We start from the raw sequence: 56607 nt of genomic DNA on the forward strand, positions 1-56607 counted from the left end.
CGATGCTGCTCGGCGTGGCGGTGGCGTGGTTGCTCGGTGGCGGCGGCACGCTGGCGTTGCTGCTCGGCGGGCTGGTCAGCAACGCGCTGTTCTCGGCGCTGCTGGCGATGGTCAAGTACGTAGCCGATCCGCTCGATCAACTGCCCGCGATCGTCTACTGGCTGCTCGGCAGTCTGGCCCAGGTCGGCTGGCCCGATCTCGGCCGCCTCGGGCCGCCGCTGGCCGTCGGCGTACTGCTGCTGTGCGCGGCCGCGCCGCTGCTCGACGCGCTCTCGCAAAGCGACGACGAAGCGCTGAGCCTGGGCGTGCCGGTCCATCGCATCCGGCTCGCGGTGATCGGCGTGGCCACGCTCGCGGCGGCGCTGACCGTCTCGCTCGGCGGCATGATCGGCTGGGTCGGGCTGCTGGTGCCGCATCTGGCGCGCGCCGTGGCGGGCGCCTCGAATCGCGTCGTGGTGCCGGCCTGCGCGCTGCTCGGCGCGACGGTGCTGGTGGTGGCCGATACGCTCGCGCGCAGCCTCGTCGCCTCCGAAATCCCGCTCGGCGTGATCACCGAGATCGCCGGCGCGCTCGCGTTCGGCTTCGTGCTGGTGCGCCAGCGCGGCAGGCTGCTGCGATGAGCGCGCCCAACGCACACCCTCGGGCCGCCGCCTCACTCGCCTGCGAAGGCCTGCGGTTCCGGCGCGGCGCGGCGAGCGTGCTCGACGGTATCGATCTGCACTTGCGCGGCGGCGAACTGGTCGCGCTGCTCGGCGTGAACGGCGCAGGCAAGAGCACGCTGCTGCGCCTGCTGTTCGGTGCGGCGCGGCCGGCGGCGGGCCGCGTGCTGCTCGACGGCACGCCGCTCGCCCACCAGCGCCGCCGCGACATCGCGCGCCGCATCGCCTACGTACCGCAACATCACGTGCCGGCGCTGCCGCACACGGTCGAGCAGATCGTCGCGCTGGGCCGGCTGCCGCACACCGGCCTGCGGCAGCGCCTGCGCGGCGCGGACCGCGACGCCATCGACACCGCGCTCGAACGGATGCAGGTGGCCGCGCTCGCGGATCGCGACTACGCGGCGCTGTCGGGCGGCGAACGCCAGCGCGTGCTGCTGGCACGCGCGCTGGCGCAGGACGCGCCGATCCTGCTGATGGACGAGCCGCTGACCGGCCTCGACTACGGTCACCAGTTGCGCCTGCATGCCTTGCTGGCGGACCTCGCGCGCGAAGGCTACGCGATCCTGCACACCACCCACCGCCCCGACGATGCCTGCCACGCCGCCACGCGCGTGGTGGTGCTCGATCGCGGACGCCTGGCCGCCGACGGCGCGCCGCACGACGTGCTCGACGCCGCCGCGATCGGCGCGTTGTACGGCACGCCCGTCGAACAGTTCGACATCGCCGGCTCGCGGTTCTTCCGCGCGCCACCGTTTCCTCCCGACTGAACCCCATGCCGACCGCTTCTCGCCCTCACTTTTGCCCCCGCCTTCCCCTGCGCCGTATCGCTTCCGCCTCGTCCCTGCTGTTCGCGATCGCCGCACCCGCGTTTGCGCAGGGCGCCGAATCTGCCGCCGCCACATCGACGTCGACGGCCGCGTCCGCCAGCACCGACAAACCCACCCACACGCAAGCCATACCCGCCGTCACCGTCACCGCCCACACGCCACCCGGCCAGTCGATGCGCGTCGAGCGCGCCAACCTCGGCCCGCTCGGCGATCTGAAGCGCGTCGACACGCCGTATTCGATCAACGTCGTGCCGCAGCATGTGATCCGCGCGCAGCAGCTCAAGAGCATCGCCGATGCGCTGCGCTTCATCCCGTCGGTGCAGGGCGACGGCGCGCGCCCGCAGTCGCGCGGCATCCAGGGCAGCGTGGTGCAGAACAGCCGCATCGACGGCCTCAACGCCGTGTCGACCACCGACTATCCGCTGGAGCAGTTCGATCGCATCGAAGTGCTGAACGGCCTGGCCGGCGCACTGTACGGCCCGGCCAACCCGGCCGGCACGTTCAACTACGTGCAGAAGCGGCCCACCGACAGCCGCCTGTTCCGCGTCACGCTCGGCTATGCCGGCGGCACGCGCTTCCAGCGCGAGATCGAGGCGTCGGACCGCGTCGGCCCGTCGAAGGCGATCGGCTACCGCTTCACGCTGCTCGACGAAACCGGCAGCGGTTACACCGAGCACAGCACCGTGCGCCGCCAGCTCGCGAGCCTCGCACTCGATTTCCACCTGTCGCCGAACACCGTCATCGAAACCAACGTCAGCCGCTATCACTACGTGGCGAAGGGCTTCCCGGCCACCTTCGCGCTGGCGGGCGGCGTGCATCTCCCGGGCGCGCTCGACCCGACCAATGCGGCCTACGGCTCGGTCAACGGCGGCAGCGACAACACCACGACCACCGGCTCGATCCAGATCAAGCACGATTTCTCGCCCGACTGGCGCCTGAGCGCGGCGGTGCTGCGGCAGATCGCCGACCGCGAATCGACCGGCATCACCGACACGCTGATCGACAACGCCGGCAACTACCGCACCACGCTGTCGACCGCCACCGCCAGCCGCTTCACGATCACCAGCAATCTCGTCTACCTGAACGGCAAGGTAAAGACGGGCAGCATCGAGCACCGCATCGGCATCGGCACCAGCGGCTTCGTGTGGGACAACTTCAACCCGGTGGCCGGCGGCACCAGCACGCTCGGCATGGGCAACCTGGCGAATCCGCAATCGGTGTTCGTGACCGGCGCGCCCGATTTCGAGCATCGCTACCAGTCCGCACAGGCCACCCAGCAATCGCTGCTGCTCAACGACGACATCGCGTTCTCGCCGCGCTGGTCGGTGCTGCTGGCCGGCAGCCAGAGCTGGCTGTCGACGCACAACTACAACGTGCGCGGCACGCAGACCAGCGAATCGGCCAACCAGGGGCTGTCGGGCAGCGCGAGCCTGGTGTTCAAGCCGGCCGTGAACCAGAGCCTGTACCTGACCTACGCCGACAGCCTGCAGCAAGGCGACACCGCGCCCACCGGCTCGGCCAACGCGGGCAACATCCTCGATCCGTACCGCAGCAAGCAGTGGGAGGTCGGCTACAAGGTGGCGTTCTCGCGCTGGAACACGTCGCTGGCCGCATTCCGCATCACGCGGCCGTATGCGTACACGATGGCCGACGGCATCTACCGCACCGGCGGCGAGCAGCGCAACCTCGGCGTGGAATGGATGCTCGACGGCCACCTGACGCGCAACCTGTCGCTGTTCGGCGGCGTCGCGTGGCTCGACCCGCGCCTGTTCGACACCGGCGACGCGAGCACCGACGGCAAGCAGATCGTCGGGCTGCCGAAATACACCGTGAACCTGCTGGCCGAATACGACGTGCGGCAGGTGCCGGGGCTGGCCGCCGACGTCAACCTGCACTACGTGGGCGCGCGCGCCACCGACAACGCCAACAGCGGCTCGGCGGCCGCGTACGCCACCGTCGATCTCGGCGTGCGCTACCTGACCAGCGTGTTCGAGCGCGCCGTCACGCTGCGGCTGGCGGTCGACAACCTGACGAACCGCCAGTACTGGACCAACATCGTGCCGGGCGGCCTGAACGGCTATACGGGTGCGGGCAACGCCACAGCGCAGCTCGGCGCGCCGCGCACCGTGATGGCGTCGGTGGAGTTCGAACTGTGATGCGTCTCCTTTCTTTTCATGCACGGTGCACGGTCCGGATGGCCGCACAGGCCGTCGTGCTGGCCGGTGCCCTCGCCGCGCCGCTCGCGCACGCGGAACCGAAGCAGCGCATCGCCGATCTCTGGTATGCGCACAACGCTGTGGTGCTGATGCTCGGCGCGGCCGACCGCGTGGTGGCCACCGTTGCGCGGCCGCAGGCGTTTCCGTGGATGATGCAGGTCGCGCCGGCAATGCGGCGCGCGCAGCCGGTGGCGAACGGCAACCCCAATGCCGAGGATTTGCTGCGCGCGCGGGCCGACGTGGTGTTCGTGTCGCGCGGTGCGCCGTCGATCGCGGCCATGCAGCGGCTGGGCCTCGACGTGGTGCCGGTGGGCTTCGACGATTTCGATTCGATGCTGGCCTGCGTCGACCAGACCGCCGCCGCGCTCGACACGCCGCTGGCCGCGCAACGCGCGCGCGACTACCGCGCGTATCTTGGCGACACGCTCGCCGCCACGCGTCGCGCGCTCGACGCACTGCCGGATCGCACCGAGCCGCGCGTGTTGCACGTCGCCTCGCTCGCGCCGCTCAAGGTGGACGGCAGCGATACCATCGTCGATCAATGGCTGCGCGCGGCCGGCGCGCGCAACGCCGCCGACGGGATCAGCGGCAACCTGCGGCCGGTCTCGATCGAGCAGGTGCTGGCGTGGCATCCGGACGTGGTGATCCTCGGCGCGAACGCCGGCTCGATCGCGCAATCGCCGCAGCGCTCGCTGTGGCAGACGCTCGATGCGGTGCGTGACGGCCGTGTGTATCGCAATCCGGCGGGCGTGTTTCCGTGGGACCGATACGGGCCGGAGGTAGCGTTGCAGGTGCGTTGGGTGGCAGGCGTGCTGCATCCGGGGGTGTTTCCGGAGCAGCGGTTAATCGCGCAGACGCAGGATTTCTATCGGCGGTTTTTCGGGTATGAACTGTCGGCGGGGGACGCGCGGCGGATGCTGGCCGGTCAACCGCCTGGTGCCGCAGCACAATGAGACAGATGACATTGACAACGATGACTCACGGCAAACAATTGCAGATTCATCGTCAGGGCTGTGTCAACTTAATTAGAAAGCGCCGAACAGACGATCGAGCGCGGCCAGAACCCGCGTCTGCTCGGATTTTAGCGTTCCGGTCGAAGGGCCAAGCTCACTGGTTCTTATCGCGCCTAGAAATGGCGTTTCCAGTATGAATTTTTCGCCGTCGATCTCGATGATCGGAGCCAGATCCTGCGCAACCTTGGCGGGTGTGTAACTGCCCGCCAGGTGTGTCAGCGGAATGACGACCCGTGACATCAGATCTCCCAGATGATCGCTTTGCACATCGAGCAGATAGGGCGACTTCGCCTTCGACCTGGATGACGGGTTGTTATACAAATCAAAACGTGCCATCAGAACATCCGGTGCTCGTCGAGAGGTAGGCCGTCGCGTTCAATGCGCGCATTCATCTCGGTAATGAAACCAGCGTGCTTTGCTGCCCAGACACGAGCCTCGGCTTCCTGAACTTCCTCACGCAGACCCCGTTCGCTTGCACGTGAGATGTTGACATCCAACTCTCTCGCGCGTTCGAGCAGATCAGAGGGCAACGACACGTTGGTGGGCTTGCGACTGGCTTTTCTCGTCGGGTTAGAAGCGGCCGGTTCATCGGAGTGCCGCATTTGTGCAGAAATCATGTGCAGATCCTATGCGCATAAAATATGCGCATATTATTGCACATCCTTGATGAAGCCTGTCGACCGATGCCGACCATGCAGATCTTCTCGCGTCCGACAGGACAGGTCCCGAGCAGCGTCTCTGAATCGATCCGGAACCAAGCCCATCGCCCCGCCACGCTCTCACCCCTTCCCGCCCACCCCCTTGATCGTCACCTCCGCCATCACCGACCCATCCCGCTCCCCAACCCGGCTGCCACCGTCTCGCCCATCCGCGCGAGCACGGCGGCCAGATGCGGTGCGCGACGGCCGTGTATACCGCATCCGGCGGGCGTGTTTCCGTGGGATCGCTACGGGCCGGAGGTGGCGTTGCAGGTACGCTGGGCCGCGGGCGTGCTGCATCCGGAGGTGTTTCCGGCGCAGCAGTTGATCGCGCAGACGCAGGATTTCTATCGGCGGTTTTTCGGGTATGCGCTGTCGGCGGGGGACGCACGGCGGATGCTGGCCGGTCAGCCGCCTGGTGCCGCAGCACAATGAGACAGATGACATTGCAGCGATGACTCACGGCAAACAATCGCAGACTCCCCGTTAGCGCCGAAAAGCCTGTCGCTTTTTGATCTGCGTCTTGGCTCGGATTGGCATTTTTCTTCATTGTCGTGCGATCTGGCAATCGCCAGATCGCTATTCAACTCAATGAAGGAAAATCAGAATGGCTGTTACTGGAAAATTCATCGTTAACAACACATGGCTGTCACCGCTCACGATTCATGGTGTTGGCACATACCAGGCATATTCAGGTGATGAAATCTACCGGAATCGAGGGGGATGCACGGCAAAGGTCGATAAAGGACCCATTCCAGCCGGAAGGTACTGGATCGTCGCACGTCCTGCTGGCGGCTTGAGTTCGAGGTTTCAAACCTGGCTCAAAGACCAGTGGAATGCCTACAAGGGAAATCCGTCCGATCACAGCGAATGGTTCGCACTGTATCGGGATGACGGGATCATCGACGATGTGACATGGATCAATGGTGTCAAGCGTGGGCAGTTCCGGTTGCATCCTGCTGGCGGTTCAGGCTTGTCATTTGGATGTATTACGCTTCCAAGCCGTGTCGATTTCATGAGAATCCGCACCGCGCTACTGCACACCAGAACCATCGTTGCCGGCCATTCCGGCCTTGACGCATACGGGACGATTGAGGTCATCACACATGGCAACACTTGTCCGTAGGCTATCGAAGATGGCGCTGTTCATCGGTTTGCTGCTTCTTTCTGTTCGCTTCATACCGATGTCCAATCACTGGTCGCTAGCCGAGACACGTGCATGGATTCGTGCGTCGGACTGGCTCGGTGTCGACGATCCCGACAACTTGTATTTCGTTGTATGGCTGACGATTGAACTGATCGCCGCCGTGCTTGCCTATGTGGCGATCGTAAAACTATGGCGGCACGGTCGGCGTTGAAAGAGGTGAAACAGGCGGAGCGATCCGGAACCCAACCCATCACCCCGCCACGCCCTCACCCCTTCCCGCCCACCCCCTTGATCGTCACCTCCGCCATCACCGACCAATCCCGCTCCCCCAACCCGGCCGCCACCGTCTCGCCCATCCGCCCGTACACGGCGGCCAGCATCGGCAACTCGTGCCCGGCCTCGGCGGCCGCCTCCGACGCAAGCCGCAAGTCCTTCAACCCCAGCGTCGCCTTGAACCCCGGCTCGTAGTTGCCCTGCGCGAGATTGGCCGAATAGACCTGATACGAACGGCTGCCGAACAGCGTGCCGAGGATCAGCTCGAAGAAGCGCTCGCGCCCGAGCCCGTTCGCCTCGGTCAGCACGACGGCCTCGGCCATCGCCTCGATCGCCATCGTGATCATCATGTTGCAGGCGATCTTCGCGGCGTTGGCGGCCGGTGCTTCCTCGCCCATGTCCCAGATCCGCCCGCCGATCACCTCCAGCAGCGGCCGGATCGCGTTCACGGCGTCGGGCTTGCCACCCGTCAGCACGTTCAGTTCGCCGCGCGCGGCCACGTCGGGCCGGCCGAGCACCGGCGCGGACACATAGCCCACGCCGGCCGCCGCATGCAGCGCGACCAGCTCGTGCGCGAACGCCACCGAAATGGTGGACGCCACCACATGCACGAGGCCCGGCCGCGCCCGGGCCAGCAGGCCCGGGGCGATCAGCGTCTCGCGGATCGCCGCGTCGTCGGAAAGCATGGTCAGCAGCGCGTCGCCGTCGAGCAGATCGGCCGGCGACGCGGCCCGCGTCACGCCCTCCACGCTCGCGCCGGAACGGCTCCACGCCCGCACGTCGTGGCCGGCCGCCGCGAGATTGCGCGCCATCGCGCGCCCCATGGCGCCCAGGCCGATGATGCCGATTTTCATAGTGGATTCCTCAGGATCGAAAACGGCCTCAAGCGCCGAAACCGCCGTCGATGGTATGCATCGCGCCGGTGATGCCGCGCGCGGCGGGCGATGCCAGATAAGCGACCAGGCTCGCGACATCCGCCGCGGTGCCATGGCGGCGAATCGCCATGTAGCTGCGCATCTGCTCGGCGAGCGGGCCGTTGGCGGGGTTCATGTCGGTGTCGGTCGGGCCGGGCTGCACGACGTTGACGGTGATGCCGCGCGCGCCGAAATCGCGCGCGAGGCCGCGTGTCATGCCTTGCAGCGCCGATTTGCTCATGCCGTACGCGGCGGCGCCCTCGAACGGCACCGTATCGCCGTTCACCGAGCCGATCGAGATGATCCGGCCGCCGTCGGGCATCAGGCGCGCGGCCTCGACGCTGGCGTGATACGCGCCGCGCACGTTGACGTCGATCAGGCGATCGATGGCGTCGGCGTCGAGCGTGAGCGGATCGCCGCCGACGAACAGCCCGGCGTTGTAGACGAACACGTCGAGCGGGCCGGCCTCGCGCACGACGGCCAGCAACGCATCGCGGTCGGCCGCGTCCGCCCGCACGGCCTGCGCGCCGGTATCCTTCGCCACCGCCTCGGCCGCCGCCTGCGAGCCCGCCCAGGTGAATCGCACCGTCGCGCCCGCCGAAGCGAACCACGCCACGATGGCCGCGCCGATGCCGCGGCTGCCGCCCACCACCATCACCGATTTGCCTTGCCAGCCTGCTGCTTCCGTATTCATCGCATGAACTCCTTGAAATAAATTAGCGATCACTATAAATTTCGAGTCACGACAACGCAAGGTATTTTTGTAGTGGATGCTAATTTAATCAACGGCGGTAAACCCGGGCGCGGCCGCCCGCGTGCATTCGACCCCGATACCGCGCTCGAGGTGGGCCAGCGCATGTTCCATGCGGCCGGCTACGACGCGGTCGGCCTCAGCGCGCTGACCGACGCGCTCGGCATCAAGGCCCCGAGCTTCTATTCGGCGTTCGGCAGCAAGGCGGCGTTCTTCCGTCAGGTGCTGGAGCGCTATGCGGGCACGGCGCTCGCGCTGGACGGCATCCTGGTGCCGGGCCGGCCGCCCGCCGAGGCGCTGGCCGAGCTGATCGGCAGCGCGGCACGCACCTATGCGCGCGATCCCGAACGGCCGGGCTGCCTCGTGCTGGAAGCCGCGCGCGGCGGCGAGGCGAGCGAGAGCGCGCAACTGGCCTGCGAGGTGGCCGAATGGAGGCGCGTGCAAGTCCGCGAATTCGTGGCGGCCACGCATCCCGAGCAGGCCGCCACCGCCACCGATTACGTGTCGGCCGTGATGTCGGGCCTGTCGGCCGGCGCACGCCAAGGCTGGGACGAGGCGCGGCTTTGCGCGGTAGCCGATGTGTCGGCGGCGGGCCTCGCGCAGTTGCTGCCCTGAGCGGGTTGCCCTTGGCCAACTGCAGGGCCGGCCGTCATCGCCACGCGAGCACGGCCAGCACGCCGAGCGCCAGCGCAATCAGCACCAGCCCCGAGACCCGCTCCAGCCACGGCAGGATGCGCGTGAAGCGCCGCAGCACGATGCGGTTGCCGATCGTCAGCGCCACCAGCGCGTCCCACAGCAGCACCACGCCGCCCATCCATGCGCCGTAGAACAGCTTCCAGCCCGCGCTCGCATACGGGCCGCTCAACATCGCGGCGAGGCTGGCATAGAACAACGCGTTCTTCGGATTGAGGATGCCGGACAGGAAGCCCATCCCCGTGGCGCGCCCCCACGCCGCAAGCGGCCGAGCGCGCGCCGCGCCGGCCGCGCGTGTTGCGGATACCTGAAGATCGCTGCCGCCCGCGTGACGCACGAACAGCACACCGAGCCACAGCAGATAGACGCAACCGGCCAGTTGCAGGCCCGTGAACCACGCGCTGCCGGGCCGCAACGCCGAGGTGCCCGCAAACGCGGCGACGATGAACACGCCGTTGGCCAGCGCGATGCCGAGGCACGCGCCGCTGGCCACGCGCCAGCCGGCCGACAGCGAGGTGCGGGCGATCAGGAAGAAATCCGGCCCGGGGGACAGCAGCGCCAGGAAATGCGCCGCGGCGATCATCAGGAAGACTTGCATATCCGGCATCAGCGAAGAACGGGCTCGCAGTGTGCCGGCCGCGCGGTGCGCGGTATTGAAGGAAATTGCGGCTCAGGCGCGGAACGTGCCGGGCGTCACGCCCGCGTAGGCCTTGAACACGCGCTGGAAATGCGCCTGATCGGCGAAACCGAGATGCTGGGCCACGGCGGCCAGGCTGTCGCCGTCGCGAATCCGCGCCCGCGCGAGATTGATGCGCTGGTTCAGTTGCCAGACATGCGGCGTCATGCCGGTCACCGCGCGAAACGCACGGATCAACTGATAGCGGCTCATGCCGGCCAGGCGCGCGAGGCCGTCGAGCGCGATGTCGCTGTCGGGTTCGGCGCGCAGACAGTCGAGCGCGGGGCGAATCCGGTCGGCCAGATGCGCGGGAGCGACCGGCGGTGCGACCGGGAGGCCCTGCGCCGCATCGCACGCACCGACGAATTCGATCAGCGCCGCTTCCTTGTCGCGGGCATCGGCGTCGGAACACAGCAGCGCGTTCAGTTCGCAGCACTGCGCGTAGAGCGCGGGGTTCGTCACGATGCGGATCGGTTCGTCATCCTTGGCATCTTGCGGCACGGCCGGCGCGTATTCCTGGCGGACGGCATCGCGCCAGTTCGCATCGATATGCAGCATCTGGTAGCTCCAGGCCTCGCCGGGCGCGGGGTTGCAGGCATGCACGCGATGCGCGGGCACCAGCACGAGCATGCCGGGTTGCAAACCGATCGGGCCGCCGGGCGCGCCGGTGAACACGCTCGCGCCGCCGTCCACTGCGCCGACCGAGAACGTCGGATGGTGATGCGGCTTGTAGCAGGCGCGGCTGCGGCAGGCACGCCGGCTTTCGACGAACGGGAGGGCTGGGTCGCGCCAGAACGATTGGCGGGCGTCTCGGCGAGCGGTGGCGGTGGACGACACGAGGGCTGTGGCGCTGTGCGTGGCGGGGGCGGAAGACGCGGGAGCGGTAACGCTGTGCGTGGCGGGGGCGGAAGACACGGTGGCAATGACGCTGTGCGTGGCGGGGAGCATCAGTATGCGGGAAGGCGGACCGAACCGGTGGCAGACGCGGTGGCAGACGCGGCGCCACATGTGGCGGCAGATACGCCGGCACATGCCGTGATCGATACGACCGGCCGATGCACTGCCCGCCGCCTCACCCCGCCGTCTTGCGCGCCCGCCCCCGCTTCGCCTTCGGCCTGGCCTGCGCAGCCTCCTCCTCCGCCTCGGCCTCGCACAGCAGCCAATCGCGCAGCGCCGTCACCCCGGCCGCCGCCTGCCCGCGCCGCGTGCAGAACGCAAACGCGCCGCCGCCCGCCACGAACCCGAGCGGCGCGACCAGACGCCCGGCCGCGATCTCGCGCTCCACCAGCAAGGCCGGCGCGATCGCCACGCCCAGCCGCGCCGCGGCCGCCTCCAGCATCAACGACAGGTGATCGAAGCGCCGCCCGCCGCCGAAGCCCGCCGCATCCAGCCCCTGCGCGGCGGCCCAATCGGCCCAGGCCTGCGGATTCGAACGGGTATGGAGCAGCGCCTGCCCCGGCAACGCGCCGGCGGACGCGATCCGATGCGGCCAGTCCGGCGCGCACACCGGCCCGATCCGCTCCTCGAACAGCGCCACGGCCTCGATCTGGCGCGGCCACGCCCGCCCGCTGACGATCAGCGCATCGACCACCTGCGCCTCCAGGTCGGCCAGCGCGGCGCTCGTCTGCAAACGCACGCGAATCTCGGGGTGTGCGGCCTCGAAGCGCTCCAGGCGCGGAATCACCCAGTTGGCAAGCAGGCTGCCCGGCGCACCCACCACGATCTCGGCCGCCTCGCCCGGCCCGGCGATCTCGGCGCAGCGGCTTTCCAGCAGCGCCAGCGCGCGATCGGCGGCGTCGTGCAGCGCCAGCCCGGCCGCCGTCAGGCGCACGCCCGACGCATGCCGCACGAACAGCGGCTTGCCGAACCAATCTTCGAGTTGACGAACCTGGTGGCTGACGGCGCCGTGCGTGACGCACAGCTCCTCGGCCGCGCCGGAAAAGCTGGCGCGCCGGGCGGCGGCGTCGAACACGCGCAGGGCATTAAGCGGGGGCAGGCGGCGCATCGGGTTTGGCTGTGAATTTTCCTCACGGCATTCTGCGAGAAATCCTCGCTATTGCAAAGTTTTCTTCGTCCCTAGACTGCAATCCATCTCATAGCTCTCGTTCGACGGACCTCCGCCATGCCGCCCAGCCTCGCCCCGCTCCTGCCGTTCGTCGTCGTGGCCTTTTCGATGTGGGCCACGCCGGGGCCGAACAACATGATGCTGATGGTATCGGGCGCGCGCTTCGGCCTGCGCCGCACGCTGCCGCAACTGTTCGGAATCCTGACCGGCACGCTGCTGTTGAGCACGCTCGGCATCGTGCTGCTCGAACCGGTGATCGCCACGTGGCCGCGCAGCGTGCTGCTGCTGAAGATCGTCGGCACGGTGTGGCTGGTGCGGATCGGCTGGCGCATGGCGCACGCGCGCCTCGGCGACAGCCCCGGCGACGCGCAACCGATGCGCTACCTGCCCGCCACGCTGTTCCAGTTCACCAACCCGAAGGCGATCACCGGCACGGTGGCGCTGGCCTCGCTGGCGCTGTCCGCCACGCATGCGAACCCGTGGCTGCCGGCCGCCGCGCTGCTGACGGCGCCGCCGCTGTGCCTGATCGCGAACGGTTCGTGGGCGCTGGCCGGCCGCAGCCTGCGGCGGCTCCTGTCAACGCCGCTGCGCTGGCGCGTGTTCACGCTGGGCACGGGCTTCGTGACGGCGGGCTGTGCGGTGTTTCTGTGGACCTGAGCGTGGGTGGCGAAGCGCGGCGCTATCGCCGCGTCGCCGAACTGGCGTAGCATCGACGCGATTTCCTGCGTTGCCCGCCCCCTCGCCATCCCGGAACGACCGATGACCGATTCGCTTTACGCCAGCGCCGACCGCTATTTCACCGAGCACTTCCGGCTCGATCTCGGCACGCTGCTCGCACCGATTTCCGCCGATGCCCCCAGCGGGCGCTCGATGCGCGCCACCCCCTACTACACGGCATTGCGCCAGGCGCGCGCGCAGGACGACCCGTCGCTGCCCGTCGGGGTGTGGGAGCGGCCGCGCCACCGGCAAGGCACCGACTGGATGAAGGTCGGCATGCTGGCCGCCGGCATGTTGGCGCATCAGAGCAAGGATTTGCAGTTGCTGACCTGGCTGTTCGAGGCGCAGATCCAGCAGCACGGCTTCGACGGCATCGCACCGCCGCTCGTGCTGTTGCGCGAAACCTGCGCGCGCTTCTGGGACACAATGCTGCCCGACGACGCCAACGACCATTTCGAGCAACGCGAGGCGCTGCTGCGCCTGATGGACGAAAAAAATCTCGCCACGCTGCGCCTCGCCACGCTGGTGGAAAGCGAGGGGCGGCCCGCATTCAGTTGGGCCGATTGGGAACGGGCGGTGCGCGACGACCAGGAACACCGGGCCGGCCATCAGGCCGCCGATACCAGCGCGGCGAGCCTGCCGGAATTGCAGTTCACGCTGGGCGCGGCCTCCAGCGAATCGCTGGCCGCGCGGTACGCGGCGCTGGGCGACGGGCTGGCCGCACTCGACGCGCTACGCAACGCCCTCGCGCCGCGCTTCGGCAACGCCACGCCGCCGATCGGCCGGCTGCACGCACTGCTGGAACAGATCCGCGCATGGCTGGGCCACGAGCTGCAACGGCGCGGGCTGGCGGCGCAGGAAGCAGCGCCGGCCGCCACCGAAGCGCCCGTTGCAAATGCAACGATCTCCGAACCCATCGGTGGCACGGCCGACGCCGCGCCCCCAACCGAAGCCCTCACTGCCGACCTGCTGCGCGAACGCGCCCAGGCTTACGCGCGGCTGGCCGAGATCGCCGCATGGTTGATGCGCATCGAGCCGCACAGCCCCGCGCCGTATCTCGTTCGCACCGCCGTCGAGTGGAGCGCGCTGCCGACGCCCGAGCTGTACGACAAGGTTTTCGTACAGATGGGCGGGCAACTCGATGTTTTCACGATGCTCGGCATCGCGAGGCCGCAGGACAAGGCGTAAGTGCAGCCGTCACGCCGTCGCATCGTTCAAGCGGCGTCGCCACAGCATGCGATCGCCCACCTTCCGCACCTCCGTCACGCCGCGCTGCGCGAGCAATTCAAGCGCCGCGCGCGTCACGTCGAGCGTCAGTTCGGTCTCCTTCGCATCGAGCCAGAAGCGCTGCACGCCCTCCACCGTATCGACCGCCGCAGGGCGTTCGGCGAGGTATCGCGCAATGTATGCGGCGGTGTTTTCGATCAAATCGTCGTTCATGACCAAGCGGCTCGCGGCCGGATATTCGCAAGACCGCGAGCTTACCGCAGCGGCGCAGCCGCTCAGAAATTGAATTGGTCGATATTGCCCGCATCGAACGTGGTCGGCGGCCCGAGCACGACCTCGCCGTTCTTGCCGATGGTGCGCGCGCCGAGCTTGCCCGCGTCGAAGCGCTCGCCTTCCTTGCCGGTGATCGTGCCCGAGGCGAGGTTCGCGGCGGCGTAAGCGGCCAGATAACCGAGCTGACCCGGGTCCCACAGCTGGAACGCCTTGACGGTGCCGTTCTTCACGAACGCGCGCATCTGGTTCGGCGTGCCCAGCCCCGTCACGGCCACCTTGCCCTTGCTCGACGACGTCGAGATATAGCGCGCGGCCGCCACGATCCCCACCGAGGTGGGCGCGACGATCGCCTTCAGGTTCGGATAGGCCTGCAACAGGCCTTGCGTCTCGACGAAGGATTTCTGATCGTCGTCGTTGCCGTAGGCGATCTTGACGAGCTTGAGCTTCGCGTATTCGGGCTTCTTCAATTCCTCCTGCATCCAGTGAATCCAGGTGTTCTGGTTGGTCGCGTTCGGCGTGGCCGACAAAATCGCGAACTCGCCCTCGCCGCCCGTCAGCTTCGCGACGAGCTGAATCTGGCCGCGCCCGATGCTCTCGGCGTTGGCCTGGTTGACGAAGATCTCCCGGCCATCCGGTGCGGTGTCCGAATCGAACGTCACCACCTTCACGCCCTGCGACATGGCGCGTTTCAGATAAGGCACCAGCGCGTTGGCATCGTTGGCGGCGATCACGATCGCGTTCTGCCGCTGGGTGGTCAGCGTGTTGATGTATTGCACCTGCGAGGATGCGCCCGCATCCGACGGCCCCACCACCTTGCCCTGCCCCTTCAGTTCCTTGACGGCGGCCATGCCGCCGTCGTCGGCGATCACCTCGTACGGGTTGTTGATCTGTTTAGGCACGAAGGCGATCTTCAGGCCTTCCTTGACGCCGGCCGCCTGCGCGGGCGCGGCGCCCAGCGCGGTGAACGCTGTGAGCGTGGCCAACGCCGCCAGGCTCAGGCAGGCGGCCGCGCGCGCGGCCGGGTGAGGAAATCGATGCATGCTGGTGTCTCCGATGTAAGGCCGAGATGCGAGCCCGGCCGTGTTGATATGCATGACGAAACAACGAACGCGACGATCGACGATTCACGCTCAGCGCGACAGCGTGCGCCGGTGCAGCCGCCGCGCATGCCAGCTCGCGGCGAGGTTCGGGATCAGCACCGACGACAGCAGCAGCACGCCGGTCACGATCGTCAGCGCTTCGCTCGATACGTCGACGAGCGTCAGCGCGTTCTTCAGGATGCCGACGATCAGCAGCGACAGCAGCACGCCATACAGCGAACCGCGCCCGCCGAAGATGCTGACGCCGCCGAACAGCACGGCCGCGATCACGGCCAGCTCGAAGCCCTCGCCGTTGTCGCCGCGCGCGCTGGTGAAGCGCAGCGTGTAGACCACCCCGGCCAGCGCGCTCATGAAGCCGGACAGCACGAACAGGCGCAGCTTGGTGCGCGCCACGGCGATGCCGGAGAACGTGGCGGCGGCCGGGTTCGCACCGATCGCGTAGAGGCTGCGGCCGAATGCGCTGGCCTGCAGCAGCACCGTGAACAGCACGGCCGCGACGATCACGATCACGAACGGCTCGGGCAGGAAGCTGCCGCCCACCGTGTTCATGCCGAACGCCGTGTAGCCGGGCGGGAAATCGGCGATGGCCTGATCGCCGAGCAGCACATAGGCCAGCCCGCGAAACAGCGCGAGCGTGCCGATCGTCACGGCCAGCGACGGCAGCCGGAAGCGCACGATCACCCAGCCGTTGAACAGGCCCGCCAGCGTGCCGGCCGCCAGCGCCGCCGCGATCACCGCCGGCATCGGCCAGCCCAGATGCCAGAGCACCCCCATCAACGCGCTCGACGCGCCGAGGATCGACGCCACCGACAAGTCGATCTCGCCCGTCACGATGATCAGCGTCATGGTCAGCGCCATCAGCGCGATCTCGCCGATGTCGAGCAGGATGTTGGCGAGGTTCGACGCGTCGAGGAACACCGGCGACAGCACGCGCCCGAGCACCAGCGACAGCACCAGGATCACGGCCAGCAGGCTTTCCCAGCCCAATGCGGTGGCGCTGCGCGCGCCCTTGCGAGATATATCAGCCATGATCGCGTTTCCTCATCATGCGTTTGGCGACCGAGCGGGCCAGCAGCGTGTCGGCCGTCACGGCGGCCACGATCAGCGCGCCCTCGATCGCCTGTTCCCAGAACGGCGAGACATGCAGCACGGCCAGCGCGATGCTGATCACGCCGAGCACCAGCGCCCCGAGCGCGGCGCCGAGTATCGTGCCCACCCCGCCGTTGATCGCCACGCTGCCCACCACCGCGGCGGCCACCACCTGCAACTCGATGCCCTTGCCGGTGCTGGCGTCGGCCGTGCCGAAGCGCGCCAGCCACAGCGCGCCGGCCAGCCCGGCCAGCGCGCCGGAAATCAGGAAGCCGGCCAGCACGCGGCGGTCCACGCGAATCCCGGCGAGGCGCGCGGCCTCGGGGTTCGAGCCGATCGCGTAGTGCTCGCGCCCGGCCCGGTAGCGCTTCAGGTAAACCGACAGGCCGGCGAGCAGCACCACCGTGATCAGCACCAGCACCGGCACGCCGAGCACCGCGCCGGTGGCCAGCCGCGAATACGCGTCGGGCAAGTTGCCGGCGTTGATCTGGCCGCCGTGCACCCACGCGTAATCGGCGCCGCGCAGGATATAGAGCATCGACAGCGTCGCGACCAGCGAAGGCACGCGCCCGTACGCCACCAGCAGCCCGTTCACGCCGCCCGCGGCCAGGCCGATCGCCACGCCCGCCGCGAGCGCCAGCGGTACCGGCATCTGCGGGAACGCCACATAGAGGCTGCCGACCCCGTAGGCGCCCAGCCCCACCACCGAGCCGACCGACAGATCGATGTGCCGCATCAGCATCACGATCGTCATGCCGGCCGTCAGCAGGCCGATGATCGAGACGTTGAGCAGCACGTCGCGCAGGTTCTGCAGGTTCAGGAATTGCGGCCGCGCGAGCGCCGTGCCGCCCACCAGCAACAGCAGGACAACGAACAAGGTGGTTTCGCGGCTGCGCGCGATCGCGGCGGCCAGCGCCGCCGCCGGGTGGCGCACGGCGGATTCGGCTGGGTTCATGGTCGGGGTTCCGGTGGTCATGCGGCACGCTCCAGCGACGGATCGCGCCCACCGAGCGCGGCGCGCATGATGCGCTCCTCGCTGGCCTCGGCGCGGGGAATATCGGCGCGGATGCGCCCCTCGTGCATCACCAGCACGCGGTCGGCCATGCCGAGCACCTCGGGCAGTTCGCTCGAAATCATCAGCACCGCCATGCCGTCGCGCACCAGGTCGGCCAGCGCAGCGTACACCTCGGCCTTGGCGCCCACGTCGATACCCCGCGTGGGTTCATCGACGATCAGCACGGCCGGCCCGGTCGCGAGCCACTTGCCGAGCACCACCTTCTGCTGGTTGCCGCCCGACAGCGTGCCCACCGGCAGCCGCAGGTCACCGGCCTTCAGCCGCAGCTTCGCGCCCCACTCGCCGGCCAGCGCCAGCTCGCGCGCGGCCGACACCAGCCCGAAGCGCGCGAGCCGCCCGAGCACCGTCATCGACGCATTGCGCGCGATGCTCAACTCCAGCGCGAGGCCCTGCTCGCGGCGATCCTCGGGCACCATCGCCAGGCCGGCGCGCACTGCCCGCCCCGGGTCGCCCGGCGCGAGCCGCTTGCCGGCCACCGCGATCTCGCCCGCGTCGAGCGGATCGATGCCGAACACGGCGCGCGCCACCTCGCTGCGCCCCGCCCCCACCAGCCCGGCTAGCGCGACGATCTCGCCCGCGTGCACGTCGAACGACACGTCCTTGAACACGCCGATGCGCGTCAGCCCGCGCACCGACAGCCGCACCGCGCCGCGTTCGACCTCGGCCTTCGGATAGAACGTGGCCAGATCGCGGCCCACCATCGTCGCGACAATCTTCGTGGTACTGAGCGTCTCGGTGGGCGCGTCGAACACCTTGGCGCCGTCGCGCATGATCGTGACGTGACGCGCCAGCGCGAACACTTCCTCCAGCCGGTGCGTGATGAACAGCACCGCCGCGCCGCGCTCGCACAGCGTGCGCACGATCGCGAACAGCCGCTCCACCTCGGGCCGCGACAACGCGGCGGTGGGTTCGTCCATCACCAGCACGTTGGCGTCGAGCGACAGCGCCTTGGCGATCTCGATCACCTGCTGATCGGCGATCGACAGGCCGCGCACGCGTTGCTGCGCTTGCAGGTTCACGCCGAGCGAGGCCAGCAGCACGGCCACCTGCTTTTCCATCGCCGCGTAATCGATGCGGCCGAGCCGGTCGAGCGGCTGGCGGCCCATGTAGATGTTTTCGGCGATCGACAGATCGAAGAACAGCGTCGGCTCCTGGTAGATCACGGCGATGCCGGCCGCGCGCGCGTCCGATGGCGAGGCGAAGCGCCGCTCCACGCCATCCACGCGCAACACGCCGGTGTCCGGCGCATGCACGCCCGCGAGGATCTTCACCAGCGTGGATTTGCCCGCGCCGTTCTCGCCGAGCAGCGCATGCACTTCGCCCGCTTGCAGCACCAGCTCGCCGCCGATCAGCGCGCGCACCGCGCCGAACGACTTGCTCGCGCCGCGCAGTTCGAGGCGCGGCGGGACCGCCTTGTCAGGTGTCGCCAAGTTCGTCTCCGTTGTAGGTAGTTTGGTCTTGCCGGGGTACGCATCGAGCGCCGCTAGATCCGGTACACGCGCTCGGCATTGGCCGAGAACAGCAGCCGGCGCTCGTCGTCCGACACGCCGCCGACGATCCGCGCATAGGCGCGCCACAGCGCCTCGTAGCCGCCGAACAGGCGATCCACCGGGAAATTCGAGGCGAACATCGCGCGCGTCACGCCGAACGCGTCGATCGCATCGAGCACGTAGGGCCGCAGGCTCTCGACCGTCCACGCGTGATCGAACATGGCCAGCCCACTCAGCTTGACCGACACGTTCGGGCAGGCCGCCAGCGCGCGCAGGCCGTCGCGCCAGGCGCGAAACCCGGCCGGCGTGTCGCGATCGACGAACATGCCCGCGTGATCGAGCACGATGGGGATGTCCGGATGCGCGCGCGCGAGCTTCGCCGCCTCGGGCATCTGCGCGGGATAGAGCTGCATGTCGAACGACAGGCCGTAACGCGCCAGCAGCCCGAACTGCCGCCGCCATGCCGGGTCGGCGAGGTAGTCGCGCGCCACGTAGTTGTAGTGCGGATCGGCATGCACGTTGAGGATCTGGCGAATGCCGCGCACATTGGCGAACGCGGCATGCGCGGCCAGCACGACCTCGGCATCGGGCGCGGACAGGTCCGCCGCCGCGACGATGCCGTGCGGCAGCCCCGCGTGGCCGGCCGACCGATCGTCCGCCAGCGTGTGCAGCCAGCGCGTTTCTTCCACGGGCCGCGCCGGGTCGAAGTTCGCCTCCACATGCACGACCTTCGCGATCTCGATCTCGCCCGCCTCGCGCAGCAAATCGGCCGGCAGATAATCGTGCGCGAGATCGCGCGCATCGCCCACGAACGACGTGCCAGGCTTCGACAGCCATGGATAATCGCCGCCGGCGGGCCGCCAGAAATGCACATGCGGGTCCACTACTCGCATCGTCGGGCTCCTTGCGCTCGAGGCGCGCACATCGATTCAGGGCAGATGAAACAGCGGCGCGAGCGGCACCTGCACGGGCGAGCCGTCGGGCTCGGTCTGCATGATGTCGGCCATGGCGTCCCACCATTTGCGCATCACCGGCTCGGCGGCCAGCGCATCCATGCGATGGCCCGGCTCGCGCTTGAGCACGGCGAACAGGTGATGGGTGGCCTCGTCGAGAAAGATCCAGTAATCGCGGATGCCGGCCGCGCGCAGCGCGTCGGTCAGTTCGGGCCAGATTTCGCGGTGCCGGCGCTCGTATTCGTCGCGCCGGCCCGGATCGAGCTGCATCCGGAATGCGATCGTCTCCATGATCGTGTCTCCCTCGTTGTCGCATCGGTGCGACCGCTGCATGGCGGCACGCCCGACGCGTTGCAGCGACTATAAACGCCTCGCGATAGCCAACCAATCCGTTATCATCATTGGGCGATCCAGAAAACGAATCACCCGCCCATGACCCTGCACACCACCGCGCTGTCGCTCGTCAACCGGTTGAAATTCAAGCATCTCGCGCTGCTCGTCGCGCTCGACGATTGCCGCAACGTGCATCAGGCGGCCGGCGAGATCAACGTGGCCCAGCCCAGCGCGAGCCGCATGCTCGGCGATATCGAGGATGCGTTCGGCTTCCGCCTGTTCGACAGGAATGCGAAAGGTCTTGCGCCCACCTCGCTGGGCCTGCCGGTGCTGGCCTATGCCCGGCGCGCGCTGTCGGACCTGACCCGCTTCGCCGAGGATCTCGACGTGAAGCGCCGCGGCGGCCACGGCCAATTGACGGTGGGCGCGATCATGGGCGCCGCGCCCGACGTGCTGGCGCTGGCCGTGGCCTCGCTCAAAACCGTGCGCCCGCTGCTGAACGTGCGCATCCTCGGCGAAACCAGCGATCAGATCGTGCAATTGCTGTACCGCCGCGAGGTGGACCTCGCGCTCGGCCGCCTCACCAACGCGCTGCAACACAACGATTTCCACTTCGAGCCGATCGCGGCCGAAACGCTGGTGCTGGTCACGCGCGCGCAGCATCCGCTGGCCGCGCGCGGCGAACTCACGCTGGCCGAACTCGCGCAATGGCCGTGGGTCGCGCAGCCGGTCACCAGCCCCGCGCGCGTATTGCTCGAAAACGAATTCGCGCGCGCCCGGCTCGCCACGCCGGCCAACCTCACCGAATGCGGCTCGATCTTCGCGACGCTGCAACTGGTCGAGACCTTCGACGCGATCGCCATGCTGCCCGAACCGGTGGTGCGCGATCACGTCAAGGCGCGGCTGCTGGTGGCGCTGCCGCTCGAAATCGGCAAGCGCCTGCCCGGCTACGGCATCCTCACGCGCCGCGACGAGCCGCTTTCGGAAGCGGCCGAATACTTCGTCGGCCTGCTGCGCCGCTTCTCCGACCCGGCGGTCGATGCGCTGCGCGACGCGCCCGGCGCGCCGGATTCGCCCGTGATCGTCACTGAAGGTTGACGAACAGCCCGCCATCCACCAGCAACGCCGCGCCCGTTACATAACGCGCGCGCGACGAGGCCAGGAACACCACGCAATCGGCCACTTCGTCGGGCGCCCCGAGCCGGCCCAGCGGAATGCGCTTTTCCATATAGGCGCGCTTCTCGGCATCGGCCAGGTCCTCGGCGTTCAGGTCCGTGGCGATGGTGCCCGGCAGCACCGAATTGCATCGGATTCCGTACGGTCCGAGCGCGATCGCGCACGACTGCATCAGCGAATGCACGCCGGCCTTGGTGGGCGTGTAATGCGTCTGCATGCCGCCGCCCACCAGCGCGCTGATCGAGCTGGTGGCGACGATCGCGCCGCCCGTGCCCTGCTCGCGCATCTGCCGCGCCACCGCCTGCGTTACATAGAATGCGCCGTTCAGGTTCACGCCCACCGTGCGTTCCAGCACCGCGGGCGGCATGTCGAGGAACGCATGGAACGGGCAGATGCCGGCGTTGCTGGCCAGCACGTCCACCTTGCCGAACGCGCGCACCGCCTGGCGCACCAGCTCCGTGCCGGTGCCGGGCTGGGCCACGTTGCCCTCCACCGCGATCGCGCGGCGGCCGGCCCGGCCGACTTCGGCCAGCACCTCGTCGACGGCCGTGCCCCGGCCGTACGAGGCATCGTTGTCGCCCCAGTAATTGATCACCACGTCGGCGCCCTCGCGCGCGCTCGCCACCGCGATCGCGCGGCCGATCCCGCGCGAGCCGCCCGTCACGATCACCACCTTGTCCTGTAGCAGCACTTCGTCCTCCTGAATTGCGGTTGTGCGGCGGCCAGGCCGCCCGGGCCGTGCGGCTCAATATAGGGTCGCCGCCCCGGCCGCGACAATCCGGAATCCGCATCGTCCGATCCGCGTTCCGGATCGCCGTGTCACAGGTCGCTCGTTGCCGGGCCGCCGTCGCTATCGACTCTCGATCCGGAAATTGCATCGCCATCGCCGATATTGGTATTGGTCACGCATCGCCGGGCTGATTACAGTGCTGCATGCCTCGCGCCCACCGAGGGCGGTGCACGGCGGCGGCAACGACGAAGGCGCGATCGACGACGGAACCGGCCAAGGCCGACCACGCGATCGACGGCGACGAACAACAACGGAGACATGAATGGACGACCCGGCAATCCTGCTCGGCGATGCGATTCGGCGCGTCACGCGACGGCTGCTGCCGTTCCTGCTGCTGATGTACGTGATGGCCTTTCTCGATCGCGCCAACGTCGGCTTCGCCAAGGCGCAGTTTCAGCTCGACACCGGGGTGTCCGACGCAGCCTACGCGTTCGGCGCGGGCATCTTCTTCGTCGGCTATGCGCTGGTGGAAGTGCCGAGCAACCTGATGCTCGAACGCGTGGGCGCGCGGCTCTGGATGTGCCGGATCATGATCAGCTGGGGGCTGGTATCGGCGGCCACCGCGCTGGTGCACGGCGAGACGGCGTTCTACGTGCTGCGCTTCCTGCTCGGGATCGCCGAGGCGGGCTTCTTCCCCGGCGTGATCCTGTATCTCACCTACTGGTTTCCGCGCCAGGCGCGCGGCAAGGCGCTCGGCCTGTTCTATTTCGGCGCGCCGATCGCGTTCGTGGTGGGCTCGCCGCTGTCGGGCCTGTTGCTCGATCTGCACGGCGTGGCCGGGTTGCGCGGCTGGCAGTGGCTGTTCCTGGTGGAGGGGCTGCTGGCCAGCGTGGTGGGCGTGGCCGCGTGGTTCCGGCTCGACAACGGGCCGCGCGACGCGCGCTGGCTGCCGGCCGCCGAGCGCGAGGTGCTGGTGGCCACGCTCGACGCCGAGGATCGCGCCAAGCGCGACCACGGCCCGGCCTCGATCCGCCAGGCGCTGGCCGACCGGCGCGTGCTGCACCTGAGCGCCGTGTATCTGCTGATCCAGATGAGCGTGTACGGCGTGGTGTTCTATCTGCCGTCGCAAGTGGCCGGGCTGATGGGCCGCAAGCTCGGCTTCGAGGTCGGGCTGGTGGCGGCGCTGCCGTGGCTGTGCGCGCTGGTGGCCGCCTACTGGGCGCCGGTGCTGGCCGATCGCAGCGGCCGCCATCGCCAGATCGCCGCCGTCACGCTCGCGATCAGCGCGGCCGGCATTGCCGCGTCGGTGGCCAGCGCGCAACCGGCGCTGTCGCTGCTGGCGCTCTGTTTCGCCGCGGCCGGCTTCATCGCCGTGCAGCCGGTGTTCTGGGTGCTGCCGGCCTCGACGCTGCGCGGCAGCGCGGCCGCCGCCGGCTTCGGCCTGATCAATTCGCTCGGCGCGCTCGGCGGCTTCGTCGCGCCGAATCTCAAGCAGGCCGCCGAGACCGCGTTCCATTCATCGTCGGCCGGCCTCTACACGCTCGCCGCCACCACGCTGGCCGCCGCGCTGCTGGTGCTGGCCGTGCGCCGGCAACCCGCGCCGAGCGGCCGGCCGCACGACGAGCCGCAGGCGCGGCCGCGCTATTCGCCGTGAGGCGGCCCCCACTTCGAGGCGCGCGGCGGCCTCGCCATGCACGCCGCTCGCTGTCATTCATTCGCTAGTTCGCACTCCGGAGGAACATCATGTCGGTCCCCACCATCAAGCAGATCCGTGCCTACACGCTCCGCGGCGGCGGCGCGGATTACCACGACCAGGAAGACGGCCACTGGATCGACGACCACATCGCCACGCCGATGGGCCGCTACCCCGAATACCGCGCGAGCCGCCGCAGCTTCGGCATCAACGTGCTCGGCACGCTGGTGGTGGAGGTGGAAGCCAGCGACGGCACGGTGGGCTTCGCCGTCACCACCGGCGGCGAGCCGGCCGCCTATATCGTCGAGAAGCATCTGGCGCGCTTCGTGGAGGGCGCCAAGGTGACCGACATCGAGAAGATCTGGGATCAGATGTATTTCGGCACGCTCTATTACGGCCGCAAGGGGCTGGTGCTCAACACCATCTCGGGCGTGGATCTCGCGCTGTGGGACCTGCTCGGCAAGGTGCGCGACGAGCCGGTGCATCAGTTGCTCGGCGGCGCCGTGCGCGACGAGTTGCAGTTCTACGCCACCGGCGCGCGGCCCGACCTGGCCCAGCAGATGGGCTTCATCGGCGGGAAGATGCCGCTCCATCACGGCCCGGCCGAGGGCGACGAAGGGATGCGCAAGAACCTGGAGGCGCTGGCGGCGATGCGCGAGCGCGTCGGCCCCGATTTCTGGCTGATGTGGGACTGCTGGATGAGCCTCGACCTGAACTACGCGACGCGGCTCGCCCACGCGGCGCAAGCGTACGGCCTCAAGTGGATCGAGGAAGCGCTGCCGCCCGACGACTACTGGGGCTATGCCGCGCTGCGCAAGGCGGCGCCGCCCGGCATGCTGATCAATACCGGCGAGCACGAGGCCACCCGCTGGGGCTTCCGGCTGCTGCTGGAGATGGGCTGCTGCGACGTGCTGCAACCCGACGTGGGCTGGTGCGGCGGCGTGACCGAGCTGATCAAGATCTCGGCGCTGGCCGACGCGCACGGCGCGCTGGTGGTGCCGCACGGCTCGTCGGTCTACAGCTATCACTTCGTGATCACGCGCCACAACAGCCCGTTCGCCGAGTTCCTGATGATGGCGCCGAAGGCCGACCAGGTGGTGCCGATGTTCCATCCGCAGTTGCTCGACGAGCCGGTGCCCGAGCGCGGCCGGATGCGCGCCTCGGCGCTCGACAAGCCAGGCTTCGGCGTGCGGCTGAACCCCGATTGCCAGCTCGCGCGGCCTTACACGCACTGAGCGCACTGAGCGCGGCGGGCGCGCGGCTTGCTGGCGGCGGGTTGCCGAATGCATCGGCCGGCCAGCCCGGCGAGGCCGCCGAACCCGCACGCGTCGCGCCACGAATCCTCAGTACGGCGTAGGATCGTAGCGCCGTGCCGCGCCGCCCGGCTCCGCCTGACTTCCGACTTCCGACTTATTTCGCAGCCCCTACCGATTTCCGGAGACACCGCATGCCACCGTTGCCCCCGCTCGACAATCCGTTCAAACACGCACTCGCCGCGCACACGCCGCAACTCGGCACCTGGAACAGCTTCGCCAGCAGCTACACCACCGAAATCATCGCGCAGACCGGTTACGACTGGATGCTGGTCGACGGCGAGCACGCACCGAATTCGATCGAGACCATCCTTCGACAGTTGCAGGTGCTGGCCGCCTACCCGACTCAGCCGGTGGTGCGCACCGTCGATCACGACCCGGCGCGCATCAAGCAATTGCTCGACATCGGCGCGACCACGCTGATGGTGCCGATGGTCGAAACCGCCGAGCAGGCGGCGGCGCTGGTGCGCGCGATGCGCTACCCGCCCGGCGGCTTTCGCGGCATCGGCGGCGCGCTGACGCGCGCGACGCGCTGGGGCAGCGTGGGCGACTACCTGGCGCGCGCCGAATCGGCGCTGTGCCTGACCGTGCAGATCGAATCGCGCGCGGGGCTGGAGAACGTCGAGGCGATCGCCGCCACCGAGGGCGTGCACGGCCTGTTCATCGGTCCGGCCGACCTGTCGTGCGCGCTCGGTCATCCCGACGACGCCGGCCACGACACCGTGCAGCAGGCGATCCGCCACATCATCGACGTGTCGCGCCGGGCCGGCAAAGCCGCCGGCATCCTCGCGCCGGCCGAGGACGCGGCGCGCCGCTACCTCGAATGGGGTGCGAGCTTCGTGGCCGTGGCGATCGACATCGTGGCGCTGCGCGACGCGCTCGACGCCGCGCTGGCGCGCTTCCGCCCGACCGGTGCCGTGGGCGCGGCGGCAAAACCGGGCGCCAAGGGCGCCTACTGATTCGCGCCGATTCCCAAGCCAACGACGACGCAACGACCTACCCCGATTCCAGCCAGGAGACGACCATGTCCAGCACTCCGACGCAATACCAGCAGTACATCGACGGCGAATTCGTCAGTTCCACCGAACATTTCGAGGTCCGCAATCCGGCCACCGGCGCGGTGCTGTCGCACGCGCCCGTGGCGAGCGTTGCCGATCTCGACCGCGCGATCGAGGCGGCGCGACGCGCGCAGCCGGCCTGGGGCACCCGTCCCGCCATCGAACGCGCCCGCTTCCTGAACCAGATCGCCGACCTGTTGCGCGCCGACGTGGCGCGGCTGGCCGACATCATCGTCAGCGAAGGCGGCAAGATTCGCGGGCTGGCCGAGGTCGAAGTCAACTTCACGGCCGACTACCTCGATTACATGGCCGAGTGGGCGCGCCGCATCGAAGGCGAAATCATCCCGAGCGACCGCGCCAACGAAACCATGCTGCTGTTCCGCAAGCCGATGGGCGTGGTGGCCGGCATCCTGCCGTGGAATTTCCCGTTCTTCCTGATCGCCCGCAAGATGGCGCCGGCGCTCATCACCGGCAACACCATCGTCATCAAGCCGAGCGAGGAAACCCCGAACAACTGCTTCGAGTTCGCCAAGCTGGTGGCGAAAACTTCGCTGCCGAAGGGCGTGTTCAACGTGGTCGGCGGCAAGGGCGACGTGGGCGGCAAGCTCAGTGCGCATGCCGGCGTGGACATGATCAGCTTCACCGGCAGCGTGGCCACCGGCCAGCGCATCATGGCCGCCGCCGCAACGAATCTGACCAAGCTGAACCTGGAGCTGGGCGGCAAGGCCCCGGCCATCGTGCTGGCCGACGCCGATCTCGACCTGGCCGTGACGGCGATCCGCAACTCGCGCGTGATCAACACCGGGCAGGTCTGCAACTGCGCCGAGCGCGTGTATGTCGAGCGCAAGGTGGCCGATGCGTTCATCGAGCGCATCAGCGAGGCGATGCGCGTGACGAAGTACGGCGATCCGGGCGCGGATGCGTCGGTCGAGATGGGGCCGCTGATCAATCAGGGCGGCCTGGACAAGGTTGCAGCGAAGGTGATCAAGGCCGTCGAGCAAGGCGGCACGGTGGTGACGGGCGGCAAGCTAGCCGACCTCGGCCGCGGCTTCCACTACGAGCCCACCGTGATCACCGGCTGCCGCGAGGACATGGCGATCATGCGCGAGGAAATCTTCGGGCCGGTGCTGCCGATCCAGATCATCGACGATCTCGACCAGGCCATCGCGCTCGCCAACGACTGCGAATACGGCCTGACCTCGTCGGTCTACACCACCAACCTGAACAAGGCCATGCACGCGATTCGCGGCCTGTCGTTCGGCGAGACCTACGTGAACCGCGAGAACTTCGAGGCCATGCAGGGCTTCCATGCCGGCGTGCGCAAGAGCGGCATCGGCGGCGCGGACGGCAAGCACGGCGTGTATGAATACACGCACACGCAGGTGGTTTATCTGCAGACCTGAGCAATCGGGCCGCGCGGCAGTGGCGGCGCCAGGCGTTATCGGCGGCGCCACCGCTCGCGTTCGCGCGAGCGCTCGTCGAGCCGCGCCACGTCCGCGTCGAACGCCGCATATTGCGCACTGCAAAACAGTTGGCAGAGCCGATCGACATCGGCGCGCGATTCCACGTCGAACGTGACGACATCGCGCTCGATGCTCGGCTTGCCGAACCCGAACCTCGGCTTCTTCTCGCGCATCGCCACGGCGTTCAGTTGAAAATCCTGGCCGAGATCCGCGCCGAGCGCGCTGATCCACAATTCGCGCTGGTCGCCGGTGTGGCGCAGCACCAGCGCGGGCAACGGGCCGCTCTGGTCCACATCCCACAGCGCCAGTTGCGCCGCCCACGGAAACTGCTCCAGCGCACCGATGAACCCGGCGTAATCGGTCGGGCCTTGCGGTTCCAACCGGGAATAGTCGTCGCCGGTTTTCTGAATCGCGTAAGTCAGCATGGCCAAGTTTCCGGGAATGGAAACCGCCACTATACGCCGCCGGCTCAGGCCGCCAAGCGCTCCGACGACGCGAGGTAGCGCGCGATATCCACCTCGTCGATCTGCTCGGGCAGCATGAAGCGCCGCGCGTAATCGAGGTGCACGCCCGAGCGCAGGAACAGGCCGAACAGCTCCGCGTCGATATGCTGCGCTTCGCACATCGACGCCATGATCGCGATCGCCTCGGACAGCGTCTTGCCGCGCTTGTAAGGCCGGTCGCCGGCCGTCAGCGCCTCGAAGATATCGGCGATCGCCATCATCCGCGCGAGCGGGCTCATCTCGTCGCCGCGCAGCCCCTTCGGATAGCCGGTGCCGTCCATCTTCTCGTGATGGCCGCCCGCGATTTCGGGCACGTTGCGCATGTGACGCGGAAACGGCAGTTGCGACAGCATCATGATGGTCTGCAACATGTGCTCGTTGATCTTGAAACGCTCCTCCTCGGAGAGCGTGCCGCGCGACACCGAGAGGTTGTACAGCTCGCCGCGATTGAACAGCAGCTCGGGCACGTGCATCCGGAAGCCCCAGCGGTTGTCGGGCGAGCCGAACGGCGTGGCCGCGCCCTCGCGCTCGATGCGGTGCTCGGCCTTGTCGGCCAGCAGCGGTTCGCGCACCGGCAACGGCCCGCGCGGCGTGCGCGCCTGGCGCTTGCGCTCGTCCTCGGACACGCCGAGCCGATCGTCGAGCGTACGCCGCCAGGTGCGTCGGCCGATCCGTTCGAGCCGCTCGACCCGCGCCGGGTCCATGAACTCGCCGCCCTCGTTGCAGGCGGCCACGAACGCGAAATCGTCGTCGATCTCGCGCAGCAGCGCATCGCGCGTGCTCGCGGCGCGCTCGCGATCCATGCCGGCCTCGACGGCCTTCAGGTAAGCGATTTCCGTCTCGCACTTGAGCACCTCGAAGCGCATGCGGACTTCGTGAATCCGGTCGTACAGCGTTTCGAGCTTGGTGGCCTTGTCGATCACGTATTCGGGCGTGGTGATCTTGCCGCAATCGTGCAGCCAGGCCGCCACATGCAAGGCCTCCCACTGCTGCGCATCGAGATCGAAATCGCGCCACGGGCCTTCGTGCGTGCTGCACGCGGCCTGAGCGAGCATCTTGGTCAGCTCCGGCACGCGGTTGCAGTGGCCGCCCGTGTGCGGGCTTTTCGCGTCGATGGCCTTGGCGATCAACTGGATGAACGATTCGAACAGCGCGCGCTGCATCTTGATCAGCTCGCGCGTTTCGATCGCGCTGACGAACAGCCCGGTCAGCTCGGCGATGAACGACAACTGCATTTTTTCGAGCGGCTTCGAATGCAGCAGCACGAACGCGCCCACCAGCACGCCCTCGCGATTCACGAGCGGCACCACGGCCGCGTCGCCCGCGCCGAGCCGGAACTGCGAGAAGCCGGCCTGCAGGATGTCCGGGTTCGACAATTGCCCGGCGAGCGCGCGATTCTCGGCCAGCGCCGAGCGGATCAGCGCGGGCGCCGTGTCCACCGCGAGCGGCTTGAGCGTTTCGTTGACGGCCTCGCGCCGCGTGTCGCGCGCGGCGGCCGGTTGCAGCACCGTGCCGTCCTCGCTCGCCAGATAGAGCACGCCGGCATCGGCGTGCGCCTCGGCCAGCATTTCGGTCAGCAGCATCGGCATCAACCGTTCGAAATCGGGCTCGGCGGCCACCGCCTGGATCGTGTCGAGAAAGCGCCGGATGGTGCGCTTCATCTCCTCCATGCGCGCGGCCAGCCGGTCGATCTCGCTGATGTGCGTGGTGACGATCTCGCCGCCCGGCGCCAGCTCGAAGCGGCGCACCGTGTCGGCCTGGGCGGCCAGCTTCTTCAGCGGGCGCGTGATGATCGCGCCGAACCACCAGGTGACCGGCACCGACAGCGCCAGAATCGCCAGCGTGACGATGCCGACCATCAGCCGCCGCTCGTCGGCCTCGCGCAGCAAATCGCGCTGGCGGATCGCGGAGGTCAGGTACAGCGGCGCGACGTCGTCGAACGCCAGCCGGCTCGCCGTCATGTGCCACGGCTCGTCCTGCGCCTCGACCACGCTGGCGTGCCAGCCCGCGCGGCCGACCTCGCGAATGCTCGCGGCCATGCGCGCCAGCACCGGCACCTGCGCCATTTCCTCGCTGCTGACGAGCTGATCGGCGTCGTCCGTCGCGCCGTGTACCGGCCCTGCCTGCCAGGTCGAGGCCACCAGTTGGCCGTCCGCGCCCACCAGCGCGAAGCTCAGGCCCGGCAGGCTGTTGCGCGCGACGAGCGTTTGCTGGAGCGTGTCGAGGTTGATGTCGCAGCCCACCACCGCGCGGCCGTCGGGCGCAGCAAACGCCAGCGTGGTGCCCACTTCGCGCACCGACGAGAACACATAGGGCGCGGTGCGGATCAAGCGCTTCTGCTCGATCGCCTGTTGATACCACGGACGCATGCGCGGATCGAACGTGGCCGGATACTCGGCGCGCGTCACATCCGCGATCACATGCAGATCGGCGTCGAAATAGATGAAATGCCCGGCGGCGGGCTTGACCGAACGATCGATCGTCTGCAATGCGAAACGTGCCGCATCGGGTGCCTGCAGGCCGCGGCGTTGCACGTCGTTGCGAATCGCGCGAAACATGAAGAAATCGCCGTTCGCATAACCGATGTAAATGTCTTCCATGCCCGGCGACGCGAGCAGGATGGCGTGCAATGCACCGAGTACGGCCATTCGCTGCGCGGTGGAATGCGTGCGCACGATATGTCCGTAGGCCAGGGTTTTCACCGCGATCGACGCCGGCGTCAACATCCTCTGGATTTCATTCGCGGTCTCACGGCTCATGTCGCGCACCAGATTCGCCGAGTGATCCTCGAGAATCCTGCGTGAATGATCGTAATCCACCGCGCTGATCAGGCCGCCGATCAGCAACACGACCACGGCAATGAACACCGAGACGTGCAGCCGAAAAGGCAGATGCCAGCGTCTGGCCATCAGCATCCCCGGTGCGTATTACTTCTTGTTGGCTGGTCTATTCAAGTCATTACCGGTTCTTTATCCGGCGTAAAAATCCCGGCCAATATACAGGCGACAGTATTGGCGTACAACCGCGCGAACGTGACAAAAATCGGGTTTCAGCATGCGTTCGATAAAACCGGTTCGAACGCGGATTTTCAACACGCCGAAACATCAATTTTTCATAATGCCGTGAGTCGGAAAAACCATACCGCCATCACGCCACCATTGCGCGGCGCGCGTCGCGATGCTATAAAGCGGCGTCGGAAAAGGCAGACTTGGTCTGGTAAGCCCAAGTCCTTTCGGTAACGAAAGCTCTGGTCTTTGGCCTCGTGCCGGGATCCCCGCGACGAACCCGGCGCCGCCCAGGCGCTCACCGGTTCGTCCGCGCGGTGTCCTGGCTCAGGAACGCTCCGGTCGAACCTCGACAACGGAGCTTTCCATGCACCACCCTTCCCTTTCGCTTTACGACGTCGTCATCGCGGGCGCCGGCCCGGTCGGCCTGTTCCTGGCCGGCGAACTGCGCCTGCATGGCTGTTCGGTGCTCGTGCTCGAACAGGCCGATGCGCCTGATTCACTCAGTTCACCTGATTCACCGCTCAAGCGGCTGCCGTTCGGCATGCGCGGCCTGAACGCGCCCACGCTCGACGCGTTCCACCGCCGCGGCCTGCTCGACGCGGTCGTCGCCGCGCAGCAGGCGGGCGACGCGACGAACCGCGCCAAGGCGTCCGCGCATTGGCAACGGCCGGGCAACGCGGCGCACCGCCCCGGCGGCCATTTCGCGGGGATTGCGTTCCATCTCGACGAGATCGATGCGTCGGCCTGGCCGTATCACCTGCCCGGCCCGGCCGGCTATACGCTGGCAGTCGAACTGGCGGCGCTCGAAACCGTGCTGGCGCGGCACGCGAGCACGCTGGGCGCCGTGGTCCGATACGGTTGCCGCGTCGACGGCCTGCACGACGATGGCGACGCCGTGACCGTTCACACCACCGGCGGCGACACGTTCCGCGCGCGCTGGCTGGTGGGCTGCGACGGCGGGCGCAGCACGATCCGCAAGGCGGCCGGCTTCGATTTCATCGGCACCGATCCCGAGTTCACCGGCTATTCGGTCGAGGTGGAACTGGGCGGCTCGGCCGCGTTCGCCGCGCTGCGCCCCGGCCGTCACGCCACGCCCGATGGTATGTACACCTATGCGCCACCCGGCACGATCACGATGGTCGATTTCGACGGCGGCGCATGCCAGCGTCTCCAACCGATCACCGCCGACCATGTGCAAACCGTGTTGCGGCGCGTGACCGGCCTAGATCTCACGGTCGAGCGGCTGCATCTGGCCGCCACCTGGACCGACCGCGCACGCCAGGCCGGCGCGTATCGCCAAGGCCGCGTGCTGCTGGCGGGCGACGCCGCGCATATCCACTCGCCGCTCGGTGGCCAGGGCCTCAATCTCGGCATCGGCGACGCGATGAACCTCGGCTGGAAGCTGGCCGCCACGCTGCACGGCGACGCGCCGGCCGGCCTGCTCGACAGCTACGCGAGCGAGCGGCACCCGGTGGGCGCACGTGTGCTCGACTGGTCGCGTGCGCAGGTTGCGTTGATGCGGCCCACGGTCGGCACGCGCGCGCTGGCCGACGTGATCCGCGATCTGGCCGCCACGCGCGACGGCGCGACGTATTTCGCTGAACGCGTGTGGGGCGTCGCGCTGCGCTACGAGCTCGGTGGCGCGCATCCGCTGGTCGGCTGCAGCCTGCCCGATTTCGCGTTGCACGACGGGACGCGAGCCGGCAGCCTGTCACGCGACGGGCGTGGCCTGTTTCTGGAATTTGCGGCGCGCGCCACGGATGCGGACCCGGCGCGTGCCGCGCTGTTGGCGGGCTGGCGATCGCGCGTGCGCCATCTCGTCAGCGATGCGAACGATCGGCTCGGGTTGCGCGCCGTGCTGGTGCGGCCCGACGGGTCCGTGGCGTGGGCGACGGACGCTGCTGTCGATGAAGGCGCGTTGGAGGAGACGCTTCGGCGCTGGTTTGGTGAAGCGGCGGATGCGGCGGCGGACTAGCCGCCGCATCCCTTGCTCAAGCCGCCGCGAATCCGGTCAGCCGCCGCCATATCGCCTCCGCGCCATCCGCATCGACATCGCGGTTGGCGCGCCAGGCGATCACTCGATCAGGGCGGATCAGCACCAGCGCGCCGCCATAGAGCGCTTGCGCCGGCGCGTTCGACACGTCCACCACGTCGAGCCGCACCGCACGGCGTGCCGCCGCGCGCACGATCTCGCCCGCCTCAGCGCCATCGAAGCGCAGCAACGTGAAGCCCGTGCCGAACCGGTCGTAGATCGAACTGCCCGCCCCGCGCCTCGCATCGATCCAGAAATGCGGTGCGCGGCCGCCCGGCACGCCCGAGGGTTGGTAGTGCCGATAATCGTCGGCGGGCGGTGCGGCGTCGCCGATCACGATCGGCGAGCCGTCGACGCGCGCACCGAGATGCACGCCCATCGAATCGAACTGATCGGCGAAGCCAGCCAGCACGGCCCCGAGCTGTGCGCGTTGCGCCGCGCCGGCGGGTGAATCGTGCTCGATGTCGGCGGACGTCTGCACGGCACCCACTCGGCGCGACAACTCGCGCGCCGCGGCCACATTGCGTTTCGCGACCGGCAGCCGTTCGAGCGCGTAGCTGTCGAGCAACGCCGGGCCGCCCCATCCTTGCAGCGTCGCGGCCAGTTTCCACGCCAGGTTGGCCACGTCCTCGATGCCGGTGTTCATGCCGAAACCGCCGGTCGGCGTGAAGACGTGAGCGGCATCGCCCGCCAGGAACACGCGCCGGTCGTGCAGGCGCTCGGCCACCAGCGCCGCGCCGGCCCGCCACGCGCGGGTATGCACGACCTCGACCGGCACGGCCTCGCTGCCGCCGATGCAGCGATGGATCGTCTCGACGATCTGCCGGGCATCGGCGGGCGCGTCGCCGGGCGGCGCCTGCGTGAACATCAGGAATTCACCCTGACCGTCCAGCGCGATCAAGGTTGCGCGCGCATCGGGATTGCTGATCCAGTACTGGAACGCCCGTCGCTCGCGCAAGCAGCCTGCATACAAGGCCGGCGCGCGGAAATAGGTGGCCAGCATCCGGCCACCGAAATACTGGCCGCCGATGCCGTCCGGGCCCTCCAGCGCGATGCCCAGTTCGCCGCGCACCATGCTGCGCGCGCCGTCGCAACCGATCAGGTAATCGCTCTCGAACGTCGACGCGCCGAGCGCGGCGTGACTGGCGCGCAGCGTCACGCCGCCCGCGTCCTGCCGGAAGGTCTCGACATGCCAGCCGGGCCGGTAATCGATGCCCGTTTGCGTGCGGATGTGCTCGGCCAGATGCGCCTCCACCTGCATCTGGTTCGCGCGCAACACCGGTTCGGGCACCTGATCGAGCGGGCCGCTGTCGGCCACCGCCTGCCGCTTGTCGCGCTCGGACGGCATCGCGAGCCGCGCCAATTCGAAACCGGCGAGCCGCGTCAGGTAGCGCACGTCGGTCGGATGCGCGTCGGGCAGGCCGAGCCGCCGAATGCCGGCGGCCAGCCCGAGCTGCCGATACAGCTCCATGGTGCGGGCGTTGTGGGTGCTGCCGCGCGGGCCGTTGCGCGTGGCGGCCTCGGTGTCGAACAGCGTGACGGCCACGCCGTGACGATCGAGCAGCAGCGCGGCCACCATGCCCACCGGCCCCGCGCCGACGATGGCGACGTGTGCGTTCATGCGTGGCCAGCCTCCATGATGAGCATCGCGGTGGCCGGCATCGGCGTGACCTTGCGCAGCGCCAACCCGGCGGCGGCAAACAAGGCCTCGTATTCGGCAAGCGTGCGCTCGCGGCCCGGCGTCAGCATCAGCATCGTCAGATCCATCAGGGATGCGAACGAACCGGCCGCCGCCGCATCGCCGGCATCGGGCAGCGCCAGTTCGATCACGGCGACGCGGCCGCCCGCAACCAGCCCGTCGCGGCAGTTGCGCAGGATTCGCACGCACGATGCATCGTCCCAGTCGTGCAGGATGTGCTTGAGCAGATACAGATCGGCGGCGGGCAGCGGCGCGAAGAAATCGCCGGCCACCGCCCGCAGGCGCGTGCCCAGCCCCTGCATGTCGGCGGCGGCGCGCGCATCGTCCACCACGTGCGGCAGATCGAGCACGACGCCTTCGAGCGCCGGGTTGGCCGCCATCAGCGCGCGCACCAGCGTGCCCGATGCGCCGCCGAGGTCCACCGCCACGCGGGTGCCGGCGGTATCGACAAGCCGAGCCGCGTCGGCCGCCACGAGATTCGTCAAGGCGCTCATGCCGGCCGAGAACACCGCGGCCTCGTCGGGCTCCGTGCGATAGTGATCCCACAGCTCGCCGCCCAGCGTCACCGCCGTTTGCCGCGCGCCGGACCGCACCGCATCGACGGCGCGCCCCCACGGCAGCCAGTGCCCCGGCATCGCCACCGCCATCGCATAGGCGCGCAGCGAGCCGGGGCCGCTCGCGCGCAACGTGTCGAGCAGCGGCGAGCCGGCATAGCGGCCCTCGGCATCGCACCGCACGAGGCCGAGGGCCGCGCCGGCCCTCAGCAACCGCGTCAGGGCATCGGCATCGGCGCCCAGGCGACGCGCCAGTTGGTCGGGCAGCAACGGCGCCGCGTCGAGCGCCTCGGCCACCGACAACGCGGCAAACGCATGCACGACCTGCGTTTTCCATGCGCCCGTGATCAATTCGAGCATCTCGGCCGGGGCGTTCATCATGCGTCGCTCCGTGCGGCGCGACGCAGCCCGAGCGATGGCTGGGTCACGAGGCGGATGTCCTCCAGCGTGGTGTCCGCGCCTTCGAGGCTGCGCCACGGCCCCCACGACACCGACACGTCCAGCGTATGCAGATTGGTGGTGGGCACGCGCGCGGCCTTGGCGTCCTGCTCGGCCTCGGCGGCGTCGAGCAGTTGCTGCGTCAACGCGCGCGTATCGATGTCGTTCGCCTCGTGGATGTCGCTCAGGCCCGCGCTGATGTCGGTGAAGTTGCGCACCGGCTCGTCGTGATGCGTGCTCGCATGCACCAGTTTCTGCGCACTCCAGAAATACTCGTCCTTGCCCTTGTACGACTGGTACATGCGCGACACCAGCACCAGCATCCGCGTATAGGCGCGCCGATAGATGTACTCGAAGAAGCGCCAGCCCTCGCCTTCGTCGATCTCCTGCTTCACGACGCTGTTGATGGCCGCCGCCGCGATCATGCCGCTGTACTGCGCCAGATGCACGCCGGTGGACAGCAGCGGATCGAGGAAGCAGGCCGCGTCGCCGACGATCATGTAGCCCGGCCCGCAGAATCGATCCGACACGTACGAGTAATCCTGCTCGACCTTGACTGGCGCGACGCGCGTGGCCTGGGCCGTGACGCCGCGGATCGCCTTCGACTGGCTCAGGCGGTCGAGATAGTAGGCTTCGAGCGAATCGAAGCCGGGCCGATCGCGCAGAAACGCGTTGCGATGCGTGACCAGGCCCACGCTGTAGCGATCGTTGCCGAGCGGAATGTGCCACCACCAGCCGTCGGGCGCGGACACCACGTTGATCGCGCCTTCCGGGCTGTCGGGCAGCAGCTCCGCGCCATTCCAGTAAGACCACACCGCCACGTTCTTGAAGATTTCGTGTTGCTGGCGCATGTCGAAATGCTGCTGCGACAGCACCCCGTGGCGGCCCGAGGCGTCGATCACGTAGTCGAAATCCACGCGCTGCGTGACGTCCTCGCCGCGCCGCATCCATTCGGCGGCCACCGCGCGTTCGCCGTCGAACACGATGCGTTTGACCGTCGCGCCCTCGATCACCTCCACGCCCTGCTGCTCGGCGTTGCGCAGCAGGATGTCGTCGTAGGTGGCGCGATCGACCTGCCATGACCAGGCATCCTGATCGACCAGCTTGCGCCAGTCGAGCACCCATTCGTCGTCGGCCCAGTGGATCAGCGCGCCGCGCTTGATCTGAAAGCCGTGCGCCTTGACCGCCTCGTAGGCGCCGGACAGCTTGAGCGTGGCCTGGCACGAGGCCAGCAGCGATTCGCCGATGTGATAGCGCGGAAACGTGTCGCGCTCCAGCAGCAGCACGTCGTGGCCTTCCTTGGCCAGCAGCGCCGCCGCGGTCGAGCCGCCGGGGCCGCCGCCGATCACCAATACCTGTACGCGTCGATTCATGATGAAACTCCTCGTTACTTCAGTGCAGAGGCCATGAGCAGGACCCCGAACAATCCGAGCACCGCCGCCCCCGCGCGCGCGATCCACCGCTCGCGCCCGGTGCCGGCCGCGGCCTTGCCGAGCGCCGCGCCGAGCAGTATCCAGGCGATCGACAGCGGCGCCAGGATCGCGACGAAGCCGAGCAGATAGAACGCCACGTGCGGGCTGTCGAACGGAATCACGTTGATCGCGAACACCAGCGCCTTGGGGTTCAGCAGCGTGGCGACGAACACGCGGCGCGGCGTGATCGGCCCGTGGCCGATCCGCTCGGCCTGATCGCCGCGCCCGCTGCGAAACAGCGTCCAGGCGAGGTAAAACAGATAGGCCGACACGGCCACCCGCAACACCCGCGCGAACTGCGGCCACTGCGCCAGCACCGGCTTCAGCAACAACCCGACCGCCAGGATCGCGATGCCGTAACCCAATGCCTCGGCCAACGCCAACGGCAAGGCGCGACGCAGGCCGAGGGTCGCGCCGCCGGTGGCCAGCAGCGTGTTGGTCGGCCCCGGCATGGCCAGGATGGTCATCACGGTCAAGGTGAAGAGAAGCGGTTGGATCACAGCCGGGGCTCCGTACTCATGGATGGTTGGGCCGTCTCAGACGGCGGTGGGGGTGGTGATGCGGCGCAGCCCGAGCGACGGCGACGTGACCAGTTCGAGCCGGCTCACGCTGGCATCCTCGCCGCTCAGGCTGAACCAGTCGCCGAACAGCGGCTGCATGTCCAGCGCCGTGATGTCCGACGGCGCCGAGCCTTGCAGGCTGGTGTCCTGCATGGTCTTCGCTTCCTGCATCAGCACGTCGTTCAGGATGCGGGTATCCACGTTCGCGGCTTCGTCGATGTCGGTCAGGCCGGTGGTGATGGTCGTGAAATCGCGGATCGGCTCGGCCTTGCGCGCCGATTCGTGCACCAGCTTCTGCGCGTTCCAGAAATAGTCGTCGGCGCCCTGATAGCGCTCGTACATGCGCGACACCAGCACCAGCATCCGCGTATAGGCGCGCCGGTAGACATATTCGAAGAAGGCGCGGCCTTCGGCTTCCCGTACTTCACCTTTCGTTGTACTGATGATCGAGGCCGCGGCGATCATACCGCTGTATTGAGCCAGATGCACACCGGTGGACAACAGCGGATCGAGGAAGCAGGCGGCGTCGCCCACCAGCAGGTAGCCCGGCCCGCAGAAGCGTTCCGCGACATACGAATAATCCTGCTCGACCTTGACCGGCGCCACGCGCGTGGCGTTGCGCGTCACGCCCTGGATGGCCGGCGATTGCGCGACGCGGGCCAGGTAGTAATCCTCCAGCGAGTCGAAGCCGCGCCGGTCCGCCACGAACTTGTTCTTGTGCGTGACCATGCCGATGCTGTAGCGGTCGTTGCCGAGCGGAATGTTCCACCACCAGCCGTCGGGCGCGGACACCACGTTGATGCCGCCTTCCGGGCTGTCGGGCAGCAGTTCCGCGCCGCTCCAGTACGACCACATCGCCACGTTCTGGAACACCTCGTGTTGCTGGCGCATGTCGAAATGCTGCTGGGCGATCAACCCGTGACGGCCCGAGGCGTCGATCACGTAATCGAATTCGACGCGCTGCGTCACGTCCTCGCCGCGCCGCATCCATTCGGCCGCCACCGCGCGCTCGCCATCGAACACGATGCGCTTGACGCTCGCGCCTTCGATCACTTCCACGCCCTGCTTCTCGGCATTGCGCAGCAGGATGTCGTCGTAGGTGGCGCGATCGACCTGCCACGACCAGATGTCCGGATCGACGAGCTGCCGCCAGTCGAGCACCCACTTGTCGTCGCCCCAATACACCACGCCGCCGCGCTTGATCTGAAAGCCGTGCGCCTTGACCGCCTCGTAAGCGCCCGACAATTTCAGCGTCGACTGGCACGACGCCAGCAACGATTCGCCGATGTGATAGCGCGGAAACGTATCGCGCTCCAGCAACAGCACCTCCAACCCGTCCTTGGCCAGAATGGCCGCCGCGGTGGCGCCGCCCGGGCCGCCCCCGATCACCAGTACCGCAACTCGCTTGTGCATCGCATGACTCCTCTCAGAATGGACGGCAGGGACACTGTTCGTTGCGTGTTCATGATCGAAGAGCGCCCGTGCCTGGAACACCGCACCGGTTCGTTCTCGCTACCCTCACAGAACAGCGCCACGCCGCCGCGTATTCCATCTTTTTTCAGATGAATGCCTAACAAAATGAGCGCGCGTGCGAAGGCCACTCGCCGTGCCTGCGATGTCGTAAAGGAAATGAATGCCGCGTGAGGTGGTGCGGAAAGCGCTGCTATACAGGTAGCAAGATCGTCCGCGTGGCGTCAGTTGGATCGCCTGGATCGTTGTGGAATGGCAGCGTCGTCATTCGTTGCGGGCGCAACCGGATTGCCATGCACGGTGCGCACGCTCGCGTTGGTCGGCATGGGCGCGGCCTGCCTGTTGTTTCCGGAAATGGTCGCGCCCGCCACGGTAACGGCTTCGCTTGACGAGGTATTGGAAAGCGCGCTTGCGTGCGTCGGCCGGATCGGCCTGCCGGCCGCGCTCCTGATGCCGACCTGTTCTGTGTCGCGCGAATCGGGGATGACGGGGTTCGTTCTGACGATCCGGTCGCGGCGGCTGGCCGCCGCAGCGCTGGATCGCACTCACGCAGCGCTAACTGCGTTTCACAAGCACTTCAACGCCACTTCCGGCCGAACGAAACGGTACGACTCCGTGATCAGTTCGTCGACCTTCAGGCTTTCGCGCTGCCGACGCGCCGCCTCGCGCATCGTGTCGTCGATGTTGACGTTCAGCGCCTGCTGACGCGACGCGAAATCCGGGTCGCCTTCCTTGATCGGCACACGCGAATTGGCCAGCTTGGCCGCCGCATCGGTGGCCAGTTGCGGCCGGTCGAGCACGCGATGCACGTCGCGCTCGCTGCGGCGATCGTTGCTGCGGATCGTGAAATCCGCCTGGTCGACGCGCCCGCTCGGGCTGTAGAACACCGCCGTCGCCAGCCCCTCCAGCGCGCAATCTTCCTCCTTGCGGCGATGCACGAGCTCGCGCGCCGGTCGCTCCGGCAAGGCCAGCCGCGTAATGCCGCGATCGTTGAGCGCGCCGAGAATCTCCTGGTGATCGTTCGGCACGCACACCTCGCGGCGCGCCGGCCAGAAATCGAAGTAACCGTAGCCGCCCCACCATTCGCCCACATGGATCGCGAAAATCTCCGGGTAAATCTTGCGTTCCTCGCGCCGGCTCGGCTTGACGTCGTAGAAACACATGCAGGCCACCTGGATCAGGTGCGTCGCGCCCAGCGCGGCCAGCGGATCGTAGATCAGGATGCCGAAGCGGTCGTGCGGGTTCCAGTCAGGGAACACGTTCCACTGATTGGCCGGCTTGCCGGCGAACTCCACTTCGTAGAAATCGGAACTCAATGCGCTGATCACATGCATGGCCTTGCCCTTTCCTGTTTCGAGTGCTGTCGGACCCATCACGCCTGGAGAAAAACGGTCCGGCGTAGTACAGCATGGCGCGCCGAGACGGCGCAAGGCGCGGCAGACCGGCCCTGCCCCGCGCGTCGCTCCGTGACAATCTTTTTGTCCGAATCCGTCGTTTTTTGATCGAATCCGTCGATTTTTGTGCAACGCGGCATCGGCCCCATTTACAATTGCAAACGATTCTCGTTATTGAAATGAATCTCATCTACCAACCTTGACCCGAGCCTCAAGCCTTATGCCGCACCGTGGAAACTCGCACACCATGACCCGTCGCACGGCCGCCGCCCGCGCCGCCGAAGCCCTGTTCGTCGCCCTGATGGGCACCGCCGCGCTCCAGAGCGCGCAGGCCCAGACCGCCCCCGCCGCCTCTGCCGCACCCACCGCCCAAGCCGCTCCGGCCGCCGCAGACGCTGCGCAGCCGGTGACGGCCGCCCTGCCCGCCGTGTCGGTCAAGGCCAAGGCCGAGCCGGGCGAACTGCCCGCGCCCTACGCGGGCGGTCAGCTCGCGCGCGGCGGCAGCGTCGGCGTGCTCGGCACGGCCAACGTCATGAACCAACCGTTCAGCACGACGAACTACACGGAAGAACTGATGCGCGACACGCAGGCGCGCACCATCGCCGACGTGGTCGTCAACAACGCCTCGGTGCGGGCCGAGCAAAGCTCGGGCGGCTTCGGCGACGTGTTCCAGATTCGCGGTTTCGACGTGCAGGCCACCGACGTGGCGCTGAACGGCCTGTACGGCATGGTGTCGGCAGCGCGCGTGCCGGTGAACATGCTGGAGCGTGTGGAAGTGCTCGAAGGCCCTGGCTCGCTGGCCTACGGCATGGGCCCGGGCGGCAGCGTGGGCGGTGCGATCAACATCGTCAGCAAGCGCGCCGACGACACCCCGCTCACGCGCCTGACCGCCCTTTACCAGACCAAGGGCCAGTTCGGCGTGGCCGCCGACATCGGCCGCCGCTTCGGCAGCGAAGGCCAGTTCGGCGTGCGCTTCAACGGCCAGATCAAGGACGGCCAGACCGGCATCGCGCACGGCAACCAGTTGCAGGGCGACAGCGCGATCGGCCTCGATTACCGCGGCAAGCAACTGCGGTGGTCGTTCGACGCCTACAACGTGTCCGAAAACACGGACGATCTGAGATCACAGATCGGCTTCGGCACCGCCACCGCGGTGCCGGCCGTGCCGTCGGCGTACAGCACCTTGTTCCCCGGCGCGCAATTGAAGCTGCGCGACACCGCGCTGATGACGCGCGCCGAGTACGACATCAACCAGTACGTGACCGTGTACGGCGCGGCGGGCGAGCACTACGGCACGTCGGCGCAGAACTTCCCGTATGCATCGGGCCTGACCTCCAGCGGCGCGTTCGATGTGGTCAACGGCTATTACGACCAATACACGCGCACCAAGACCGTGGATGCCGGCTTCCGCTTCCACTTCGATACGTTCGGCGTGAAGCACACGCTGGTTGCGGGCGTTACGAGCCTGAATCAGGAAATCGGCTATTTCTACGCCTATGGCGTGAATTCGGTTTCGTCGAACCTCTACAACCCGGCGCCGCTGCCCTCCGTCGGCCTGCCGCGCGGCGACATGCAGCGCAGCAGCCAGACGCACCTGAACAGCCAGCAGGTGATCGACACGATGTCGTTCTTCAACGACCGCGTGCTGCTGACGGGCGGCTTCCGCCGCCAGACCGTTGGTCAGGATAACTACGATCCGACCTCGGGCGCGTTGCAAAGCACGATCGACCAGCAGGCCATCACGCCGCTGGCCGGCTTCGTGGTCAAGCCGCTGTCGAATATTTCGGTGTACGGCAATTTCACGTCCGGCCTGTCGGTCAGCAGCCCGGCCCCGGCCGGCTCCGCCAACGCGGGGCAAGGGTTCGCGCCGTACAAGTCGAACCAGTACGAAGCCGGCGTGAAGGCCGATTGGGGCCGCGTGATGACGCAGGCCGCGATCTTCCAGATCTCGCAGCCGAACGCCGTGACCGACCCGGTCAGCAATATCTACAGCTACAACGGCATGACGCGCGTGCGCGGCCTCGAACTGTCCGCCTACGGGCAGGTCACGCGCGACCTGCGCGTGATGGCGAGCGCGACGTTCTATGATCCGAAGGTGTCGGGCACCGCGGGCGGCGCGCAGGATGGCAACGTGGCGGGCGGCGTGCCGAAGTTCGCGTTCAATTTGGCGGCTGATTACGGTTTGCCGTGGGTGCCGGGCTTGAGCGTTAATGGCCGCATCATTCATACCGGTGCGCAGTACTACGATTCGAGCGACGCGCTGCGTTTGCCGGCGTGGACGCGTTACGACGTGGGCTTGCGGTATGCCACGCGCATTGCGTCGAAGGATGTGGTGCTGCGGGCGAATGTCGAGAATATTTTCGGCAGCCGGTATTGGATTCAGCAAGGGACGTATGTGACGAATGCGGCGCCGCGGACGTTGTTGTTGTCGGCGCAGTTTGATTTTTGAGTGTGGGGGTATGAGAAGATGGGCGGCTTTGGGCCGCCCGTTTTTGTTATTTGCCCAGACCTTCTGGCGAACGCCTATGCCTGAGAATTGGAAAGCACCGACACAAAGGGATCGAGATCATCCGAATCATCTTCCATTAAAATCACCAGCTTTCCTGCGGAAATATTTTCCTTGAAGGCCTTTTCGATTTCTTTTCGGATGTCCGGATCGGTCAGAGCCACATACAGCTTCTTTCCAGCGTCGAGCAGCGGCTTGAACTCGTCCACCGTATCCAGAGCAAGCGTCATCATTTCGACACGGCGAATATCGACGTAAACATCCCTGCACTCCGGATGTACGTAGATGGCAGGGCATTCCCTCTGGTCCACCTCCGCCCGACACTTTTCCTTTGTGCCCGCCAAAGTCGGGTGCGGGTTATCGATATCGAACTGTATGCCATTGGCCCATTTGGCATGCGCTTTACTTTTGATCGTTACCTTGCCTTGCTTGACGTGATCCCTCTGAAACGCCCTCAAGGCGATCATCCCGCCACGCCCATCAATTTCATCGGACAGATTTTCGAGCAGGTACGGTTTCCCGTCGTCATGGAAGACAACCCCGCTCGGAAGCACGTTGACACGCACCCTATTAGCCCGGCCATGTTCAATTGCATTCAACGCCAATTCTTTTATCACGACACATAGCTTTTGCGCCAGATATGGCGAGATCGATTCGCTGCCGGTATAGAAGTCGATGACGGAATCCAGCCCTCGAAGAGCATGATTGACCTCAACGGCAAGCTTGCCTTCATTCCCGAGCAAATCCTTGCGCAGCTCGAATGAGTGGCCTCGAATAACGTCCGCGAAGCTTTGCACGGCTTCCTTGCGTTCGTCATTAAGCGGAATGGCGGGCAAACCACGCAGGAATACTTGCGCCGCTTTTTTCGCTGCGTCGTCCTGCGCTTCACGATCGAATTCATCGTCGCCGTAGTCGGACACCGCTTTGATCACGAGCCAGGGGATCGACTTGTTATGGCACGACGGCACGACGGCAAACCCCTCCATTTCCCCGCCATGCGCGGCAGGAAATTGGGCAAGGAGTTCCTCGCGAGCTTGTGTTCCTTTGTATAGCTGCTCTTCGGAAAGCATCGTCGCCGGCGCGATCGAGTCGACACCTGTGAAGCCTTGCACGGCTTCGTCAGGCAGGGTGGTCTCGAACGTCTTCGGAATGACGGCGGTCACGCCCGACTGCTCGGCAACAGAACGATTCACCGAAATAAGCGTGCCACTCACTAAAACACGACCAATCGATACCCGTTGAGGATTCCCCCAGCACACGCCGCAAAGCACTACGGCGGCTGGCGTGGGATATCGTTCGTTGGCAATGAAATCGCTTAAAAAACGCGAAGCCGCACCCGATCCGGAGAAAGCGCCATCGCCATCGAGCACCAGCACGACTCTGTCGTCGGCAACGCACAAGTAGGCTCGATGCGAATCATGTTGCGTAACCAGCTTCCGACTTGCCTGCATGACATCAAGCACCGCTTTTCGCTCATGCGAATTGGTCGTGAGCACCACGACAAATGCGCGATCGAGAATATCCCTATAGGCCTTAAGATGAAGCACGCTCACCTCTAAAAATTCTGATTTTTAATTAAAATTCGCTGCTTGAAAGAGACATTAAAACCACCCCAACGCCCGCTCCACCCCACGCCGCGCATCCGCCTCCACCACCGCATCATGCGCAACGATCACCCGCGTAAACGGCCAGGCCAGAATCCGCTCCGCACTGACCCGCGCGGCGGCACGATCCTTCACCGCCATCCGCACCGTGCGCGGCACGGCCAACTGCGTCCTCACCCCCGTCAACGACGCATACAAGCGCGACGCCAACGGCAACTCCCCCCGCCACCACTGGCACAGGTCCGTCAGGATCAGCGTGCCCGACGCGCGATGCAGCCAGACCGTTTCGTTGCCCAAAGGAATGCCGTCGAACGGAATCTGGTCGAGATCGTCGCGCCATTCCGGCTCGACCTCGCGGCCCAGTTCTCGCAGATTGCGCAAATCAGGACGCTTCTTGCCGAGGCCGCGCACGCCGTACAGCGCGGCGTCCGGAAACGCGGCCGCACAGTCGCCGGCGAACAGATGATGCATTTTGTTAGGCGCCACGATATAGCGCACCGTGCCCAGCGCCGCGAGTTGCGCGCGCACGTCGGGCGACAGCGGCACGGGGGAATGCAGCCACAGCGAGCCGTCCTTGAAACGAACGACCGTCATGCGCGACGTCACGCGCAGGCCGCTTGCCGTAAAGCTGTGGGGGAGATGCCAGAGATCGGGCGCGATGGCTTCGAGCATGGTGGGTCGGGTCTCTCGTTGTCTTGTGTGTCGCGTCGCAGGCAGCGCGCGAGGTGTCGGTCGATGCCGGGGCGGGCTTGTGACCCTGCCCGGCGCCAGCGAGCATCGCATTCACCATCAGCACAAGTCAATGCCGATCGATCGCGCGCTCAACGCCGCTTGCGCACGGCGCCCGCCCACGGCGCCGTGGCGAACTCGTCGGCCATCCAGTCGATGAACGCGCGCACCTTGGCCGGCGTGTATTGCGCGGACGCACGCACGACGTGCATGACCTCGTCGCCGGCCACGTCCCAACCGGGCAGCACGGTCACGAGGCGGCCGTCGCGCAGCGCGTCGGCCACGATCCAGTCGGCGCTGAACGTCACGCCGGTGCCCTGCAGCGCGGCATGAAACGCGGCGTCGATGTCGTCGGTGGCGAGCCGCGAACGCGTGCGCACCGCCTGCCGTTCGCCGCGCCGCGACAGATGCCAGACCGGATGCGAGGCCATCGGCGTGAAGCCGATGCACGCGTGCTGCACAAGGTCGCGCGGGTGCCGAATCGGCGCATGCGCAGCCAGGTAAGCGGGCGACGCACACAACAGCCGGCGCATGCCGAGCACGCGCCGCGCGACGAGCCGGCTATCGTCCAGCCGCCCGATCCGCACGCCCGCATCGAAGCGCTCGGCAATCAGGTCAACGAAACGATCGGTGAAGCTGGCCTCCACGTCGAGCGACGGGTAACGCGCGAGAAACGCGGGCAGGCGCGGCGCGATCCAGCGCCGCCCAAATCCGGCGGGCAGGCTCACGCGCAGCAGGCCGGTGGGCGTGGCGGCCAGCGAACGCGCCTCCTCCTCGCCGGAGCGGATCAATTGCATCGCCTCCTGCACGCGCTCGCGCAGGCGCAAGCCCGCCTCGGTGGGCGACAGGCGACGCGTGGAGCGCTCGACGAGACGCGTGCCGAGACGCGTCTCCAGCGCCTTCAGCCGCCGCGAGATCACGGAGCTGTCGCGCCCGAGCTGGCGCCCGGCCGCCGTAAAGCTGCCGGTTTCGAGCACCGCCAGCAACGCGCCGATTTCATCCGATTCCGTGCCGTTCATTGCTGCACTCCATGCAAGGGTGTCGTGTTTTCGCGATCGATTATAGGGTTTCGCCTCCCCTAACATGGAGGCTCGATTTCATCAGGAGCCAACCATGCGTGCGTATCGATTGACCACCGGCGACCCTTTTCAACTGACGCTGGACGAAGCCACCGCGCCACGCCCGGCGGCCGACGAAGTGCTGATCCGGCTTCACGCCGCCGGCCTCAACTACCTCGACCTGATGGTGGCCTGGGGCCGCTTCGGCAACACCGCGCCGCCGTTCGTGCCCGGCACCGACGGCGCAGGCGAGATCGTGGAAGTGGGCGAACGCGTGCGCGGCTGGGCGCCGGGCGAGCGCGTGATGGCAGGCGCGTTCGTCGACTGGCAGGCCGGGCTGCCGAGCGCGGCCAACGGTGCGCGCATTCGCGGCGTCACGATGCCCGGCTCGCTGGCGGACTACGCCGTGGTGCCGGCCGGCGCACTGGTTCGGATTCCCGACGGCATGCCGTACACGCAGGCCGTCACCTTGCCGATCGCGGCCACCACGGCCTGGAACGCGATCGTCAAGAGCCGCACCGGCCCCGCCTCGACGGTGGCGCTGCTCGGCACGGGCGGCGTAAGCCTGTTCGCGCTGCAATACGCGAAGGCGGCCGGTGCGCGCGTGATCATTGCTTCGTCATCCGATGAAAAACTGGCGCGCGCACGCGAACTGGGCGCGGACGTGCTGATCAACTACCGCACCCGCCCCGCCTGGGACGAGGCCGTGCTCGACGCCACCGGCGGCGAAGGCGCCGACCTCGTGGTGGAGACGGTGGGCGGCGGCACGTTCGCGCGCTCGATCAACGCGGCGAAGATCGGCGGCACGATTTACGTGGTGGGTTTTATCGGTGGCATGGACGTGACGATGCCGGTGCTGCCCGTGATGATCAAGACGCTGAACATCCTCGGCAGCCAGACGGGCTCGACGCACGACCTCGAAGGCGCGGTGCGCGCGCTGCATCAGAACCGCATCGAGCCGGTGATCGATCGGGTGTTCCCGTTCGAGGCGGCGCAGGAGGCGTATCGCTATCTGGCCTCGGGGGCGCACTTCGGCAAGGTGATCGTCGATTTCGGGCGGGAAGCGGCTTGAAGCCGTGCCCTGAAACTTCGCCTCAGGTGCGTAGAAACGCGGCAAGCGCCTCGAAGCGCCGCCGCGTTTCATCCTCGAACAGGCGAACCACGATCGGCTTGCCGTGCCGGTCGAGCCAGTTGGGACGCAGGCTGAAGCGCACCGTGTAGATCAGGTCAGACTGGCCGCCGCCGAGGTCGCGATGGCGAATCGAGGCGGTCCAGGTGCGGAAGATGCCGGCCGGTGCAACCAGCGTGGCGGCGGCCAGCAGCGGCGGCTGGTAGGACACGAAACGCGTGCGCAGGCAGAACAGGCTTTTCCAGCCGCGCCCGACGTTGACCGAAATCGCGCCGACATGCGGATAGCGATGGCCGCCCTCCACGCCGGCCGTCTTGAGCAAGGTGTCCCAGCGCAGCCGCGTGTCGTGGTTGTGGAACGCTTCGAACACCTCGGCCGAGGTGGCGGGCATGCGGAACGTCAGGCGGCTGATCATGGCGGCAGTCAGTGGCCGGCGGCGGCCAGCAGCGCCTCGACCAGCGGCTTGCCGTGCAGGCCGTCGAGCCAGCGCGCCGGCAAACCCGCCTCGCCATGCACGAGGCCGGCCAGGCCGCCGGCGATGGCGGCGGTCGTGTCGGTGTCGTTACCGAGCTGCACCGCGCGCTTGATGCACGCCTCGAAGCCGTGCGTCGACAACAGGCAATGGATGGCCGACCAGAAGCTGTCGACCACGTAACCCGAGCCTTGCGGCGCGTCGAAGCGGCCGTCGAGCACGATCTTCAGTTCGGCTTCCTCAACAGTGGCGGCGCAGCGCGCCAGCAGCACGTCTTCCGCCGCGCGCACGGCATCGGCCGCGCTCAGGCCGTCGAGAATCTCCATCGCCGTCACCGCGTAGAGCGCGCAACACAGTTGCGAGCGCACATGCCCGTGCGTGACCACGCTCTGCTTGCGCGCCAGCGCGATCGCTTCGTCATGGGAAGCCGCCACCAGCACCACCGGCAGGCAGCGCATCAGCGAGCCGTTGCCGTTGTCGCGCTCGCCGTCGGGGCCGGCCTGCGCGGGCGCCACGCCGGCGCTCAGTTGCTGGAGCGCGCGCTGCGTCTGCAGACCGACGTCGAATACCTTGCCGTCGGGCGTGAATGCGCCGCGATGAAACCAGTCGCGCAGGTTGCCGGCGAACGTATCGAGATCGAGCGCGCGGTCGCGCCGCAACGCGTCGAGCAGCGCGAGCGCCTGCGCGCCGTCGTCGCTCCAGGTGCCGGGCGGCACGCCGTGGTGCGCGCGCTCGAAACCGGGCGGCGGCGTCATGTCGATATCGCCGGGGCTCAGGTGGGAAAGCGAGGCGGCGCTGTGGAATTCGTAAGGAACGCCAAGCGCATCGCCGAGCAGCAGGCCGTAGAGGCCGCCGCGCAGGCGGCAGATTCGGAAGGGCGCAGGCGTGGTCATGCGGGGAAGTCGAGAGTGCCAATGGCACACATCATCGCCGAAGTCGCGCGGTTCGACCAGCGCACCGAGCCGGTGTGCGGACGGATCGAGAGCCGCGCCGTGACGCTCATCGAATCGGCTTCGCCGCTCAGAGCGATCCGAGCCGCGTGTTCACGCGCACGCTCTGCGTAACGTCGAGCGCGGCCGCCGCTTCTCAGGCACGCCCCAACGCCGCCTCCGCGTGCTGTCTGCCCCGTGCCACGGCCGGCGCGCTGCGCGACGGCGCATCGTTGGCCACCACGCTCGCGCCGCCCTTCGTCTTCAGCTTCACCGGCTGCGCCGTGCGCGGCACGCTGACGCCGGCCAGTTCGCAGTACAGATCGATATACCGCGCAACCGGCCCCGCCCAACTCGAATCGCGCTGCATCGCATTGCGCTGCAAGACACGCCAGGTTTGCGGCTGCGCGAACCGGTCGAACGCGCGACCAAGCGCCTGCACGATGTCCTCGGCGCGTTCGCCGTCGAACAGGAAGCCGGTGGCATTGCCGACCTGGGCCTGCGGATCGGCACACGTGCTCGCGTCGCGCAGCGGCGCATCGACGATCGTATCGGCCAGCCCGCCCACGCGCGACGCCACCGGCACCGTGCCGTAGCGCATCGCATAGAGCTGCGTCAGCCCGCACGGCTCGAAACGGCTCGCGTGCAGCAGGATGTCGGCGCCCGCATGCAACCGGTGTGCGCGCGGTTCGTCGTAGCCCACGTGCACGCCGAGCCGGCCCGGCCACTGCGCCGCCAGCCGTCGCAGTTCCCGTTCGATGCCGGCCTCGCCCTGCCCCAGCACCGCGAACTGCGCGCGCGGCCAGCGTTCGAGCGCGTCGCCGATCGCCTCGCACAGGCGGTCGGCCAGCTTCTGCGTGGTCAGGCGGCTGCCGATCGCCACCAGCGGCGCGAACGGATCGATCTGCAATCCGTAACTTTGTTGGAGCGCCTTCTTGCAGGCGTGCTTGCCGGCCAGATCGTCCACGCCGTAGCACTGCGCGAGCGTATCGTCGTGCAGCGGGTCCCACAGCGCATCGTCGATGCCGTTGACGATGCCCGACAGCTTGTCGAGATGCGCGCCGAGCACGCCTTCCATGCGGTTGCCGAAGCGCGGCGTCAGGATCTCCTGCGCATAGCGCTCGCTGACGGCCGACAGGCGGTCCGCATAGACGATCGCGGCCTTCATGCAACTGAGCATGCCGTAGAACTCGATACTGTGCGGCTCGTTGGGTGCAGCCGCCAGCAGCTCGGACGGAATGCCGGCGTACGGCGCGAGCCCCGGCGGATAGTTGCCCTGGAACGCGAGGTTGTGGATCGTAAACACGCTGCGCGCCCGCGCGCCGGCCAGCTTCATCAGCAGCGGCGTGAGGCCGGTGTGCCAGTCGTGCGCATGCACCACGTGCGGGCGCTTGACGCCGCGCACGCCGGAGGCGATCCGTGCCGCGGCGGCCGACAGCGAGGCGAAACGCACGAAGTTGTCGACGTAGTCGCGGCCGCCCTCGTCCTGGTAGAGGCCGCTGCCGCGGTGGCCATACAGGTGGTTCATTTCGAGCAGCAGCACGGGCACGCCGGTATCGGGCATGGTGGCGCGCCAGAGGCGCGCGTCGCCGCCGGGCAGATCGCGGATCAGGCCGATCGGCGTGGGCGCGACGGCCTGCTCGAAGGCGCTTTCATAACCGGGCAGCAGGATCGAGACATCGACGCCGCGCCGACGCAGCGCGCCGGCCGACGCGCTGACCATATCGCCGAGGCCGCCGCTCTTGGCAAGCGGCGCCGCTTCGGCGGCAACCATCAGGACGTTAAGCGACAAGGTAGTTCCCCAAGGTGCGTGCAAGTAAGTAATGCGCGAAGCGAACGTCGACGGAAGCGGCGGTGCGGCGCGAAGGCGATGGAATGCAACGCCTAGGCTTTAGCAAACTCCAAGCCAGCTTCGCGGCGGACGCTTAAAAAAGATGCCGAAACACGGCGCAAGCGCGCCGCGCAAGGGCGCGCGTGTTGCAGCGCAAAACAAGGGGCGGAAGACGCCCGAAGCGCCGCGAAACGAGGCCCGTGTAGTTTTGACAGCGCTCGATCGGGCGCTTGTAGTTTTCGCCAAAGCACGCTGCCCGAGCACGGCCGGCCACGCAAAAAAGGCCTGCCGATCGCCCGGCAGGCCTTGTTCGACGCTTGTGCAATGCTTGGGAAAACGGACGACCTTGCCGCTACCAGCGCAGCACGCGCCGCCCGAGCGCGCCGCCGATCAGCGCCGGCACCAGCATGCCGACCGGATACCAGACGGCCCAGAACGGCACGGCCATCTCGGGGCAGCGCAGCGAATAGACCAGCGCGCCGATCGCGCCGGCCAGCAGCCCGGCCACCCGGCCGGCCGCCACCGGCCGGGTGGCGGCCAGCCCGCGCATGGCGCACAGCAGCACCACCAGGGCCGGCACCGACAGGCCGACGATATAGAGCGAACAGGTGCGCCAGGTGCGGCCGAGCACGAGATCGACGCGCGCCTCGGCCGGCGTGACGGCCAGCACCAGCCCCGCCGCCACCGCCACCACCGCAACCGGCAGCGCCAGCGCGAACCACGCGCGCCCGACCGGCATGCCGGGCCGCGACAGCCGCGCGCCCACCCACACGGCGGCGAGCGTCATCGAGGTGGGCAGCATCACCTTGGCCCAGAACATCGGCCGCGCGAACGCGGCGGCGATCCGCAACGTGTCGCCCCAGATCGCCGGCAACAGCAGCAGCGCGGCGGCCAGGCCGGCCGCCACGGCCAGCCCGAGCTTGCGGCCGACCTCGGCGCGGCCCGGCAGGCGCGGCGCGTCCACCAGGTTCATGATCAGCTCGTCAGTCTTCATTACGGTCTCCTGCGCATTTGCCTCGAATTTTCGCCGCGAGCGCCTTCAGCCCGCGATGCACGCCGACCTTCACCGCCGATTCCGACAAGCCCGTGGCCGAGGCCGTCTCCGCCACCGACATGCCCCACAGCCGCATGTGCTCGATCGGCACGCGCTGCCCGTCGGGCAGCGTCGCCAGCAGTTGCGCCACGTCGCGGCGCGCGTCGGCGGCCTCGCTGCCCGATTCGACGAACAGGTCGCCGTCGTCGTCGAGCGGTTCGTGCAGCGCGTCCCAGCGGAACCGCGCGCGGTGATAATCGGCCACCTTGTAGCGCACGATCGCGCTGATCCAGGCCGTCAGCGGCACGTCGGGCCGGAACGTTTCCAGGCCGTTGTGAACCGCCATCAGCACTTCCTGCAGCAGATCCTCGACGTCCTCGTCGCGGCGGCGCAGCCTGGCCCGCAGGCGGGCGCGCAGCACCCGGGTCAGCTCTTGCAGGAAATGGCGATAGGCGGCCTTGTCGCCGTCGATCGAGCGCAGCAGCAGCGCGGTCAGTCGGCGTTCGGCCTCGGAAAGCCCGGCGGCTCCGGCGCGGGGGCTGGCGCCGGCACGCCGGTCAGCCGGCGCTTCGCCCGGGCGCGGGTCGCGGGCCATCGTCATGGCGGGCGTGGACACGATGCGTCGGCTCCGTGCGAACGCCGCGTCAGGCCGACACGCCGCGCGCCGCGCGCGGAGCCGCGCCGAGCCGGGCATACCAGGGCCGCAGCAGGCGGTCCACCGAGAACGGCCCGGAACCGCCGAGCATCAGCGCGACGATGCCCGCCACGTACAGCAGGTCGGCCTCGACACCGGGCGGCCCGAACTTCGGCACGCCGTTCACCACGTCCATCAGCTTGATCGACGTGAAGCCGTATTGCAGGTGGACGGTGGCCGACGCGACCAGCAGCACCGCCAGCATCGGCCACGCCACCAGCGGCACGAACGCGCCGACCAGCACGGCGAGGCCGCCGCCGAGTTCGATCGCGATCGTCGCCCAGGCCATCAGGTGCGGCGCGGGCACGCCGAGCGCGTGCAGGATCGCCGCGAAATGCTCGGGATTCTTGAGGATTTTCGCGTAGCCGTGCGCCAGGTAGCCGTAACCGACGATCGCGCGCACCGGCAACGGCGCCCAGGTCCGGCAGCGTGCGGCCAGCCAGGTCGGGTCGAATAGTCGGGAAAGCGAACGAAACGTCGTGGCGGGCATGGCGGCATCCTGTGTCGAGAGGCGGAACGCGCCGTGATGCGGCGCGTGTCTTCAACAGATCGTTTCGGATGCCGATCCGGTTACACGACGCGGAAGATTTTTCGCGGATTGGCGGGCACGCGCGACCCGACTCGCGCTACAAGGGCCGGAACGCCCCGGCGCCCTCGCCCGCTGCGGCTACAATTGGCGTTTGCCGCGCGCATCGCACCGCGCCGCGGCACCGATCCGACCGGCGCAGCCTCCGACACCATGAGCATCAAGCACGATTCCCAGCCCGAACCGGGCGCCCCCGTCCGCATGGCCGACGTCGCGCGCCTCGCGGGCGTCTCGAAGATGTCCGTCTCGCGCGTGCTGACCGGGCAGCATGTGAGCGACGCCACGCGCGCCGCCGTGATGGACGCGGTGCGCCAGACCGGCTACGTGGCCGACGCGGTGGCCGGCGCGCTGTCCTCGGGCCGCGCCAATATCGTCGCCGTGATGGTGCCGTCATTGTCCAGTTCGAACTTCGCCGAAACGGTGCGCGGCCTCAACGAGGTGGCCGAAACACGCAACCTGCGGCTGCTGCTGGCCAACACCGAATACCAGGTCGAGCGCGAGGAGGCGCTGATCGCCTCGCTCCTGAGCCACCAGCCGCGCGGCATCGTGCTGACGGGCGGCCACCACACGCCGCGCGCACGCGCGATGCTCGAACAGGCGCGCATTCCGGTGATCGAAACGTGGGAGTTGCCGGCCGATCCGATCGACCGCGTGGTGGGGTTCTCGAACGAGGAAGCGGCCGCCGCGATGGGCGGCTACCTGTATCAGCGCGGCTATCGCCGCATCGGCTTCGTGGGCGGCACGACGCGCCTGGACTTGCGCGGCCTCGCGCGCCGCAACGGCTATCTGGCGGCGGTCGAGGCGGCGGGCCTGCACGCGCCGCGCGAGGCCACGCCGGCCGACGGCAACACCAGCATGGCCCACGGCGTGGCGATGGAAAACGCCGCCGCCGCGCTGACCCGGCTGCTCGCCGAATGGCCCGACACCGATGCCGTGATGTGCACCAGCGACATCCACGCGTTCGGCGTGATCATGGCCTGCCAGCGGCTCGGCCTGAAGGTGCCCGACGATATCGCCGTGGCCGGCTTCGGCGATTTCGAACTGGCGCGGCACTGCTACCCGTCGATCACCACGGTATCGGTGGACGCCTACGGAATCGGCCGCTCCACGGGCCTCTCGCTGCTGGCGGCGATCGACGCCAGCGAACGGCCCAACGCATCGCGCCGCGAAACGGCCTCGTCCAAGGCGCAGCGCACGCTGCACGACGCGCCGGCCCTGATCCGTATTCCTTACGAAGTGGTGGCGCGCGAAAGCGCCTGAGCGCAAGGCCCGATCGGCCGGATCAGCGGGCCGCCACGCCCGCCTTCACGTCAGGCCGACGCTTTCGGCAAATGCGCCGTGAACTCCGTCACGAGCGGCTCGCCGGCTGAAAACGCATCGAGGTTGGCGCGCACCAGCCGCGCCATCGCCGCGCGCGTTTCCACGGTCGCGCTGGCGCGATGCGGCGACAGCACCACGTTCGGCAGCGCCAACAGGCGGCGGTCGATCGCCGGCTCGTTCCAGAACACGTCGAGCGCCGCGCCGCGCAGGCGCCCGTCGCTCAGGTAATCCACCAGCACCGGTTCGTCGAGAATGCTGCCGCGCGCGATATTGATCAGGAATCCGTTCGGTCCGAGCGCCTCGAACACCTCGGCGCCGATCGCGCCGCGCGGGATCTGATCGGCCGCCGCGCACACCATCAGGAAATCGACGTTGGCCGCCAGCGCCGCCGCGCTGTCGTGGAAGGCGTACGGCAGGTCGTCGAAGCGCGCGCGGTCGTGATACGCGATCTGCATGTCGAACGCCGCCGCGCGCCGCGCCACCGCGCGCCCGACCCGCCCCAGGCCGATGATGCCGAGCCGCTTGCCGTACATCCGCGAGGTCAGCGCGAAATGCTCGCGGCCCCACTCGCCGGCCCGCACGCGCGCATCGTTGGCGGCGATCTCGCGCGCCAGCGCCAGCATCAGCGCGAGGCCCAGGTCGGCCACGTCCTCGGTCAGCACGTCGGGCGTATTCGTCACACGAATGCCCTTCGACGCGGCGTGCTTCAGGTCGATCGCATCCACCCCCACGCCGTACGACACGATCGCCTCCAGCTTCGGCAGCGCATCGATCAATGCCGCGTCCGCGCCGGCCTCGCCGTTGGTGGCCAGCACCCGCACTTGCGGTGCGAGTTCGGCAAGCAGCGCGGCCCGATCGGGCGCATCGGCCAGCACATGCAGCGTGTAGCGCTCGGCCAGCACGATCATGTCCGCCTCGGGATATCGGGTAACAACCAATACGGGTTCCTTGGACATACACGTCTCCTTTATGTTAGATTTTGCATCACTTGGTTATCGATAACCAAGTGTAGCCGAAGCCGCTCGAACGATGGAAGACGTTTCGATCACCGAAGCGATTTCGCCGCGGCCGGACGCGCGCCAGGATCGGCACGCGACAACAAGAAGCCGGACATGGAGACAGACAGATGACGACCCACCGTGACGCGTTCACGCCCGTGACGCAGTCTGATGCCGCGAGCGCGCGGCCCGATTCCCCCGATGCGGCCGCCGCCGCGCCGGTCAGCGCGCAGCAGCTACGCCGCGCGATCCTGACGAGCGCGGTGGGCAGCGCGCTCGAATACTACGATTTCGCCATCTTCGGCCTGGCCACCGCGCTGATCTTCAGCCGCGTGTTCTTCTCCTCGTTCGATGCCCACGCGGGCCTGCTCGCGAGCTTCGCCACTTATGGCGTGGGCTTCCTCGCGCGGCCGCTCGGCGGCGTGTTCTTCGGCTCGCTCGGCGACCGCAAGGGCCGCAAGTTCGTTCTCCTGATGACGATCGCCATCATGGGCGTATCCACCACGCTGGTCGGCCTGTTGCCGGCCGGCCCGCTCGGCGCGGTCGGGCTGATCGTGCTGCGGCTGATCCAGGGCTTCGGCGCGGGCGCGGAACAGGCCGGCGCCTCGACGCTGATGGCGGAAGTCGCGCCGGTAAAGCGGCGCGGCTATTTCGCGGCGTTGCCGTTCGTCGGCATCTTCGCGGGCTTCGGCATCGCCACCGCCACCTTCAGCCTGATGCAGCACTCGATGGATACCGCCACGATCCTGGCCTGGGGCTGGCGCCTGCCGTTCCTGGCCAGCGTGGTGCTGATCGCCGTGGCGATCTGGATCCGCCTCAAGCTGCGCGAAAGCCCGGCCTTCGCCGCGCTCGAAAGCGGCCATCAGGTGGCGCGCTCGCCGATCCGCCAGGTCGTGCAGCACGCGCGCCGGCCGGTGCTGGCGGCGGTGCTGATGCGCCTCGCCGAACAAGGCGGCTCGACCATCT

55 protein-coding genes (1 of these 55 cut by a window edge) are annotated in these 56607 nt (G+C 68.0%); 22 read left to right on the forward strand and 33 right to left on the reverse strand.

Translation table 11 applies throughout. The annotated features are described in order from the left end of the window. The 4 genes from ACYP33_RS17005 to ACYP33_RS17020 form a co-directional block, all read left to right on the forward strand. Positions 1-620 (forward strand): FecCD family ABC transporter permease (locus ACYP33_RS17005; RefSeq protein ID WP_459622931.1); only part of this gene is annotated, 620 nt, incomplete at its 5' end. Then, complete coding sequence (locus ACYP33_RS17010) at positions 617-1426, forward strand: ABC transporter ATP-binding protein (RefSeq protein WP_459622932.1); 810 nt, start codon at positions 617-619, stop codon at positions 1424-1426. The genes ACYP33_RS17005 and ACYP33_RS17010, both read left to right, overlap by 4 nt. A gap of 5 nt (positions 1427-1431) precedes the next feature. Then, positions 1432-3642 carry a TonB-dependent receptor gene (locus ACYP33_RS17015; protein WP_459622933.1) on the forward strand — a complete coding sequence of 737 codons (2211 nt, stop codon included), beginning with the start codon at positions 1432-1434 and terminating at the stop codon, positions 3640-3642. After that, the gene (locus ACYP33_RS17020) at positions 3642-4655 is read left to right on the forward strand and encodes an ABC transporter substrate-binding protein (RefSeq protein ID WP_459622934.1); all 1014 of its coding nucleotides are present in this window, start codon (positions 3642-3644) and stop codon (positions 4653-4655) included. Before ACYP33_RS17015 ends, ACYP33_RS17020 begins: the two co-directional genes overlap by 1 nt. A 72-nt stretch (positions 4656-4727) precedes the next feature. Here ACYP33_RS17020 and ACYP33_RS17025 read toward each other — a convergent pair whose 3' ends face one another. Further along, positions 4728-5051, reverse strand: a complete 324-nt coding sequence (locus tag ACYP33_RS17025; protein ID WP_414449311.1) for a CcdB family protein — start codon at positions 5049-5051, stop codon at positions 4728-4730. Beyond that, positions 5051-5332 carry a type II toxin-antitoxin system CcdA family antitoxin gene (locus ACYP33_RS17030; protein ID WP_414449310.1) on the reverse strand — a complete coding sequence of 94 codons (282 nt, stop codon included), beginning with the start codon at positions 5330-5332 and terminating at the stop codon, positions 5051-5053. Before ACYP33_RS17030 ends, ACYP33_RS17025 begins: the two co-directional genes overlap by 1 nt. 75 nt (positions 5333-5407) lie before the next feature. Here ACYP33_RS17030 and ACYP33_RS17035 point away from each other — a divergent pair, with 75 nt between their 5' ends. The 3 genes from ACYP33_RS17035 to ACYP33_RS17045 all read left to right on the forward strand — a co-directional run bounded on the left by ACYP33_RS17035 (position 5408) and on the right by ACYP33_RS17045 (position 6771). Continuing rightward, positions 5408-5848 carry a hypothetical protein gene (locus tag ACYP33_RS17035; RefSeq protein ID WP_459622935.1) on the forward strand — a complete coding sequence of 147 codons (441 nt, stop codon included), beginning with the start codon at positions 5408-5410 and terminating at the stop codon, positions 5846-5848. Positions 5849-6020: 172 nt separating this feature from the next. Then, on the forward strand, positions 6021-6539 hold the full coding sequence (locus tag ACYP33_RS17040) for a DUF2778 domain-containing protein (RefSeq protein ID WP_414449308.1): 519 nt from the start codon (positions 6021-6023) through the stop codon (positions 6537-6539). After that, on the forward strand, positions 6520-6771 hold the full coding sequence (locus ACYP33_RS17045) for a hypothetical protein (RefSeq protein WP_414449307.1): 252 nt from the start codon (positions 6520-6522) through the stop codon (positions 6769-6771). Before ACYP33_RS17040 ends, ACYP33_RS17045 begins: the two co-directional genes overlap by 20 nt. Before the next feature lie 55 nt (positions 6772-6826). Here ACYP33_RS17045 and ACYP33_RS17050 read toward each other — a convergent pair whose 3' ends face one another. Continuing rightward, positions 6827-7687: an NAD(P)-dependent oxidoreductase gene (locus tag ACYP33_RS17050; RefSeq protein WP_459622936.1), complete on the reverse strand. Its 861-nt coding sequence runs from the start codon at positions 7685-7687 to the stop codon at positions 6827-6829. A gap of 28 nt (positions 7688-7715) precedes the next feature. Beyond that, on the reverse strand, positions 7716-8441 hold the full coding sequence (bdcA, locus tag ACYP33_RS17055; protein WP_414449305.1) for an SDR family oxidoreductase: 726 nt from the start codon (positions 8439-8441) through the stop codon (positions 7716-7718). Positions 8442-8513: 72 nt separating this feature from the next. On the opposite strand from bdcA, the gene ACYP33_RS17060 reads away from it, so the two are divergent. Further along, a complete protein-coding gene (locus tag ACYP33_RS17060; protein WP_459622937.1) occupies positions 8514-9113 on the forward strand; it encodes a TetR/AcrR family transcriptional regulator in 600 nt (199 codons plus the stop codon). A gap of 34 nt (positions 9114-9147) precedes the next feature. Here the strand turns inward: ACYP33_RS17060 and ACYP33_RS17065 are convergent, their stop codons facing one another. The 3 genes from ACYP33_RS17065 to ACYP33_RS17075 all read right to left on the reverse strand — a co-directional run bounded on the left by ACYP33_RS17065 (position 9148) and on the right by ACYP33_RS17075 (position 11872). Further along, the gene (locus ACYP33_RS17065; RefSeq protein ID WP_459622938.1) at positions 9148-9789 is read right to left on the reverse strand and encodes a LysE family translocator; all 642 of its coding nucleotides are present in this window, start codon (positions 9787-9789) and stop codon (positions 9148-9150) included. Positions 9790-9861: 72 nt separating this feature from the next. Then, positions 9862-10704: an AraC family transcriptional regulator gene (locus ACYP33_RS17070; protein WP_459622939.1), complete on the reverse strand. Its 843-nt coding sequence runs from the start codon at positions 10702-10704 to the stop codon at positions 9862-9864. 235 nt (positions 10705-10939) lie between these two features. Beyond that, positions 10940-11872, reverse strand: a complete 933-nt coding sequence (locus tag ACYP33_RS17075; protein WP_459622940.1) for a LysR substrate-binding domain-containing protein — start codon at positions 11870-11872, stop codon at positions 10940-10942. Between the two features lie 117 nt (positions 11873-11989). Between ACYP33_RS17075 and ACYP33_RS17080 the strand changes: the two genes are divergently transcribed. Beyond that, positions 11990-12589: a LysE family translocator gene (locus tag ACYP33_RS17080; RefSeq protein WP_459622941.1), complete on the forward strand. Its 600-nt coding sequence runs from the start codon at positions 11990-11992 to the stop codon at positions 12587-12589. 102 nt (positions 12590-12691) lie between these two features. Further along, the gene (gene tssA, locus ACYP33_RS17085) at positions 12692-13837 is read left to right on the forward strand and encodes a type VI secretion system protein TssA (RefSeq protein ID WP_459622942.1); all 1146 of its coding nucleotides are present in this window, start codon (positions 12692-12694) and stop codon (positions 13835-13837) included. A 9-nt stretch (positions 13838-13846) separates the two neighbouring features. Here tssA and ACYP33_RS17090 read toward each other — a convergent pair whose 3' ends face one another. The 7 genes from ACYP33_RS17090 to rhaM form a co-directional block, all read right to left on the reverse strand. Next, on the reverse strand, positions 13847-14089 hold the full coding sequence (locus ACYP33_RS17090; protein WP_459622943.1) for a hypothetical protein: 243 nt from the start codon (positions 14087-14089) through the stop codon (positions 13847-13849). A 62-nt stretch (positions 14090-14151) separates the two neighbouring features. Continuing rightward, positions 14152-15189: a rhamnose ABC transporter substrate-binding protein gene (gene rhaS, locus ACYP33_RS17095; RefSeq protein ID WP_459622944.1), complete on the reverse strand. Its 1038-nt coding sequence runs from the start codon at positions 15187-15189 to the stop codon at positions 14152-14154. A 90-nt stretch (positions 15190-15279) separates the two neighbouring features. Then, positions 15280-16278 carry an ABC transporter permease gene (locus ACYP33_RS17100; protein WP_414449296.1) on the reverse strand — a complete coding sequence of 333 codons (999 nt, stop codon included), beginning with the start codon at positions 16276-16278 and terminating at the stop codon, positions 15280-15282. Beyond that, complete coding sequence (locus ACYP33_RS17105; RefSeq protein WP_459623180.1) at positions 16271-17293, reverse strand: ABC transporter permease; 1023 nt, start codon at positions 17291-17293, stop codon at positions 16271-16273. Before ACYP33_RS17105 ends, ACYP33_RS17100 begins: the two co-directional genes overlap by 8 nt. A gap of 17 nt (positions 17294-17310) precedes the next feature. Then, a complete protein-coding gene (locus ACYP33_RS17110; protein ID WP_414445266.1) occupies positions 17311-18843 on the reverse strand; it encodes a sugar ABC transporter ATP-binding protein in 1533 nt (510 codons plus the stop codon). Positions 18844-18896: 53 nt separating this feature from the next. After that, positions 18897-19796, reverse strand: a complete 900-nt coding sequence (locus ACYP33_RS17115; RefSeq protein WP_459622945.1) for an amidohydrolase family protein — start codon at positions 19794-19796, stop codon at positions 18897-18899. A 36-nt stretch (positions 19797-19832) separates the two neighbouring features. Beyond that, positions 19833-20147 (reverse strand): L-rhamnose mutarotase, encoded by a 315-nt coding sequence (gene rhaM / locus ACYP33_RS17120; protein WP_414449293.1) that lies wholly within the window; start codon positions 20145-20147, stop codon positions 19833-19835. Positions 20148-20288: 141 nt separating this feature from the next. On the opposite strand from rhaM, the gene ACYP33_RS17125 reads away from it, so the two are divergent. Next, on the forward strand, positions 20289-21287 hold the full coding sequence (locus ACYP33_RS17125) for a LysR family transcriptional regulator (protein WP_414449292.1): 999 nt from the start codon (positions 20289-20291) through the stop codon (positions 21285-21287). Here the strand turns inward: ACYP33_RS17125 and ACYP33_RS17130 are convergent. After that, positions 21274-22056 (reverse strand): SDR family NAD(P)-dependent oxidoreductase, encoded by a 783-nt coding sequence (locus ACYP33_RS17130; RefSeq protein ID WP_414449291.1) that lies wholly within the window; start codon positions 22054-22056, stop codon positions 21274-21276. The two genes, ACYP33_RS17125 and ACYP33_RS17130, sit on opposite strands and share 14 nt — an antisense overlap. Positions 22057-22417: 361 nt before the next feature. Between ACYP33_RS17130 and ACYP33_RS17135 the strand changes: the two genes are divergently transcribed. From ACYP33_RS17135 to aldA, 4 genes are all read left to right on the forward strand, one after another. After that, positions 22418-23749 (forward strand): MFS transporter, encoded by a 1332-nt coding sequence (locus ACYP33_RS17135; protein ID WP_459622946.1) that lies wholly within the window; start codon positions 22418-22420, stop codon positions 23747-23749. Between the two features lie 89 nt (positions 23750-23838). After that, the gene (gene rhmD / locus ACYP33_RS17140; protein WP_414445272.1) at positions 23839-25023 is read left to right on the forward strand and encodes an L-rhamnonate dehydratase; all 1185 of its coding nucleotides are present in this window, start codon (positions 23839-23841) and stop codon (positions 25021-25023) included. 212 nt (positions 25024-25235) lie between these two features. After that, positions 25236-26060 (forward strand): HpcH/HpaI aldolase family protein, encoded by an 825-nt coding sequence (locus ACYP33_RS17145; protein ID WP_459622947.1) that lies wholly within the window; start codon positions 25236-25238, stop codon positions 26058-26060. Between the two features lie 65 nt (positions 26061-26125). Continuing rightward, a complete protein-coding gene (aldA, locus tag ACYP33_RS17150; protein WP_459622948.1) occupies positions 26126-27562 on the forward strand; it encodes an aldehyde dehydrogenase in 1437 nt (478 codons plus the stop codon). Between the two features lie 35 nt (positions 27563-27597). On the opposite strand, the gene ACYP33_RS17155 is transcribed toward aldA, so the two are convergent. Both ACYP33_RS17155 and ACYP33_RS17160 read right to left on the reverse strand, forming a co-directional pair. Further along, a complete protein-coding gene (locus tag ACYP33_RS17155) occupies positions 27598-28047 on the reverse strand; it encodes a hypothetical protein (protein ID WP_459622949.1) in 450 nt (149 codons plus the stop codon). A 44-nt stretch (positions 28048-28091) separates the two neighbouring features. Then, a complete protein-coding gene (locus ACYP33_RS17160; protein ID WP_459622950.1) occupies positions 28092-30884 on the reverse strand; it encodes an HD domain-containing phosphohydrolase in 2793 nt (930 codons plus the stop codon). Between the two features lie 45 nt (positions 30885-30929). Between ACYP33_RS17160 and ACYP33_RS17165 the strand changes: the two genes are divergently transcribed. Together ACYP33_RS17165 and ACYP33_RS17170 are read left to right on the forward strand one after the other, a co-directional pair. Next, complete coding sequence (locus ACYP33_RS17165) at positions 30930-31364, forward strand: hypothetical protein (RefSeq protein ID WP_459622951.1); 435 nt, start codon at positions 30930-30932, stop codon at positions 31362-31364. Between the two features lie 133 nt (positions 31365-31497). Further along, positions 31498-33108 carry an FAD-dependent monooxygenase gene (locus tag ACYP33_RS17170; protein ID WP_459622952.1) on the forward strand — a complete coding sequence of 537 codons (1611 nt, stop codon included), beginning with the start codon at positions 31498-31500 and terminating at the stop codon, positions 33106-33108. Positions 33109-33124: 16 nt separating this feature from the next. Here the strand turns inward: ACYP33_RS17170 and ACYP33_RS17175 are convergent, their stop codons facing one another. The 6 genes from ACYP33_RS17175 to ACYP33_RS17200 all read right to left on the reverse strand — a co-directional run bounded on the left by ACYP33_RS17175 (position 33125) and on the right by ACYP33_RS17200 (position 40692). Beyond that, positions 33125-34786 (reverse strand): FAD-dependent monooxygenase, encoded by a 1662-nt coding sequence (locus ACYP33_RS17175; RefSeq protein ID WP_459622953.1) that lies wholly within the window; start codon positions 34784-34786, stop codon positions 33125-33127. Further along, a complete protein-coding gene (locus ACYP33_RS17180; protein ID WP_459622954.1) occupies positions 34783-35799 on the reverse strand; it encodes a methyltransferase in 1017 nt (338 codons plus the stop codon). Before ACYP33_RS17180 ends, ACYP33_RS17175 begins: the two co-directional genes overlap by 4 nt. After that, on the reverse strand, positions 35796-37229 hold the full coding sequence (locus tag ACYP33_RS17185; RefSeq protein ID WP_459622955.1) for an NAD(P)/FAD-dependent oxidoreductase: 1434 nt from the start codon (positions 37227-37229) through the stop codon (positions 35796-35798). The genes ACYP33_RS17180 and ACYP33_RS17185 overlap by 4 nt, the downstream gene beginning before the upstream one ends. Before the next feature lie 14 nt (positions 37230-37243). After that, entirely contained in the window at positions 37244-37828 is a 585-nt protein-coding gene (locus ACYP33_RS17190) for a LysE family translocator (RefSeq protein WP_459622956.1), read from the reverse strand. Between the two features lie 36 nt (positions 37829-37864). Beyond that, positions 37865-39301 carry an NAD(P)/FAD-dependent oxidoreductase gene (locus ACYP33_RS17195; RefSeq protein ID WP_459622957.1) on the reverse strand — a complete coding sequence of 479 codons (1437 nt, stop codon included), beginning with the start codon at positions 39299-39301 and terminating at the stop codon, positions 37865-37867. Positions 39302-39924: 623 nt separating this feature from the next. Continuing rightward, positions 39925-40692, reverse strand: coding sequence for a hypothetical protein (locus tag ACYP33_RS17200; RefSeq protein WP_459622958.1), 768 nt, complete (start codon positions 40690-40692; stop codon positions 39925-39927). A 307-nt stretch (positions 40693-40999) separates the two neighbouring features. Here ACYP33_RS17200 and ACYP33_RS17205 point away from each other — a divergent pair, with 307 nt between their 5' ends. Continuing rightward, positions 41000-43201 (forward strand): TonB-dependent receptor, encoded by a 2202-nt coding sequence (locus tag ACYP33_RS17205; protein ID WP_459622959.1) that lies wholly within the window; start codon positions 41000-41002, stop codon positions 43199-43201. 74 nt (positions 43202-43275) lie between these two features. Here the strand turns inward: ACYP33_RS17205 and ACYP33_RS17210 are convergent, their stop codons facing one another. The 3 genes from ACYP33_RS17210 to ACYP33_RS17220 all read right to left on the reverse strand — a co-directional run bounded on the left by ACYP33_RS17210 (position 43276) and on the right by ACYP33_RS17220 (position 46610). Beyond that, complete coding sequence (locus ACYP33_RS17210; protein WP_459622960.1) at positions 43276-44811, reverse strand: phosphorylase family protein; 1536 nt, start codon at positions 44809-44811, stop codon at positions 43276-43278. A 48-nt stretch (positions 44812-44859) separates the two neighbouring features. After that, the gene (locus tag ACYP33_RS17215) at positions 44860-45534 is read right to left on the reverse strand and encodes a DUF4336 domain-containing protein (RefSeq protein ID WP_414449275.1); all 675 of its coding nucleotides are present in this window, start codon (positions 45532-45534) and stop codon (positions 44860-44862) included. Between the two features lie 149 nt (positions 45535-45683). Further along, entirely contained in the window at positions 45684-46610 is a 927-nt protein-coding gene (locus ACYP33_RS17220) for a LysR family transcriptional regulator (RefSeq protein ID WP_459622961.1), read from the reverse strand. A 94-nt stretch (positions 46611-46704) separates the two neighbouring features. Here ACYP33_RS17220 and ACYP33_RS17225 point away from each other — a divergent pair, with 94 nt between their 5' ends. Continuing rightward, complete coding sequence (locus ACYP33_RS17225; RefSeq protein WP_459622962.1) at positions 46705-47721, forward strand: zinc-dependent alcohol dehydrogenase family protein; 1017 nt, start codon at positions 46705-46707, stop codon at positions 47719-47721. A gap of 22 nt (positions 47722-47743) precedes the next feature. Here the strand turns inward: ACYP33_RS17225 and ACYP33_RS17230 are convergent, their stop codons facing one another. Both ACYP33_RS17230 and ACYP33_RS17235 read right to left on the reverse strand, forming a co-directional pair. After that, positions 47744-48193: an SRPBCC family protein gene (locus ACYP33_RS17230; RefSeq protein WP_414445296.1), complete on the reverse strand. Its 450-nt coding sequence runs from the start codon at positions 48191-48193 to the stop codon at positions 47744-47746. An 8-nt stretch (positions 48194-48201) separates the two neighbouring features. Then, entirely contained in the window at positions 48202-49143 is a 942-nt protein-coding gene (locus ACYP33_RS17235) for an ADP-ribosylglycohydrolase family protein (protein ID WP_459622963.1), read from the reverse strand. A 21-nt stretch (positions 49144-49164) separates the two neighbouring features. Here ACYP33_RS17235 and ACYP33_RS17240 point away from each other — a divergent pair, with 21 nt between their 5' ends. Continuing rightward, positions 49165-49314, forward strand: a complete 150-nt coding sequence (locus ACYP33_RS17240; RefSeq protein WP_459622964.1) for a hypothetical protein — start codon at positions 49165-49167, stop codon at positions 49312-49314. A 22-nt stretch (positions 49315-49336) separates the two neighbouring features. Here ACYP33_RS17240 and glgA read toward each other — a convergent pair whose 3' ends face one another. The 4 genes from glgA to ACYP33_RS17260 form a co-directional block, all read right to left on the reverse strand. Next, on the reverse strand, positions 49337-50971 hold the full coding sequence (gene glgA / locus ACYP33_RS17245) for a glycogen synthase GlgA (RefSeq protein WP_459622965.1): 1635 nt from the start codon (positions 50969-50971) through the stop codon (positions 49337-49339). A 391-nt stretch (positions 50972-51362) separates the two neighbouring features. Then, positions 51363-52004, reverse strand: coding sequence for a DUF1109 domain-containing protein (locus tag ACYP33_RS17250; RefSeq protein WP_459622966.1), 642 nt, complete (start codon positions 52002-52004; stop codon positions 51363-51365). Continuing rightward, entirely contained in the window at positions 51994-52659 is a 666-nt protein-coding gene (locus tag ACYP33_RS17255; RefSeq protein ID WP_459622967.1) for a sigma-70 family RNA polymerase sigma factor, read from the reverse strand. Before ACYP33_RS17255 ends, ACYP33_RS17250 begins: the two co-directional genes overlap by 11 nt. 28 nt (positions 52660-52687) lie before the next feature. Then, the gene (locus ACYP33_RS17260; protein WP_459622968.1) at positions 52688-53227 is read right to left on the reverse strand and encodes a DoxX family protein; all 540 of its coding nucleotides are present in this window, start codon (positions 53225-53227) and stop codon (positions 52688-52690) included. A gap of 297 nt (positions 53228-53524) precedes the next feature. On the opposite strand from ACYP33_RS17260, the gene ACYP33_RS17265 reads away from it, so the two are divergent. Further along, positions 53525-54583, forward strand: a complete 1059-nt coding sequence (locus ACYP33_RS17265) for a LacI family DNA-binding transcriptional regulator (protein ID WP_459623182.1) — start codon at positions 53525-53527, stop codon at positions 54581-54583. 50 nt (positions 54584-54633) lie between these two features. Here the strand turns inward: ACYP33_RS17265 and ACYP33_RS17270 are convergent, their stop codons facing one another. After that, a complete protein-coding gene (locus ACYP33_RS17270) occupies positions 54634-55599 on the reverse strand; it encodes a 2-hydroxyacid dehydrogenase (protein ID WP_414445304.1) in 966 nt (321 codons plus the stop codon). Between the two features lie 170 nt (positions 55600-55769). Here ACYP33_RS17270 and ACYP33_RS17275 point away from each other — a divergent pair, with 170 nt between their 5' ends. Beyond that, positions 55770-56607: the 5' portion of an MFS transporter gene (locus ACYP33_RS17275; protein WP_414445305.1), read on the forward strand. It continues 566 nt past the right edge of the window; only the first 838 of its 1404 coding nucleotides appear in the window; it begins with the start codon at positions 55770-55772; its stop codon lies off the right edge, out of view.

Source organism: Burkholderia sp. 3C (assembly GCF_054589155.1).

Bases quoted from the DNA above. Each gene is read 5' to 3' on its own strand.
- ACYP33_RS17010 (WP_459622932.1), top strand. From the start codon at position 617: ATGAGCGCGCCCAACGCACACCCTCGGGCCGCCGCCTCACTCGCCTGC.
- ACYP33_RS17015 (WP_459622933.1), top strand. From the start codon at position 1,432: ATGCCGACCGCTTCTCGCCCTCACTTTTGCCCCCGCCTTCCCCTGCGC.
- ACYP33_RS17020 (WP_459622934.1), top strand. From the start codon at position 3,642: ATGCGTCTCCTTTCTTTTCATGCACGGTGCACGGTCCGGATGGCCGCA.
- ACYP33_RS17025 (WP_414449311.1), bottom strand. From the start codon at position 5,051: ATGGCACGTTTTGATTTGTATAACAACCCGTCATCCAGGTCGAAGGCG.
- ACYP33_RS17030 (WP_414449310.1), bottom strand. From the start codon at position 5,332: ATGATTTCTGCACAAATGCGGCACTCCGATGAACCGGCCGCTTCTAAC.
- ACYP33_RS17035 (WP_459622935.1), top strand. From the start codon at position 5,408: ATGCAGATCTTCTCGCGTCCGACAGGACAGGTCCCGAGCAGCGTCTCT.
- ACYP33_RS17040 (WP_414449308.1), top strand. From the start codon at position 6,021: ATGGCTGTTACTGGAAAATTCATCGTTAACAACACATGGCTGTCACCG.
- ACYP33_RS17045 (WP_414449307.1), top strand. From the start codon at position 6,520: ATGGCAACACTTGTCCGTAGGCTATCGAAGATGGCGCTGTTCATCGGT.
- ACYP33_RS17050 (WP_459622936.1), bottom strand. From the start codon at position 7,687: ATGAAAATCGGCATCATCGGCCTGGGCGCCATGGGGCGCGCGATGGCG.
- bdcA (WP_414449305.1), bottom strand. From the start codon at position 8,441: ATGAATACGGAAGCAGCAGGCTGGCAAGGCAAATCGGTGATGGTGGTG.
- ACYP33_RS17065 (WP_459622938.1), bottom strand. From the start codon at position 9,789: ATGCAAGTCTTCCTGATGATCGCCGCGGCGCATTTCCTGGCGCTGCTG.
- ACYP33_RS17075 (WP_459622940.1), bottom strand. From the start codon at position 11,872: ATGCGCCGCCTGCCCCCGCTTAATGCCCTGCGCGTGTTCGACGCCGCC.
- ACYP33_RS17080 (WP_459622941.1), top strand. From the start codon at position 11,990: ATGCCGCCCAGCCTCGCCCCGCTCCTGCCGTTCGTCGTCGTGGCCTTT.
- tssA (WP_459622942.1), top strand. From the start codon at position 12,692: ATGACCGATTCGCTTTACGCCAGCGCCGACCGCTATTTCACCGAGCAC.
- ACYP33_RS17090 (WP_459622943.1), bottom strand. From the start codon at position 14,089: ATGAACGACGATTTGATCGAAAACACCGCCGCATACATTGCGCGATAC.
- rhaS (WP_459622944.1), bottom strand. From the start codon at position 15,189: ATGCATCGATTTCCTCACCCGGCCGCGCGCGCGGCCGCCTGCCTGAGC.
- ACYP33_RS17100 (WP_414449296.1), bottom strand. From the start codon at position 16,278: ATGGCTGATATATCTCGCAAGGGCGCGCGCAGCGCCACCGCATTGGGC.
- ACYP33_RS17105 (WP_459623180.1), bottom strand. From the start codon at position 17,293: ATGAACCCAGCCGAATCCGCCGTGCGCCACCCGGCGGCGGCGCTGGCC.
- ACYP33_RS17115 (WP_459622945.1), bottom strand. From the start codon at position 19,796: ATGCGAGTAGTGGACCCGCATGTGCATTTCTGGCGGCCCGCCGGCGGC.
- rhaM (WP_414449293.1), bottom strand. From the start codon at position 20,147: ATGGAGACGATCGCATTCCGGATGCAGCTCGATCCGGGCCGGCGCGAC.
- ACYP33_RS17125 (WP_414449292.1), top strand. From the start codon at position 20,289: ATGACCCTGCACACCACCGCGCTGTCGCTCGTCAACCGGTTGAAATTC.
- ACYP33_RS17135 (WP_459622946.1), top strand. From the start codon at position 22,418: ATGGACGACCCGGCAATCCTGCTCGGCGATGCGATTCGGCGCGTCACG.
- rhmD (WP_414445272.1), top strand. From the start codon at position 23,839: ATGTCGGTCCCCACCATCAAGCAGATCCGTGCCTACACGCTCCGCGGC.
- ACYP33_RS17145 (WP_459622947.1), top strand. From the start codon at position 25,236: ATGCCACCGTTGCCCCCGCTCGACAATCCGTTCAAACACGCACTCGCC.
- aldA (WP_459622948.1), top strand. From the start codon at position 26,126: ATGTCCAGCACTCCGACGCAATACCAGCAGTACATCGACGGCGAATTC.
- ACYP33_RS17155 (WP_459622949.1), bottom strand. From the start codon at position 28,047: ATGCTGACTTACGCGATTCAGAAAACCGGCGACGACTATTCCCGGTTG.
- ACYP33_RS17160 (WP_459622950.1), bottom strand. From the start codon at position 30,884: ATGAGCCGTGAGACCGCGAATGAAATCCAGAGGATGTTGACGCCGGCG.
- ACYP33_RS17165 (WP_459622951.1), top strand. From the start codon at position 30,930: ATGATCGTAATCCACCGCGCTGATCAGGCCGCCGATCAGCAACACGAC.
- ACYP33_RS17170 (WP_459622952.1), top strand. From the start codon at position 31,498: ATGCACCACCCTTCCCTTTCGCTTTACGACGTCGTCATCGCGGGCGCC.
- ACYP33_RS17175 (WP_459622953.1), bottom strand. From the start codon at position 34,786: ATGAACGCACACGTCGCCATCGTCGGCGCGGGGCCGGTGGGCATGGTG.
- ACYP33_RS17180 (WP_459622954.1), bottom strand. From the start codon at position 35,799: ATGATGAACGCCCCGGCCGAGATGCTCGAATTGATCACGGGCGCATGG.
- ACYP33_RS17185 (WP_459622955.1), bottom strand. From the start codon at position 37,229: ATGAATCGACGCGTACAGGTATTGGTGATCGGCGGCGGCCCCGGCGGC.
- ACYP33_RS17195 (WP_459622957.1), bottom strand. From the start codon at position 39,301: ATGCACAAGCGAGTTGCGGTACTGGTGATCGGGGGCGGCCCGGGCGGC.
- ACYP33_RS17200 (WP_459622958.1), bottom strand. From the start codon at position 40,692: ATGCATGTGATCAGCGCATTGAGTTCCGATTTCTACGAAGTGGAGTTC.
- ACYP33_RS17205 (WP_459622959.1), top strand. From the start codon at position 41,000: ATGACCCGTCGCACGGCCGCCGCCCGCGCCGCCGAAGCCCTGTTCGTC.
- ACYP33_RS17215 (WP_414449275.1), bottom strand. From the start codon at position 45,534: ATGCTCGAAGCCATCGCGCCCGATCTCTGGCATCTCCCCCACAGCTTT.
- ACYP33_RS17220 (WP_459622961.1), bottom strand. From the start codon at position 46,610: ATGAACGGCACGGAATCGGATGAAATCGGCGCGTTGCTGGCGGTGCTC.
- ACYP33_RS17225 (WP_459622962.1), top strand. From the start codon at position 46,705: ATGCGTGCGTATCGATTGACCACCGGCGACCCTTTTCAACTGACGCTG.
- ACYP33_RS17230 (WP_414445296.1), bottom strand. From the start codon at position 48,193: ATGATCAGCCGCCTGACGTTCCGCATGCCCGCCACCTCGGCCGAGGTG.
- ACYP33_RS17235 (WP_459622963.1), bottom strand. From the start codon at position 49,143: ATGACCACGCCTGCGCCCTTCCGAATCTGCCGCCTGCGCGGCGGCCTC.
- ACYP33_RS17240 (WP_459622964.1), top strand. From the start codon at position 49,165: ATGGCACACATCATCGCCGAAGTCGCGCGGTTCGACCAGCGCACCGAG.
- ACYP33_RS17250 (WP_459622966.1), bottom strand. From the start codon at position 52,004: ATGAAGACTGACGAGCTGATCATGAACCTGGTGGACGCGCCGCGCCTG.
- ACYP33_RS17260 (WP_459622968.1), bottom strand. From the start codon at position 53,227: ATGCCCGCCACGACGTTTCGTTCGCTTTCCCGACTATTCGACCCGACC.
- ACYP33_RS17265 (WP_459623182.1), top strand. From the start codon at position 53,525: ATGGCCGACGTCGCGCGCCTCGCGGGCGTCTCGAAGATGTCCGTCTCG.
- ACYP33_RS17270 (WP_414445304.1), bottom strand. From the start codon at position 55,599: ATGTCCAAGGAACCCGTATTGGTTGTTACCCGATATCCCGAGGCGGAC.